This is a genomic window from Parafrankia sp. BMG5.11, assembly GCF_004337455.1.
On the sequence record NZ_SJXI01000080.1, the window covers coordinates 1 to 57,671 of the forward strand.

45 protein-coding genes and 1 pseudogene (1 of these 46 running past the window's edge) are annotated in these 57,671 nt (G+C 72.5%); 33 read left to right on the forward strand and 13 right to left on the reverse strand.

The features are described 5' to 3' along the window. The first annotated feature begins 194 nt into the window (after positions 1-194). The 3 genes from E0504_RS54580 to E0504_RS51550 all read left to right on the forward strand — a co-directional run bounded on the left by E0504_RS54580 (position 195) and on the right by E0504_RS51550 (position 2,100). Positions 195-815, forward strand: coding sequence for a MerR family transcriptional regulator (locus E0504_RS54580; protein ID WP_131626933.1), 621 nt, complete (start codon positions 195-197; stop codon positions 813-815). Between the two features lie 145 nt (positions 816-960). Beyond that, on the forward strand, positions 961-1,515 hold the full coding sequence (locus E0504_RS39930) for a hypothetical protein (protein ID WP_131626934.1): 555 nt from the start codon (positions 961-963) through the stop codon (positions 1,513-1,515). A 255-nt stretch (positions 1,516-1,770) separates the two neighbouring features. Continuing rightward, positions 1,771-2,100 carry a hypothetical protein gene (locus E0504_RS51550; RefSeq protein WP_207974662.1) on the forward strand — a complete coding sequence of 110 codons (330 nt, stop codon included), beginning with the start codon at positions 1,771-1,773 and terminating at the stop codon, positions 2,098-2,100. A gap of 390 nt (positions 2,101-2,490) precedes the next feature. Here E0504_RS51550 and E0504_RS39940 read toward each other — a convergent pair whose 3' ends face one another. Beyond that, positions 2,491-2,943: a hypothetical protein gene (locus E0504_RS39940; protein WP_243657841.1), complete on the reverse strand. Its 453-nt coding sequence runs from the start codon at positions 2,941-2,943 to the stop codon at positions 2,491-2,493. 130 nt (positions 2,944-3,073) lie between these two features. Here E0504_RS39940 and E0504_RS39945 point away from each other — a divergent pair, with 130 nt between their 5' ends. From E0504_RS39945 to E0504_RS39960, 4 genes are all read left to right on the forward strand, one after another. Beyond that, complete coding sequence (locus E0504_RS39945) at positions 3,074-3,298, forward strand: MarR family transcriptional regulator (protein ID WP_112108641.1); 225 nt, start codon at positions 3,074-3,076, stop codon at positions 3,296-3,298. A gap of 77 nt (positions 3,299-3,375) precedes the next feature. Further along, entirely contained in the window at positions 3,376-3,507 is a 132-nt protein-coding gene (locus E0504_RS39950) for an SAM-dependent methyltransferase (RefSeq protein ID WP_112108645.1), read from the forward strand. A 241-nt stretch (positions 3,508-3,748) separates the two neighbouring features. Continuing rightward, positions 3,749-4,345: a ferritin-like domain-containing protein gene (locus E0504_RS39955; RefSeq protein WP_235014783.1), complete on the forward strand. Its 597-nt coding sequence runs from the start codon at positions 3,749-3,751 to the stop codon at positions 4,343-4,345. A gap of 205 nt (positions 4,346-4,550) precedes the next feature. Then, positions 4,551-5,324 (forward strand): tyrosine-protein phosphatase, encoded by a 774-nt coding sequence (locus E0504_RS39960; RefSeq protein ID WP_071065772.1) that lies wholly within the window; start codon positions 4,551-4,553, stop codon positions 5,322-5,324. Here the strand turns inward: E0504_RS39960 and E0504_RS39965 are convergent. Then, a complete protein-coding gene (locus tag E0504_RS39965; protein ID WP_160144350.1) occupies positions 5,316-5,999 on the reverse strand; it encodes a substrate-binding domain-containing protein in 684 nt (227 codons plus the stop codon). The two genes, E0504_RS39960 and E0504_RS39965, sit on opposite strands and share 9 nt — an antisense overlap. Before the next feature lie 38 nt (positions 6,000-6,037). Between E0504_RS39965 and E0504_RS54585 the strand changes: the two are divergent. The 6 genes and pseudogenes from E0504_RS54585 to E0504_RS39990 all read left to right on the forward strand — a co-directional run. Continuing rightward, a pseudogene (locus E0504_RS54585) lies at positions 6,038-6,418 on the forward strand (substrate-binding domain-containing protein); the annotation flags it as partial. After that, on the forward strand, positions 6,313-7,119 hold the full coding sequence (locus tag E0504_RS52730; RefSeq protein ID WP_368672121.1) for an extracellular solute-binding protein: 807 nt from the start codon (positions 6,313-6,315) through the stop codon (positions 7,117-7,119). The pseudogene E0504_RS54585 and the gene E0504_RS52730, both read left to right, overlap by 106 nt. A 54-nt stretch (positions 7,120-7,173) precedes the next feature. Then, positions 7,174-7,425, forward strand: a complete 252-nt coding sequence (locus tag E0504_RS39975) for a hypothetical protein (RefSeq protein ID WP_083391249.1) — start codon at positions 7,174-7,176, stop codon at positions 7,423-7,425. Positions 7,426-7,673: 248 nt separating this feature from the next. Continuing rightward, entirely contained in the window at positions 7,674-7,949 is a 276-nt protein-coding gene (locus E0504_RS39980) for a DUF3311 domain-containing protein (RefSeq protein ID WP_198541435.1), read from the forward strand. Continuing rightward, positions 7,946-9,727, forward strand: coding sequence for a monocarboxylate uptake permease MctP (gene mctP, locus E0504_RS39985; RefSeq protein ID WP_131626935.1), 1,782 nt, complete (start codon positions 7,946-7,948; stop codon positions 9,725-9,727). The genes E0504_RS39980 and mctP overlap by 4 nt, the downstream gene beginning before the upstream one ends. A gap of 195 nt (positions 9,728-9,922) precedes the next feature. Beyond that, the gene (locus tag E0504_RS39990) at positions 9,923-10,360 is read left to right on the forward strand and encodes an SsgA family sporulation/cell division regulator (RefSeq protein ID WP_071065769.1); all 438 of its coding nucleotides are present in this window, start codon (positions 9,923-9,925) and stop codon (positions 10,358-10,360) included. 146 nt (positions 10,361-10,506) lie between these two features. On the opposite strand, the gene E0504_RS39995 is transcribed toward E0504_RS39990, so the two are convergent. Together E0504_RS39995 and E0504_RS40000 are read right to left on the reverse strand one after the other, a co-directional pair. Beyond that, positions 10,507-12,255 carry a GAF domain-containing protein gene (locus tag E0504_RS39995; protein ID WP_165938768.1) on the reverse strand — a complete coding sequence of 583 codons (1,749 nt, stop codon included), beginning with the start codon at positions 12,253-12,255 and terminating at the stop codon, positions 10,507-10,509. A 124-nt stretch (positions 12,256-12,379) separates the two neighbouring features. Next, positions 12,380-13,885 carry an AAA family ATPase gene (locus E0504_RS40000; RefSeq protein WP_112105184.1) on the reverse strand — a complete coding sequence of 502 codons (1,506 nt, stop codon included), beginning with the start codon at positions 13,883-13,885 and terminating at the stop codon, positions 12,380-12,382. 328 nt (positions 13,886-14,213) lie between these two features. Here E0504_RS40000 and mdoC point away from each other — a divergent pair, with 328 nt between their 5' ends. The 8 genes from mdoC (at position 14,214) to E0504_RS40040 (ending at position 26,124) form a co-directional block, all read left to right on the forward strand. Further along, positions 14,214-15,455, forward strand: coding sequence for a glucans biosynthesis protein MdoC (gene mdoC / locus E0504_RS40005; RefSeq protein ID WP_235013721.1), 1,242 nt, complete (start codon positions 14,214-14,216; stop codon positions 15,453-15,455). 92 nt (positions 15,456-15,547) lie between these two features. Then, positions 15,548-16,594: a prolyl aminopeptidase gene (pip, locus tag E0504_RS40010; RefSeq protein WP_071065767.1), complete on the forward strand. Its 1,047-nt coding sequence runs from the start codon at positions 15,548-15,550 to the stop codon at positions 16,592-16,594. 448 nt (positions 16,595-17,042) lie between these two features. Beyond that, positions 17,043-19,202, forward strand: coding sequence for a serine/threonine-protein kinase (locus tag E0504_RS40015; protein WP_165938769.1), 2,160 nt, complete (start codon positions 17,043-17,045; stop codon positions 19,200-19,202). Between the two features lie 163 nt (positions 19,203-19,365). Then, positions 19,366-19,935, forward strand: coding sequence for a hypothetical protein (locus E0504_RS40020; protein WP_112105182.1), 570 nt, complete (start codon positions 19,366-19,368; stop codon positions 19,933-19,935). After that, a complete protein-coding gene (ligD, locus tag E0504_RS40025; RefSeq protein WP_112105181.1) occupies positions 19,913-20,974 on the forward strand; it encodes a non-homologous end-joining DNA ligase in 1,062 nt (353 codons plus the stop codon). The genes E0504_RS40020 and ligD overlap by 23 nt, the downstream gene beginning before the upstream one ends. Before the next feature lie 415 nt (positions 20,975-21,389). Beyond that, the gene (locus E0504_RS40030) at positions 21,390-24,455 is read left to right on the forward strand and encodes a TIR domain-containing protein (RefSeq protein ID WP_165938761.1); all 3,066 of its coding nucleotides are present in this window, start codon (positions 21,390-21,392) and stop codon (positions 24,453-24,455) included. 156 nt (positions 24,456-24,611) lie between these two features. Continuing rightward, positions 24,612-25,109, forward strand: a complete 498-nt coding sequence (locus E0504_RS40035) for a VOC family protein (protein ID WP_131626938.1) — start codon at positions 24,612-24,614, stop codon at positions 25,107-25,109. A gap of 121 nt (positions 25,110-25,230) precedes the next feature. Beyond that, entirely contained in the window at positions 25,231-26,124 is an 894-nt protein-coding gene (locus E0504_RS40040) for an IS982 family transposase (protein WP_112105178.1), read from the forward strand. Between the two features lie 440 nt (positions 26,125-26,564). Here the strand turns inward: E0504_RS40040 and E0504_RS40045 are convergent, their stop codons facing one another. Next, positions 26,565-27,497: an aldose 1-epimerase family protein gene (locus E0504_RS40045; protein WP_112105177.1), complete on the reverse strand. Its 933-nt coding sequence runs from the start codon at positions 27,495-27,497 to the stop codon at positions 26,565-26,567. Between the two features lie 378 nt (positions 27,498-27,875). On the opposite strand from E0504_RS40045, the gene E0504_RS40050 reads away from it, so the two are divergent. The 5 genes from E0504_RS40050 to E0504_RS40070 all read left to right on the forward strand — a co-directional run bounded on the left by E0504_RS40050 (position 27,876) and on the right by E0504_RS40070 (position 35,792). Next, the gene (locus E0504_RS40050; RefSeq protein WP_131626939.1) at positions 27,876-30,221 is read left to right on the forward strand and encodes an MMPL family transporter; all 2,346 of its coding nucleotides are present in this window, start codon (positions 27,876-27,878) and stop codon (positions 30,219-30,221) included. 138 nt (positions 30,222-30,359) lie between these two features. Next, on the forward strand, positions 30,360-31,571 hold the full coding sequence (locus E0504_RS40055) for a triacylglycerol lipase (protein ID WP_235013725.1): 1,212 nt from the start codon (positions 30,360-30,362) through the stop codon (positions 31,569-31,571). A gap of 185 nt (positions 31,572-31,756) precedes the next feature. Continuing rightward, complete coding sequence (locus E0504_RS40060; protein ID WP_131626940.1) at positions 31,757-32,935, forward strand: hypothetical protein; 1,179 nt, start codon at positions 31,757-31,759, stop codon at positions 32,933-32,935. Beyond that, the gene (locus tag E0504_RS40065; protein WP_112105200.1) at positions 32,932-34,419 is read left to right on the forward strand and encodes a hypothetical protein; all 1,488 of its coding nucleotides are present in this window, start codon (positions 32,932-32,934) and stop codon (positions 34,417-34,419) included. The genes E0504_RS40060 and E0504_RS40065 overlap by 4 nt, the downstream gene beginning before the upstream one ends. After that, positions 34,416-35,792 carry an AAA domain-containing protein gene (locus E0504_RS40070; RefSeq protein WP_235013727.1) on the forward strand — a complete coding sequence of 459 codons (1,377 nt, stop codon included), beginning with the start codon at positions 34,416-34,418 and terminating at the stop codon, positions 35,790-35,792. Before E0504_RS40065 ends, E0504_RS40070 begins: the two co-directional genes overlap by 4 nt. On the opposite strand, the gene E0504_RS40075 is transcribed toward E0504_RS40070, so the two are convergent. Continuing rightward, positions 35,777-36,442: an HD domain-containing protein gene (locus E0504_RS40075; protein ID WP_112105201.1), complete on the reverse strand. Its 666-nt coding sequence runs from the start codon at positions 36,440-36,442 to the stop codon at positions 35,777-35,779. The two genes, E0504_RS40070 and E0504_RS40075, sit on opposite strands and share 16 nt — an antisense overlap. Positions 36,443-36,686: 244 nt before the next feature. Continuing rightward, complete coding sequence (locus E0504_RS40080; protein WP_131626941.1) at positions 36,687-37,433, reverse strand: class I SAM-dependent methyltransferase; 747 nt, start codon at positions 37,431-37,433, stop codon at positions 36,687-36,689. A gap of 407 nt (positions 37,434-37,840) precedes the next feature. On the opposite strand from E0504_RS40080, the gene E0504_RS52735 reads away from it, so the two are divergent. Both E0504_RS52735 and E0504_RS52740 read left to right on the forward strand, forming a co-directional pair. Continuing rightward, positions 37,841-38,206, forward strand: coding sequence for a helix-turn-helix domain-containing protein (locus tag E0504_RS52735; protein ID WP_235013728.1), 366 nt, complete (start codon positions 37,841-37,843; stop codon positions 38,204-38,206). Beyond that, entirely contained in the window at positions 38,184-38,540 is a 357-nt protein-coding gene (locus E0504_RS52740) for an SCP2 sterol-binding domain-containing protein (protein ID WP_235013730.1), read from the forward strand. The genes E0504_RS52735 and E0504_RS52740 overlap by 23 nt, the downstream gene beginning before the upstream one ends. On the opposite strand, the gene E0504_RS40090 is transcribed toward E0504_RS52740, so the two are convergent. From E0504_RS40090 to E0504_RS40105, 4 genes are all read right to left on the reverse strand, one after another. Beyond that, entirely contained in the window at positions 38,519-40,444 is a 1,926-nt protein-coding gene (locus E0504_RS40090) for a DHA2 family efflux MFS transporter permease subunit (protein ID WP_131626942.1), read from the reverse strand. The genes E0504_RS52740 and E0504_RS40090 overlap by 22 nt on opposite strands. Then, positions 40,441-41,082, reverse strand: coding sequence for a MarR family winged helix-turn-helix transcriptional regulator (locus E0504_RS40095; protein WP_071065755.1), 642 nt, complete (start codon positions 41,080-41,082; stop codon positions 40,441-40,443). The genes E0504_RS40090 and E0504_RS40095 overlap by 4 nt, the downstream gene beginning before the upstream one ends. A gap of 198 nt (positions 41,083-41,280) precedes the next feature. Then, complete coding sequence (locus E0504_RS53735) at positions 41,281-43,077, reverse strand: DMT family transporter (RefSeq protein WP_112105204.1); 1,797 nt, start codon at positions 43,075-43,077, stop codon at positions 41,281-41,283. 431 nt (positions 43,078-43,508) lie between these two features. Beyond that, the gene (locus E0504_RS40105; RefSeq protein ID WP_112105205.1) at positions 43,509-44,543 is read right to left on the reverse strand and encodes a S1C family serine protease; all 1,035 of its coding nucleotides are present in this window, start codon (positions 44,541-44,543) and stop codon (positions 43,509-43,511) included. A gap of 301 nt (positions 44,544-44,844) precedes the next feature. Here E0504_RS40105 and E0504_RS40110 point away from each other — a divergent pair, with 301 nt between their 5' ends. Continuing rightward, on the forward strand, positions 44,845-46,347 hold the full coding sequence (locus E0504_RS40110; RefSeq protein ID WP_112105210.1) for a N,N-dimethylformamidase beta subunit family domain-containing protein: 1,503 nt from the start codon (positions 44,845-44,847) through the stop codon (positions 46,345-46,347). A 154-nt stretch (positions 46,348-46,501) separates the two neighbouring features. Here the strand turns inward: E0504_RS40110 and E0504_RS40115 are convergent, their stop codons facing one another. Further along, entirely contained in the window at positions 46,502-48,193 is a 1,692-nt protein-coding gene (locus E0504_RS40115; RefSeq protein ID WP_131626943.1) for a VWA domain-containing protein, read from the reverse strand. Continuing rightward, entirely contained in the window at positions 48,190-49,329 is a 1,140-nt protein-coding gene (locus E0504_RS40120; RefSeq protein ID WP_368672054.1) for a hypothetical protein, read from the reverse strand. The genes E0504_RS40115 and E0504_RS40120 overlap by 4 nt, the downstream gene beginning before the upstream one ends. A 338-nt stretch (positions 49,330-49,667) precedes the next feature. Here E0504_RS40120 and E0504_RS40125 point away from each other — a divergent pair, with 338 nt between their 5' ends. The 4 genes from E0504_RS40125 to E0504_RS40140 form a co-directional block, all read left to right on the forward strand. After that, entirely contained in the window at positions 49,668-50,804 is a 1,137-nt protein-coding gene (locus tag E0504_RS40125) for a glycerophosphodiester phosphodiesterase (protein ID WP_112105207.1), read from the forward strand. A 205-nt stretch (positions 50,805-51,009) separates the two neighbouring features. Continuing rightward, on the forward strand, positions 51,010-52,440 hold the full coding sequence (locus tag E0504_RS40130) for an SDR family oxidoreductase (RefSeq protein ID WP_243657844.1): 1,431 nt from the start codon (positions 51,010-51,012) through the stop codon (positions 52,438-52,440). Positions 52,441-52,451: 11 nt separating this feature from the next. Then, the gene (locus tag E0504_RS40135; protein WP_112106813.1) at positions 52,452-54,071 is read left to right on the forward strand and encodes a PfaD family polyunsaturated fatty acid/polyketide biosynthesis protein; all 1,620 of its coding nucleotides are present in this window, start codon (positions 52,452-52,454) and stop codon (positions 54,069-54,071) included. A 34-nt stretch (positions 54,072-54,105) separates the two neighbouring features. Next, positions 54,106-57,671, forward strand: partial view of a type I polyketide synthase gene (locus tag E0504_RS40140; RefSeq protein WP_131626944.1) — the 5' portion only. The gene runs 3,466 nt beyond the window's last position; only the first 3,566 of its 7,032 coding nucleotides appear in the window; its start codon is at positions 54,106-54,108; its stop codon lies off the right edge, out of view.

Consider the following 57,671-nt stretch of genomic DNA (forward strand, 5'->3'; position numbering starts at 1 on the left):
TCGCCCGCCCAAGCCTTCTAGGCGCACACCCATCCAGCCCCCCCCCGCGACCGGCTGTTCGGGCGGGTACTTCCGGCCAGTACGGCCACTCGCAGCGTGGACATTCGCGGCCCCTCTCGTTCGACGATCAGTGACGAGCACGCCGACGGTAGGGGGTCAAGTCCACTTGAAGGCAAGCCCGGGATGCGCCATCGTTGCATGATGTTGATCAGTGGCACGTCTCCAATCTGTCCGTCGGGCAGGTCGCCGACCGCATGCGGATCGCCCCCTCGGCCGTGCGCTGGTACGCCGACCAGGGCCTGCTTCCCTGCGAGCGCGGCCCCAACAACGAGCGCCGCTTCGTCGCCGACGTCCTGTGCCGGGTCGCCATGATCCGCTCCGCGCAGCGGGTCGGGCTGACGCTCGATGAGATCCGCGAAGCGCTCGCGGCCCTCACACCCGGAGTCGCGCCGACACCGCAGGACTGGGAACGACTTCGCGGCCCGGCTACACGAGACCCTCCGCGAACGCATCGACGAGCTGTTCGCACTTCTCAACGAACTGGCAGCCGTACCCACCGAGGGGACCAGCCCGGTCGGATATTTGCATGTAAGGCGCAGCTCGGCCCCCGCCACATCGGGAAGTCACAGATCGTGACATCCGCTGGCGTCCACGGAGGTCCATCGAAGTTCGCGGTCTTTGCTGCACCCGTCGGGCGGGCTGGGTGCTGCGGTATATCGACTCTAGCCCGCCAAGGCACAGGGACGTTCCGTAGACGTTCGTGGCGTCAAACCGGCCTGTTGACCTGGTGCACTCCGTCCGCGAACGTCCGTTAGAGCAAGTCCTCGCCCACGGGCTTGGCTGTTGACCCGGCTGCCAGAATCGCGTGCGCTTTTGCTACCCGCGGGAAGGTGATGCTAGTACATCGTCACTCTCTGTAAGAATCGCGCTTGGGGGGTGGAATGTAAGTTACACTGCCGCATGTCCTCATCAGGAGAAAACAAGAACAAAAAACGCAAGTGGCGCTCATTCGTGGAGACGGTCGCAGGTCTTCTCTTTTTTCTCAGTATTCCGTTTATCTTTGTGTGTATCGCTCAAGTGTGGAACAATGTCGGTGACTATCGCTCGTCGAATCGTACCTATGTCGTCGCGATCAAATCTCCCAATGATGAATGCGGTCCGGAGCTGGCGCTCAATTATGAGGACGGAACGCCTCTGCAGTGCATGCCCTTGGGGACTGGGCCGATATATGGCGTCGCGGACATCGAACTACCCGGCTTCACTGACGAGCAGAATGCCACGATCGCAGAGTTGGCCAAGAACCTTGGCGCTGACGGGCTGTTGCCCTCCGAGCAGATCCAGATTCAGAAGAGGATAGATGAGTTCGCCGCCACGGTACCGTCCTCCGAACGGCCGTACCCCGGTGCGGCCCGCCGGGCATGGGTATGGGGTGGGGTGGCTGCGGCCGACGTCCTTATCCTGGTCGCCATCTGGGGCGCCCTCGGGATCGCGACCTGGGCCTCCAAAAGACGCTGAGCGAACCTGGCCGGTTCGGACGGAGGAGGTACTGCTGCCGATGTTCCATCGCGCTCTGACCATCGCGCATGCCGGCAAGATAGGTGAGGGTGATTCTGGTGAGGGCGGCGAGGCCGTCGCCGATGCCTTCCTCTTGGCCGCGTAGGTCGAGGGCGTAGCGGATCTTCACGCCTGATGCGTCTTTGCGGCGGAGCAGGGTGGTGAAGTCGGCGTGTCCGTCGGGGAGGAACAGGCCGGCGATCACGAGGATGTCGCGTGCTGTTGTTCCCGGCGAACAGGGTTCGCCATAGGTCGGCGGGGACGGCGGCTCGGCTGGGGCAGACGCGCACGATGTCATCTGACACATCGGCGACGAGCGCTCCCGGGTGCGGTCCGTGGTTCGGAGATCGTGCCGGGCTTGTCGGCGAGGCCGATGCGGACTCGGGGGATGTCGATGCCGTCGGCGATGCGCTCGAAGATCTCCAGGCTGGTGACCTGGCGGCGGCCGTTTTCGATCTCGCTGATGTGGGACTGCGGGAGTCCGCGGACTGCTGCAGAATCAAGGGCGACCAGTCATTACCGCTGCTGCCGTCGCGGGCCGACTAACGCTGGTGGGGGTCGTGTGGTTCGGACGGTTCGCGCCCAGAACACAGGGGCTCCGCCCCTCGACCCCGGCCGCCTCCGGAGGAGGGGAAGGAACCGCCGCAGGTCACCAGGAGCCGGGCGCGCGGGACCGCTGATCACCTCCGCCGGTCGGACACCCGAGGGGTTACCCCAGAACCTCCCGACCGTGCAAGAGCGCACGGCACCCAGCAGGCACGGCTGGACCGTCGACGCTCTTGCACGGCCAGGAGAACCCGGGGTAAGGCATAGCCTGCCCGCCCACCGGAGAAGATCAGCTCAGCCAGGGGTCTGTGAAAGAGGAAACCCGTTGATCACCAAAGTGGCCGGCATCCCAGTCCGTAGGATGCCGGCCACCAGCAGAATCACGCAGGCTTACGCCCGCGCGGGATGACGACGGCAGAGGATGTCTGCCAGCGCGACGACCGACCGGGGGTCGAGGTGAACCAGCTCACCGACGAGCCGCTCCCCGGTCGGACCGCCCGGCGCCGCCAGTAGAAGGCTGTGCAGAGAGTCCTGGTATGACGTCCACGCGGCAGGACCGGCAGGCGTATCGGGGGGAACCCAGCCGCCACCGACGCCGGACCCGCCCTCACGCATCGAGCGGAAGATCAGCGTGACATCCGTACCGCCTCGCGTGACCGGCCGATGATCGACGTAGACGATGCTCGGCAGCGTCGCCGTCACGTCGATGAAGTCACGCAACAAGGCACCCGAGGACACCGTCACGTCAAAGACGCGGTCCGGTCGGGGCTCGACAGCGACGAACGGTCGACCCCGGTAGGCCTCCCAGCCGCCACGGCCAGACGAAGGCGGAATACTGGTCACGGGTCACTCTCCTGTGAACGCAGGTAGTGATCAAGGTTCCGGTGGGTGTTGGCTCACCCGCCGGAACCGCCAACACCCACAACAATACAGCTAGGCGCTGGAAAGTTGGGGTGAACGCTAGTATTCCCGCGTGGAGGACGACCCCCTGATCAGCTACGCGGAGATCTCAGGACTTGCCGGGATCAAGGCATCAACCTTGCGCGGCTACCGCACCCAGGGACGTCTACCCGAGCCGGACAACACCGATGTACCCGACCGGCCACGCTGGCGGACGAGCACGATCGCGGCGTGGCTCGCCAACCGGCCCGGACGCGGCGCCCGAACAGACCTCCGGCCACCGGACCCCACCAGGTAGACGCCGGAGGACCGACCCCTAGGGCATGTGGCATGGCTCACACTGTTCGGTGTACTTCGCGAAGTTAGTGCACCGGCATTCCCACCAACCCGAGCCTGCACGAGACCGCGCAGCGGCTCGATCCGGCGGCGCGGGTGCTCTACGTCGACAACGACCCGATCTTCCTGGCGCACGGCCGCTCGGCACCGAGGTTCGAGTGGGCGCGCTGACTCGGCTCAGCCGCATTGACTAACCGTCGCAAAGCTCAACAATCTGGATGTTTCTTCCAATGCCGTGCAACTATGGCTCATGCTCGGTGATGCGTCAGAAGCCTTTGAGCCATGGCGACACAGATTCGATGCGAACAGGTGTCGGCCCGACCCGGACTGGAGCGCGGGCGCTGAGATCCCCAGGGCGCTGGCCACCAGCCTTGCCAGGATCCAGGTCGGCGAAGCCAGTGACGGCGCGGGGATGATGCGGGCCGCCGCGCGGGCGGGCCACTCCGGCTACCTCGAAGCCGCGCGGCTGTTCATCGCCGAGGAGCAGGACCACTCGCGGCTGCTCGCCCGGCTGCTCGCCGCCGCCGGGCGGCCGACGATCGCGGCGCACTGGAGTGACACCATCTTCCGCTCGCTGCGCTGGCGGGCCCGCCTGCCGCGCGAGGTGCTGGTCCTGACCGTCGCCGAGGTGTGCACGCTGCGCTACTTCCAGGTGGTCCGTGACGGCGTCGGCGACCGGCTGACCCGCGAGGTCGTGGCGCGCATCCTCACCGACGAGCAGGAGCACGTTCCCTTCCACATCCGCCGCCTGCGCCTGGACCTCGCCGGCCTGCCCGTGCCGACGCGCGCCCTGCTCGCCGCCGCGTGGTGGGCCCTCCTCGCTGTGTCCGCGGCGGTGGTCGCGATCAACCACCGCGCCGCCCTGCGCCTGCTCGGCGTACCCTCCACCCGCTACTTCGCCGACACGCTCCGGCTGTTCGCCCCCGTCGCCAAAGCCGCACTCGCCGCCGGTCCGGCTGACCGATCCGAAACTCTTACCGGCCCGGGCCGCGTGAGCCCGAGCCGGTAAGGGTCGGATTCAGACTGCTGCACCGCCGGCGTCCCGACACCGATCCGGAGCAGTGGGCGGACGAGGACATCAGCGCCTACGCGCTGATCGCCCGCAAGCTCCAGGCCGTCGCGGGACGCGCCGCGGCGCAGGTGGAGGCCCCGGGCGGAACCGCGTTTGGGGTTTTGTTTGCTCGCGCTTAACTGGTCCGCCGTAGTGTCATCCGGTGACCGCCTCGCAGGAAACGCCTCAATGGATAGAACTCACCGGTGCCCACAACGTCCGGGATCTCGGAGGGTTACCGGCGGCCGGGGGCACGGTCCGTCCCGGCGTGCTGCTCCGAGGTGACAACCTCGACAGTCTGACCACCGAAGACATCGCGCTGCTGCGGGACAAGGTGGGCCTGCGCGGCGTCGTGGACCTGCGTGCCCCGTTCGAGAACCCGCGGGCCGCCGAGTGGTTCCCGCAGTTGGGCATCACCTGGATGCACGAGCCGCTGATGGACTTCACCGGGCTCAGCGACCCGAAGGCGCTGCGGGACCGGATCGGCGGAGACTACGCCCGGTTCTACGCGATCATGCTCGAGAACGCCGGCCCGGGGCTGGTCCGCATCCTGGACTTCCTCGTCTCCGGTGAGCGCACCCCGGCGCTGGTGCACTGCGCCGCGGGCAAGGACCGCACCGGCATCACGACGGCCGTCCTGCTCGCCGCCGCCGGTGTCGAGCGCGACGCGATCGTCGCGGACTACCTCGCCACCGAACAGCGGATCCAGCGGGTCCGGGAGGCGCTGAGCCGGCGGCCGGAGTACAGCCACCTGACCGCGGGCCGATCGGCGCCGCGCGGCATCGGGACCGCGGTTCTCGTCGACCCGAAGGCCATCGCCAGCGTGCTCGACACGATCGACGCCGCCCCCGGCGGCCCGGCCGGGTACCTCGCCGCCAACGGTGCGACCGCCGAGCAGATCAGCCGCTGGCAAGAAATGATCATCGAGTCACGCTGAATGAAGAAAACGCAGGAAGCCGGCCGCGGCGGCCCTGGCCTCGGCGGGCATCGTGGCCCGGTCGACGAGCAGGTAGGGGTGGTCGGCGGCCGGGGATCCCTCCGCCGGGTACACCACGACCAGCGGGACGGCCGGGTCGGTCCGGTTGTGTTTCCAGACCGCGCGTTCGCTCATGAAGTAGATGGAGGGCCCCGCGGCGATCCGGTTCGGCCCGGCGGCCTCCGCGCGGGCAACGGCCGCCTCGAGGCCGGTGGAGTCGTCCGGGCGGACGGCCCTCGTCCGCTGGATCACGCGGAGGCGGTCGAACAGCGCGGGATCGGTGGCCGCGGAGGCGGGCAGGTAGTCCTCCCGGCCGAGCCCGCGCCCGGCGCCCGCCAGCGCGCTGACGGTCGCGAGCCCCTCGGTCGACCGGGCCGGATCGGCGATGGCCGAGGTCACACCGCCCCACTCCGGATGGCCGTGCGCCGCCCAGCCACGGGGATCGGTGAGCACGTCCATGACGTCCGCCCAGGTAGGCGGCCGACTCGTCCAGCCGAGCGCGTCGGCCATCGGGCGGGGCAGGCCGAGTACGAGCGGGACGTAGGCGATGGACGGGCCGCCGGCGGCGACCGGGCCGTCCTTCCCGGCCCGCGCGGTGACGATTCTCGACCACATCGAGCTGGCGGGCGGGGGCAACCGCGTCGGCGCTGGTCCTGCCGCTGGTGGCCGTCCCCGTGCTGCTCGCCGGCTGCTCCGCCGAGCGGCCGGCGCCGGCGGGCGTCGACCCGCAGTGCGCGGCCGGGAGCCTGTCCGGCGCCGGGGCGACCTTCCAGCGGAGCCTGCAGAGCCGGTGGATCAGCGACTTCACCACCCGCTGCCACGCGGCGAGCGTCGCCTACGACGCCGTCGGCTCCGGCGGCGGGATCGAGCGGCTCATCGCCGGGGCGGTCGACTTCGCCGGGTCCGACGCCCTGCTGACCGGCGAGGAGCAGCGTGCCGCGGACGCCCGCTGCGCCCGTGCCGCCACCGGCCCCGCGGCTCCCGGGAGTTCCGCGGGCCCGGTGGGTCCCGCGGGGGCCACCGCGGTCCACATCCCGCTCGTGGGCGGCGCGCTGGTGTTCCTGTACAACCTGCCGGGGGTCAACCAGCTCCGGCTCGCCCGGCGACCGTGGCGGCCATCTTCCAGCAGCGGGTCGAGCGCTGGGACGACCCGCGGATCGCCGCGGACAATCCCGGCGTGGATCTCCCGCCCACCACTGTGTGGCCCGTGCACCGGTCGGACTCGTCCGGCTCGACCAGCATCCTCGGGGAGTACCTGTCGGCCGCGGCGGCGGGGGAGTGGACGCTGGGCGCCGGCAAGACGCTCGCCTGGCCGCCCGGCGGCCTGGCGGCGGAGCGGTCCGACGGCGTGACGGCCGCCGTGGACGCCGAGCCCGGTGGGATCACCTACGCGGAACTGTCCTTCGCCGCGAGGCAGGGACTGCCGACCGCGGCCCTGGCCAACCCGTCCGGTCAGTACGTGACCGCGAACGCGCTCAACGTTCCGGCGGCGCTCGCGAACGCCGTCCTGGACGAACACCATGCCGACCCGCGGATGCTCATCGACTACACCCCGACCGACCCGGCTGCCTATCCCGCCTCGGCGGTGACCTACGGCATAGTCTGCGCGGCGAACAACGCGCACCCGGAGTTGCTGCGCAGTTATCTCGGTTACGTTCTGAGTAAAGGTCAGGAAAGTACCGATGAGATCGGCTACGCGTCGGTGGGCGGCGCCGCGGCCAATCGCGCCCGGCAGCTCGCGGCCACGATCAGCTGACGTCCCGTGCCCGCGCGCGTGATCGATCATGGCGGGATGGGTAGGTGATCGACCATGCTGAGTTGGCTGCGCCGGTCGGTGTCCGCGCGACGCGACCGCGACCAGGTGGACAGTTCGTCGTGGAATCCGTCCGGATGGTGGTGGTGCCTGGAGCACGGGCGCGTGGAGAACCCGCCGGACGCCCCGGGGCACCGCCGCCTGGGTCCCTACCCGAGCGCGGCCGAGGCCGAGAACTGGCGTGACGAGCTGGACCGCCGCAACGAGCAGTGGGACGAGGAGGACCGCCGCTGGGCCGGAGACCGCTGAGCCGGCGCGACGGAACCGGCGCCGGCGGCGCGGGTCTGCACGGGGCGGGTGTGGCGGGCCCGCGCACGGTGTGACGGGGCGCGGGGCGGGGTGACGTGTGCCGACACGCGGTACGTGGGGCACCTGAGGGGCGACTGTCACGCCTTAAGGTGACCACTCGATTGCATTGAGTGGTGTGTGGTGCCGGTGGCGCCCGGCGACGTCGTCCGGCGGGGCGCGGCGTCCGCGTCCCGGTGGGAGGAATCCGAGTGCGTTCCCCGTCGACCGACCCGTCCCCGCCCGCGGGCCCGCCCCGCGGACGTCCGCTGCCGCGTGGCCTCGTCCGGGCGGCCGTCGCGGTGCTGCTCTCCGCCCAGGTGGTGGCCCTGCTGCTGGTGGGGACCTACGCGAGAGTCGAGCCGCGGGTGTGGGGCTTTCCGTTCTTCTACTGGTACACGCTGGTGTGGCTGGTCGCGGGCGCGGTGAGCCTGGCCGGCGCCACCTGGCTCCTCCGGCGCACCGCGGGCCGACCGGACGCCCGGTGAGCCCGGATCCTGCCGGCGACCCGCCGGTGCTGGCCGCGCCGTTCCACACCGACTTCCACGGTGTCGAGTTCACGGTCTTTTTGGCGCTGTTCGTCCTGGTCACCGTGATCGGGTTCGGTGCGGCGCGCTGGCGGCGGGCCGCCAGCCTCGACCACCTCGACGAGTGGGGGCTCGGCGGCCGCGGATTCGGCTCGTTCGTCGCCTGGTTCCTCATCGGCGGTGACATCTTCACCGCCTACACGTTCATCGCCGTTCCCGGGGCGATGTACGCGACGGGTGCCGTCTCGGGCTGGTTCGCCGTGGTGTTCACCAGCGTCGTCTGGCCGATCGTCTTCGTGATCATGCCGCGGCTGTGGGCCGTCGCCAGCCGGAACGGGTACGTCACGCCGGCCGACTTCGTCCGCGGGCGGTACGGGTCGCGGTCGCTCGCGCTGGCCGTCGCCGTGACGGGCATCGTCGCGACGATGCCGTACATCGCGCTCCAGCTGGTGGGCATGCAGGCCGTCCTGGAGGCGATGGGGATCGGCACCAGTGGGGACAACCCGATCGTCCGGGATATCCCGATCGTCATCGCGTTCGCGGTGCTGGCCGCGTACACCTATCGCTCCGGGCTGCGCGCACCTGCGCTCATCGCCTTCGTGAAGGACATCCTGATCTACGCCGTGGTGCTCGTCGCGGTGATCTACATCCCGCACCGGCTCGGCGGGTACGGCGCCGTGTTCGACGCGGCCCAGGCGAAGTTCGACACCGCCAACGCGGCCGCCGCGGCGGCGGGCCGGCCGCCGAAGGCGGCGTTCGTCCCGGCCCCGTCGGAGTTCCTCGCCTACGCGACCCTGGCGCTCGGCTCCGCGATGGCGCTGTTCATGTACCCGCACGCGATCACCGGGATTCTCTCGACGCGCAGCCAGGACGTCATCCGGCGCAACACGGCGGTGCTGCCGCTCTACTCCCTGCTGCTCGCCTTCCTGGCGCTGCTCGGTTTCGCCGCCATCGCCTCGGGGGTGAAGACCGACAACCCGCGGCTGGTCGTCCCGCTGCTGTTCGACCAGCAGTTCCCCGCCTGGTTCACGGGCGTCGCGTTCGCCGCGGTGGCGATCGGCGCGCTCGTCCCGGCGGCGATCATGTCCATCGCGGCGGCGAACCTGTTCACCCGCAACATCTACGTCGAGTTCTTCCGGCCGGACGCGACACCCGCCCAGGAGACCTCGGTCTCCAAGACGGCCTCGCTGCTGGTCAAGGTCGGCGCGCTCGTGTTCGTCCTCGGGATGGACACGCAGAACTCGATCAACCTGCAGCTGCTCGGCGGGGTCTGGATCCTGCAGACGTTCCCGGCGATCGTGGCCGGCCTGTGGACGCGCTGGCTGCACCGCTGGGCGCTGCTCGGCGGCTGGCTGGTCGGGATGACCTACGGCACGCTCGAGGCCTACGCGCAGCGCAGCGCGACCGCGCGGCACTTCGGTAGCTCGCTCGCCGAGGTCCCCGGACTCGGCCGAACGGCCTACATCGCGCTGACCGCGTTCGTCCTGAACGTCGTCGTCGCCGTGGCACTGACCGGCCTGCTGCGCGCGCTGCGCGTGCCGACCGGCATCGACACGACCACGGTCGGCACAGCCACAGCCACGGCCACGGCCACGGCCACGGCCACGTCCATGGCCGGCACGGCCACCGCCGGCACTGTCACGCCTGGTGCTCCCGTGCCCGCCGACGGCGGCGTCGGAGTGCCCGTCCAGGCCCCCGTGGAGGACGCGGCGGAGCGGCTGACGGGGCCGCCGGCCTGACACCGGCGCGCCGCCCCGGCTCGGCTGGTGGGGGAGGCGGGCGGGGTCGTCCCGCGCCGCCGGGTCGTTGGTACTCCGCCCCGACGACCAAGGCCGGATGATGCGGGCTTTCCCAAATGACACCGTTCTGTAACGACAGAGTCGTGTGACGAGTGTGTCTCCACACAACACAGCCGCCGGGGGTGGGAGGGCCTGATGAGCCGCCGTCCGATCGTGTCAGACGCCGTGACATGGGAATTCAACGCCACGTACCTGGCCGAGAACGGCGAGCGGGTTCCGCTGCCGACAAGCCTGAGGTACGACCCGGCCGATCCGATCGCGATCACCATGAGTATGTGGGTGACCGATCAGAAAGCCGTCGTGTGGACTTTCGCGCGCCGGCTCTTCGTGGACGGCGCACGCCGCTGCGCGGGGCTCGGTGACGTCCGGGTCCGCCCGATCGTCCGCGACCGCCGCCGCGTGCTCCTCGTCGAGCTTTCCAGCCCTGGCGGGCACGCGATGATCGAGCTTCCCGCGGACCGGGTCAGTGACTTCGTCTGCCACACCTACGACCTCCTGCCCGCGTCGGCGGAGGACGCCGTGGTCGAGCGGGACCTGGAGCTGCGGGTGCTGCGGGGGCGCAGCCGCAGCTGACCGGCCGGTGGCACCCGGACGTCTGGACTGGTCGGCCTCCGGACGTCCGGTCGTGGGCCGGGACCGGGACCGGGACCGGGCCCGCGGCCGCGCCGCACCTGCGTCCGCGCCCGCGACCGGGCCGGCGGCCGCGACCGGCCCGCCGGCTACAGCGGGGCGGTCCAGCGGAGGTGGGTGCCGCCGCCGGGGGGCGTGGTGACGGAGCAGGTGCCGCCGACGATCTCCGCGCGGGTGCGCAGGTTGTCCAGGCCGCTGCGCCGGGTGGAGTCGCCGATGCCGACGCCGTCGTCGACCGCGTCGAGAGTGATGGTGTCGCCGAGCACGGCGAGCCGGAGCTCGGCGGTGGTGGCGCGGGCGTGGCGGGCGGTGTTGGTGAGAGCCTCGCGGGCGACGGCGATCAGGTGGTCGGTGAGCCGGTCGTCGACAAGCGAGTCGAGCGGGCCGCTCAGCGTGATCGCGGGAGTGAAGCCGAGCGCGGGCCGGATGTCGTCGGAGATCTTCTCCAGCGCCCCGCGCAGGCGGTTGCCGCGGCCGGGCTGGGTGCTGCGGAGCTCGAAGATGGTGCGGCGGATGTCCTTGATGGTGGCGTCGATGTTCTCGATGTAGGCGGTGATGCGGTCGGCGTTGGACGGGTTCTCGTACTGGGCGAGATCCTGCATGCCGAGCGCAACGGCGAACAGCCGCTGGATGACGTGGTCGTGCAGGTCCCGGGCGATGCGCCCGCGGTCGGCGAGGACGAGCAGGCGCTCCTGGTCGGCCTTGGTGTGGGCGAGCTCGAGCGCGATGGCGATGTGGCCGGCGAAGCTGGTGGCGAGTACGAGGTCGGTGTCGGTGAAGGCCCGGGCGCCATGGTCCCGGCCGACGAGCAGCGCTCCGTCACACTGGTCCGTCCCGGCGACCAGGGGGACGACCATCAGCGGGCCGGTGCGGTTCGTGCGCTCGTCCGGAAGGGCGTCGAGCTGGGCGTTGTCGACCCGCAGGGCCTGCCGCTCGGTGAGGACCCGTCCCGTCAGCGTGTGCTCAAGGGGGATGCGGCGCCCCGCCCGCCCGCCGCCGGCCGGTGCCGGGCCCGCGGCGGCGCGGTCGCGGTCGCGGTCGCGGTCGTGCGCATGGTTCTGATCCTGGTCCGTCACCGCGACGGCGACGCGGGCGTGCTGCCCGTCGCCGTCCCCGTCGTCGGCGCGCAGCGCCAGGGCGACGAAGGTCGCGTCGGCGACGTCGAGCACCCGGCGGGCCAGCATCCCGAGTGAGTCGGGCGCGCCGGCCATGAACAGCCGGGTGATCTCCGCGGAGGCCGTCATCCACAGGTGCCGCTGCTGCGACTCGTGGTAGAGCCGCGCGTTCTCGATGGCCACCCCGGCGTTGGCGGCCAGCGCCAGGGCGAGCTCCTCGTCCTCGGCGGTGAACGGGGCGTCATCATGCTTGTCGGTGAGGTAGAGGTTCCCGAAGACCTCTCCGCGCACCATGATCGGGACGCCGAGGAAGGTCCGCATCGGCGGGTGCCCGGGCGGGAAGCCGTACGCGCTCGGGTCGTCGGCGATGTCGTCGACGCGCCGTGGCCGCTGGTCGTCGATGAGCAGGCCGAGGATCCCCTGCCCGGTGGGCAGGTAGCGGATCCTGGCGACGTCGGCGTCGGTCATGCCGACGTGGACGAACTCCTCGAGCGTGCGGTCGGGCGCGATGACGCCCAGCGCCCCGTAGCGGGCGCCGAGCAGGTCGGTGGCAGCCTCGACGATGTGCCGGAGCAGGACGGGCAGCCGCAGGTCGGTGGCGATGATCCGGTTCGCCTGCAGCAGGCCGCGCAGCCGGCTCTGGGTGGCGAGGACGTCCCGGGCGCGGTCGACGAGCTGGGTCAGCAGGTCGTCGAGCTCCAGCCGGGCCACGGTGGGGAACATCAGCCCGTCGCCGCCCGGGCCGGGTGGCGGCGTCATGGCCGGGCCCGCGGACGGCTGGGCGGGCGGCTGGGTGGGCGCCGGGGCGGCCTGCTGGGCGGGCGGCGACGGGTGGGCGGCCGGCGGTTCACCGCGTGGCCCGCCGCGCCGCCCGGAGGATGTCGGTCGGCGTGGGTCCGTGTTCAAGCGTCTTCGCCTCCGGCCACGGGTCGGTGTGGAAGGTGTACTCGTGCCCGGTCAGCGCGGACAGGTCGAAGCCCGGACCGGCCTGCGCGACGGAACGGCCCGCCAGGACCGGTTCCGGGGGTGCGCAGCGCAGCTGGACGAGGTCGGTGGCGGTGGAGCGGGCGAGCGCGGCGGCGCGCTGGCGGTCGTGGCGGCGGGCCCAGGACGCGTCGATGACGACGGACTCGCCGCGTTCCACGGCGGTGCCGGCCCGCCGCAGCAGCTCGGAGTACACCGCGTCGTCCGCGGCGTCCCGCCGGCCGTCGTGCGTGTGGTCGTGCGTGCCGTCGGGGTCGGTGCGCGGCAGGTGGTTCAGCTCGCGGGCAACGGACTCGGCGCGCAGCACCGTCCAGCCCTCGGCCTCGGCCAGGTCGGCGGCGAGCGCGGAGCGCCCCGACTCGGGCGTGCCGCCGACGAGGACGAGCCGGACCCGGCCGCGGCGCAGGCTGGCCAGCGCGAGTGAGGCCAGCGCCCGGGCCTCCGCGGCGGCCGCCGCCGAGCCCTGCGCGTACTGGGTGCAGGCGATCCGGCACATCACGAACGCCCGGTAGGCGATGTAGAGGCTCTCCAGGGACAGCGGATGGGTGACGGCCGTGTAGGCCCGGTACTGGTCGAGCAGGAAGCGGCTGAGGTCGGCCCGGCCGAGCCGCTCGAGGTCCATCGCGAGGAAGGCGACGTCCGCGAGCACGTCGCCGACGCGCAGCCGCCGGTCGAACTCCAGGCAGTCGAGGATGCGCGGGCCGTCGTCGAGGCAGTAGATGTCGTCGGCGAGCAGATCGCCGTGGCCGTCGCGGATGCGGCCGTCGCGCTGCCGTTCGCGCAGGAGCGGCTCGCGGCCCTCGACGTAGCGCTCGGCGAGGTGGCGGACGGTGTCGATGGTGGTCGTGTCGAGCACCGGCCCGAGGTAGGGCTCGACGCTGCGCAGCACCTCGTCCCACAGGCTGCGCAGGGTGGCGGCCGACCCGGCCTCGGTGATCTCCGGCGAGGTCGAGCAGCGGGCGTGGAAGTCGGCGAGCAGCCGGGCGATCGCGCGCAGCGGGCCGGTGACGTCGTTGCCGGCCGTGACCAGGGCGGACAGCCGGCGGTCGGCGGGCAGGCGCCGCATCACGACCATGTGGTCGAACACGGTTCCGTCGGGGCCGGAGATGTCGGCGACGCCCAGGTAGACGTCCGGGGCCAGGCGGCGGTTGAGCTCGACCTCGGCCTGGCAGGCGGCGAGACGTGCGTCACGGGTGCGGAAGTCCAGGAACCCGAGATCGGCCGTCTTCTTTATCTTGTAGACCCGATCGCCGAGAAAGATGAGCACCGATGTCAGCGTCTCGGTGAGAGTGGCGGGCAGCCCCGGCACCGCGCCGAGACCCTGCCCGGCGCCCACGGGGACCGCGCTGCCGGTCGTCGCCACACGCATGGCATGAGACTGCCGGTCAACCCGTGGGGATCACAGCGTGCGTGAGTCGGGCCGCCGACGTCCGAAGGTCAGGCCGCCGCGGGCGGAAGGTCACCCGGCTCCGTGCCGGACGCGATCGGCGTGATCCGCCCGGCCCAGGCGCGACCGCGCAGGTGGCAGCGGCCGTCGGGCCACCGGCGGACGAACAGGGAGCCCGGAACGCCAGGTCGGCACGAAAGCGTTAGTTGACGCTTACGGGTCTTTCGTCCTGAAAGTACTATTTGTTCCGCCGGGGGCAATGATGGACGCCTATGCGGAGCGCGTCGCAGCCCCGGCCGGGGGAGGAACCGTGCGGGAGCGGGGCGGGCCGTCCGGGCCGAGCGTGTACTACCACCACCTGGACGCACTGCGCGGCGTGTTCATGTTGGTGGGAGTCTTCGTCCACGCGTCGACGCTCGGAGAGGACCCCGTCTTCGACGGAATCGGTTACGCCTCCAGCCTCTTCCGGATGGAGGGCTTCTTCGTCATCTCCGGATTCCTGGCCGCGATGGTGCTGGGAAAACACGGGGCGAGAGCAGGGGTGCGCCGCAGGCTCGCCTCGGTGGGCACACCGCTGGTGTTCACGCTTGTGCTGGTGAATCCGCCCACCCTGTGGCTGACGTACAACTTCCACAACGACCCGAACGTGTCGTTCCTTGACTTCGTGCTCGGGAACACGCTCCCCTCGCAGGGGGGTGACCTGAGCTGGTACCTGCACCTGTGGTTCCTTTTCGCGCTGATCGCTTACGCGTTGCTGAGCCCCGCCGCGGTGGCGGCACTGTCGCGACTGGTCGGCACGGGCGCGTACCGGCGCGTCACCGCCGGCCGGCTGCGGGCCATGGCCGCGATCACACTGTTCGTGGTGGGTACGACCGTGGTCATCCGCGGTGCCCACCGCATCGTGCTCGAACCGGTCATCGGCACCGGGACCCACGCCGTGCTCGTCGAGCACACGCTGGAGTTCCTGCCCTTCTACCTCCTCGGAGTGCTCCTCCACCAGGGCCGTGACCAGCTGGTCCCGTTCTTCCAGCGGCCGGCGCCGGTTTTCCTCGCGGTCACCGGTCTCGCCCTTCTCGCCTCGAAGCAGGAATGGGTCCCCGGGCTTTCGGCGGGAACCGGCCTGGTGCTGACCGAGACCCTGTTCTCGATCCCGCTCATCGCGACGCTCTTCGCGCTCGCCGCGCGGCTCGTCCCCGGGCCCGTACCGGCCGTCCGCTATCTCGCGGACGCCTCCTACACGGTCTATCTCCTCCACTTCTTCTGGATCTACGTCTTCGCGACGGTCCTCTCCTTCGACCCGGGCCTGCGCGCCCCGCAGATGCTCCTCGCCACGGCGCTGACGTTCGGCGTGACGCTGGCGACGCACCATTTCGCCATCCGCCGGTCCCCTCTCCTCCGGAAGATCTTCAACGGGAAGTTCGGCTCCGCCGGACGGCCCACCGCGATTCCAGCGGTCCCAGCGATTCCCGTGACACCTGCGAGCCTTGCCGTGGACGGGGAGCGGACCCTGCCCCTTCGCCGGAGCCGCCTGGAGGCCGGCACCGGCTGCTGACCCTCCGCCGCCACGCATCGCCGGGCCGCGGGACCTGGCTTGCATGACAACTCGTTTCAGTCCGCTCGAACTGCGAATGCGATCATGGTGGTGTGAGCCCTCTCTACCCCCCGATCGAGCCGTATGCGCACGGCCTGCTGTCTGTCGGCGGCGGCGAGGGCGTTGATCCGAACCAGATCTACTGGGAGACCTGCGGGAACCCGTCGGGCCGGCCGGTCCTCGTCGTCCACGGGGGACCGGGCTCCGGGTGCTCCGCGGGCTCGCGCCGTTACTTCGACCCGGCCCGGTACCGGATCATCCTGTTCGACCAGCGCGGCTGCGGGCGCAGCACGCCGCACGCGGCGGACCCGGCGACCGACCTGCGGCACAACACCACCGACCACCTGATCTCCGACATGGAACTGCTCCGGCGGCACCTCGGCGTCGACCGGTGGTCGCTTTACGGGGCCTCCTGGGGGTCGACGCTGATCCTCGCCTACGCCGAGCGGCACCCCGAGCGGGTGTCCGGGATCGTCATCGCGGGCGTGACCACCACGCGGCGGGCGGAGATCGACTGGCTGTACGGCGGCGTGGCGCGGTTTCTGCCGCAGGAGTGGGAGCGGTTCCGCGCCGCGATGGCTCCGTCCAGGGCCGCGCACCCCGGTTCGGCGCAGCTCGATCCGGCGCTCGCCGTGACGCGCGGGCGCGACCTGGCGGCCGCGTGCGCCCGGCTGATGGAACACCCGGATCCCGAGGCCAGGGCTTTCACCGCGCGCGAGTGGTGCGCCTGGGAGGACGCGGTGATCTCGCTGGAGCCGAACGGGCGGAGGAACGTCTACAGCGACCGGGCGCCCGCGGCCCGGCTCGCCCTCGTACGCATCTGCGCGCACTACTTCGCGCACGGCGCCTGGCTGGAGGAGGGAATCCTGCTGCGCGAGGCGGGACGGCTGGCCGGCATCCCGGGCGTGCTCATCCACGGTCGCCAGGATCTGGGCAGCCCCTTCGCGACCGCCTGGGAACTCGCGCGTGCCTGGCCGGGAGCCCGTCTCATCCCCGTGACGGATTCGGGCCACACCGGCAGCGAGTCGCTGGGCAAGGAGATCATCCGGGCACTGGATGACTTCGCGGACGGGGATGCCCGCGGCCACCTTCCGTCGTAGCAACCGCTCATCCCAGAGTGACGGCTCCGACGAGAACCGTCGGCCCCAAGGACGACGGGTTCCGCAGGATTCGGATTGTGTGCTGCCCAAGAGGCAGATCTCCGAATTTCCAGGCCTGCGGAGAGACCCAGAGAATGCGGCACGGCCGCGATCGATCCGGCCTGCGGTGACCCTCCGCGATTCCGGCAGCTATGCAGGCGAAGGCAACCGGCTTGGTACGGCTGCGACGGACCGGTCGCGGGTCGGAAAGCATCGCGTCAAAGGGCGGAGAGAAGGGAATGTTGCAACGCGGAGCAGCGGAGGAGGACGCGATGGGCAGGGAGATCGTGGGGCCTTTCGGAGCGCCTGACCGGAGGGCTCTAGGATGACGCGTCGTGGGGGAGATCTGCAGCATTTATGGGGATAGTGCAGGGGTCCTCGGACCGATCCGCGACCGGACCCGGTGGTGATGATGTACGACCGGGCCAAGCTTGCCGCGGCGCTGCCGGGCTACACCCTCGGTGACCTGCTGGGCGCGGGCGCCTCCGGTTTCGTCCTGGCGGGCTGGCATCGAGGGTTGCAGCGCGATGTCGCCGTCAAGGTGGTGATGCGGGCGCCGGGCAGGCGCAGCTTCGCGGACGAGGCGCGGATCCTCGCCGGCCTCGACCATCCCCATGTCGTCCGGGTCTACGACTATGTCGAGGCGGGCGAGCTCAGCCTGCTCGTCATGGAGATGCTCAGCGGCGGCACGCTCACCCGGCGCCGGGCCGGCATGACGCCGCTGACCGCCTGCGCGGTCGGCCTTGCCGTCGCGCAGGCGCTGCGCTGCGTGCACGACCACGACGTGCTGCACCGCGACATCAAGCCGGACAACATCCTCTTCGACACGGCCGGCCGGTTGAAGGTGGCGGACTTCGGCATCGCGAAGGTCGTCGCCGGGTCCGGTCCGGCGGCGAGCACGGTCGTCGGGACCCCGCTCTACATGGCCCCCGAGCAGTTCGCGGGTGGCCAGCTGCAGCGCGCGACAGACATCTACGCCCTTGGCGTGGTGCTCTTCGAGCTGTTGACGGGTGTGGCCCCCGCCGACTCCGCGTCCATTCCGTGCCAGGGCTCGGACGGCCCGTCCCAGGTCGGCCTGTCACTGGGATCGGGGATCCCCGATCCAGTCGCGACGGTGGTGGCGGGCGCACTGGCCCGCGACCCGGGGGACCGTCCCTCGTCGGCGTACGCCTTCGCCTTCGACCTCTCCCGAGCCGCCACCGAGGCGTTCGGACCGAACTGGATCCCACGGTCGGGCGTGCCCGTGCACGTCGACCACGACCTGATGGCCGCCACCGGCATGGCACCGTCCAGGACGCGGCACGCGGGCGGGATTCACGTGACGCCGCTGCCGGTGGAACCCGGGACACCGCCCCAGCCGCCGGGGAAGGTGCCGGAGGGGAAACGAGCGGATCCCGCACCCGACGACCGTGCGCCCGGGAAGGCGCCGGCGGACGGGAACACCCCGAGCGGGGCGGGCCGCGACCCGGCCGAACCGGAAGCCGGCTCGCGCGGGCGAGCCCGGCGTGGCGCACGCCGTTCGCCTGGCCGGCGGCTCATCGTGACGGCCGCCGTCCTGGTGGTTCTGCTCGGAGCGGTCGGCACCGGGCTCGCCGTCGTCCTGGGCCGCCCGGACGGTGCCCGGCTGCTCGGCCACCCGCTGAGCGGGCACACGGACTGGGCGCTGTCGGCGGTGTTCTCCCCGGATGGGCAGATCATGGCCAGCAGTGACAAGAAGGGCGAGGTGTGGCTCTGGGACCTGCGGGACCGAGCCGCTCCTGAGCGTCTCGGCCGCCCGCTCCCCGGACCGGAGGACGGGGTCACCTCGCTGGCGTTCTCCCCGGACGGCCGGACTCTGGCCGGCAGCGACTGGAACGGGACCGTCTGGCTGTGGGACGTGACCGGCCACGATCCGAAATCCGCGCCCGGCACGCCGCTGACCGGTCATGTCGGGAACGCGTGGTCGGTCGCGTTCTCGCCGGACGGGAAGACGCTCGCCAGCGGGGGCGAGGACAGCACGGTGCGCCTGTGGGACGTGGCCGACCGCACGGCGCCGAAGCCGCTCGGGTCGCTCACCGGCCACCGCGGCTACGTCTCATCCGTGGTGTTCTCCCGGGACGGGCTCGTCCTGGCCGCCGCCGGAGACGACAGCACCGTCGTGCTCTGGCAGCTGGACGGCCGCGCCGCCCCGCGCAGGTTGGAGCGGGGGCTGGTCGGGCCCAGCAGGACGGCCGCGGCGGCCTTCTCCCCGCGCGGCCGGGTGCTCGCCCTGGGTGGTGCCGACGGCGTGATCCGTCTGTGGGATCTCGCGATCCCCAGCGACCCGCGCCCCGTCGGCAGGGACCTGGCGGGGCACAAGAGCCGCGTGTGGTCCCTGTCGTTCGCACCCGATGGCCACACGCTGGCCAGCGGCAGCCACGACAACACCGTCCGGCTGTGGGACGTCGCCGACCTCTCCGACGTCCGGTCCCGGGGCGGGCCACTCACCGGGCACGCCGACTGGGTCCTGTCCGTGCGGTTCTCCCCGGACAGCGCCGTGCTGGCCAGCGCGAGCACGGACGCCACCGTGCGGCTGTGGTCGATACCCTGACCGGCCCCGTGCTCGGCTCCCGTCGCACGTTGCTTTATCAACTGTCTCCGGCGGACACGCAAACCATTCGCCGGTACCGACGGCCCGTTCGGAAACCAGCGCCCTTCAGAACGGGGGTCGTCCGATGCCCTTGGCGGGAGTGCCCTTCGGTGAAGAACGCACATTGAGCACGCAGCCGCCGGAGGGGACGACCGCTCCGGCCGACCTCAGCTGTTCGTTCCGCGGCACTCTGGTGGACGTCCTCGACGCGGCGCCCGGCTTTGCCGGGACGTCCGCGCGGCGCCTGCTGCGGGACAGGATCGCTCGGCGCCTTGGTCCGGGCCGCCGGCTGCACCTCGTCGAGTACGACATGACGCGCCTGTGGTTCATCGCGCTTGTGGACGAGCTCGCAGAGGAGCCGGGCGGGCTCGCCGCGCTGTCCCGTGCTGTCAGCGACCTCCAGCCCGGTTCCCGGCTGGCGGCGGAGGTCGCCCGTATCGTCGCGGCCGGTGCGGCCGGCGGAGCACGGCGGACGATCGGGCCGGGGCAGCCAGAGCCGGGACATCTCCGCCGGGCGCACAGGTCGGCGGGTGCGGCCCGGCCTCGCCCGAGGCGCCGCCGCCGCCACCGCCACCGCCTGCCACTGCGCCGCCACCGCCGGCCGCGACCGTCTCCGCGGATTGCGGTCCGCCAGGCCGTGTCTCGTCGGACCTCGGGGTTACCGTCCCCCCATGGTGGTGTCCAGGCACGGTGAGCCGGTCGAGCTGGTGGTCGGTGACCAGTCGGTGCGGGTGACGAATCCCGACCGGGTGTACTTCCCCGAGGCCGGCGTCACCAAGATCGAACTTGTCCGCTACTACATTGCGGTCGCCGACGGGCTTGTCCGGGCCCTGCACCTGCGGCCGACGACGCTGGAGCGGTGGCCCGGCGGCGTGGTCGAGGGCGCCCAGCTCACCCAGCGCGACGGGGCACCGGGCGACGCGTTCTACCAGAAGCGCGTCCCGAAGAACGCGCCGTCCTATGTGGAAACGGCGCGGATCACGTTCCCCAGCGGGCGCACGGCCGACGAGATCTGCGTGACCGAACCGGCTGTCGTGGCCTGGGCGGCGAACCTGGGCACCATCACGTTCCACCCGTGGCCGGTGCGGCGCGGCGACGTCGACCATCCCGACGAGCTGCGCATCGACCTGGACCCGCAGCCGGGCACCGACTTCGCCGACGCGGTGACCGTCGCCACCGAGACCCACGCGCTGCTCGACGAACTGGGCTGGGTGGGCTGGCCCAAGACGAGCGGTGGCCGTGGCGTGCACGTGTACGTCCGGCTCCAGCCACGGTGGACGTTCACCGAGGTGCGCCAGGCGGCCATCGCGCTCGCCCGGGAGCTGGAGCGACGCCGACCCGACCTGGTGACCACCGCCTGGTGGAAGGAGCAGCGCGGCGAGAAGGTGTTCGTCGACTTCAATCAAAATGCCCGCGACCGCACGATCGCCTCGGCCTACTCGGCGCGGGCGCGTGCCTGGGCACCGGTCTCCACCCCGCTCGGCTGGGACGAGCTCGCCGACGCCGAGCCGCGTGACTTCACCGTCCGCACGGTGCCCGAGCGCTTCGCGCGCCTCGGTGACCTCTGGGCGGGCATCGACGAGACGGCGCACGATCTCACGCCGCTGCTCGAGCGGTGGGAGCGCGACCTGCGCGAGCACGGCCTCGAGGACATGCCCTATCCGCCCGACCACCCGAAGATGGCGGGTGAGCCGCGGCGCGTGCAGCCGAGCCGCGCGAAGAAACCCCGCTGACGGCCGGTGGCCCGTAACGATTGACGGCCGGAGACGGAGCGACAGTTTCGGTTACGGCCGACAGCCCGTAACCGCCGCCGTCGCACCGCTCGCGTACGCTGATCCACATACCCGAGGTCCCGTTCCGGTTGCCGTCGGTCAGGGGGGAGTCGGCGCGGTGTGGATTGTTCTGCTAGACCATTCGGCGTCCATGACCGAGCCGTTCGCCGTCGATTCCGCCCGGCCACTGTTCGGCCGCCGCGGAAGTGCGCGGCGCGGCGCCGGCCCACGGACTTTCCCGCACCTCGCCGGACGTCGCCACGGGCGCTCTCCAGCCGGCTCAGCTACCCCCGATCAGGGCCCTGACCAGGCTGTTCCCGAAAATTCAGTTTCCGGTAAGCATGGTGGCGAGCGACCAGGCTCCGATCAGCACGGAGTGGTCGGCCGGCGCAAGCTCGATGTCGCGGTGGAGAGCGTCGCGAACACGCTGGCCACCCTGCCGCCGGACATGCCGACCGTCCTGGTCGGATTCGTCGACTCCGCCGACGTGGTCTACCAGGGTTTGGCCGGCGAGCGGGCAGCCTTCGAGCGCACGCTGCGCACTGCGGCCCCGACCGGTGCCACCGATCTCGCCGCCGCGCTGGAACGGGCCCGGCTACACGTCGCCGAGCTGACCGAGAAGCCGCTGTTCGTCCGCCTGCTGCTGGTCACCGACGACCTCACGGCACCAGGGGACCTGCTCCAGGCCGCCTACGACTGCGCGCGTGCCCGCATCACGGTCGACGTCGTCGTGCTCGACCCATCGCGGAGGGTGAGCGAGATGGCCGGTGCGATCGTCGGTGTCACCGGAGGCGCCTGGGAGGCCGCGATGGGCGAGGGCGGCCTGGCGAGCGCCGTCGCCGCCGCCGGCCGGCGCGCCGCGTGGCAGCTCCGGCAGGCCGAGGCGGAGTCCGGCCGGCCGGCCACCCGGCGCCGGAACACCTTCGGCCGCCCACGACCAGTCGCGCCCACCGCGCCCGCGGAGCCGGTAGTGACGGCGGAGCCCACCGTGGCGGCGGAGTCGGTCGTGCCCGCCGATCCGGCGGCGGCGGAGCCCGGTGCGCGGCCCGCCTCCACCGCGGCCTCCGGTACGGCAGCGGCTGGCGCCGCGGCGGCCGGAACCGCTGCGGCCGAGCCGACGGCGCCCGTCCCGGTGGCGCCGGGCGAGCCGGTTCCGCCGGTCGTTCCGGCCGAGCCGTCGGCGGTGCGGTTCACCGCGCGTCATCCCGCGGCCGCCTCCGCGCTCGGGTGGCGGCCGGTCACCGTCGGGGTGTCCGCGGCGCCCGGATCGATTCCGGCCGGGACCGAGCTCGAAATCACCCCCGCGGTTCCCCATCTGCGTTTCCGGCCACCGCGGATTCCCGTCGTATGGGGGCCGGAGCCGGAGACGGCCTCGTTCGAGGTCATCCACGCGCCGGGCGACGGCGGCGATGAGCGCTGTCACGGGCATGTCCAGATCAGCCTCGACGGCCTTCCCGTCGCGCGGATTCCGCTGGATCTCGCCGTCTCCACCGCCGCGGACCCGTCGACAACGCCGGTGACGGTGACAGGCTCGGCGCCGATGTTCCGCGAGATCTACGGTTCCTACGCGTGGGCCGACATCGACATCGCCCGCCGATTCCGGGAGATCTACCGGACGCTGGGCATCACCCTGTTCATGGACGTCCTCGACGTCGACGGGGCCCGGGAGTGGAAACCCGAACTCGAGGTGGCGATCGAGCGCGCCGACCTTTTCGCGCTCTTCTGGTCCCCGGCCTCCGCGGCGGCGGACTACGTGGAGAAGGAATGGCGCCGGGCGTTGGAGGTCGCCGCGAACCGCCGACCGGAGGGCGCGTTCGTCTTCCCGTTCCAGTGGTCCCGGCCGGTACCCGAGCCGCCGCTGCCGCTCGTGGATCTCCCGTTCCGGCAGGTCGATCGCTGGTCCACCGCGCTGGACCGCCTCGCGAACCTCGCCCGGGCGAGCGCAGGCACGGGCCCTGGCGCCGCGGGTGCCCGTGCCGGCGCCGCCGCGGACGCCGCTCCCGTCCCGCCGGGCCCGACCGCGTCCGGCGGTCCGCAGGGCCCGAGCGGCTCGGGCGGCCCGAGCGGCCCGAGCGGCCCGAGCGGCCCGGGCCACGCGAGCGGTCCCGGCGGCGAGGCGGCCGATCGGCGCGACGCGGGCACGGTGCCGCGGTGGGTGGACGTCACCTTCCCGGTCTTCTCGCTCGTCCCGGCGCTGTCGGGCGGCAACGTCGAACGGATCGGGGAGTCGCTGCGCACGGTCGTGCCGTTCCTGGAGGATCTCACCGGCCTGCGCTACTACCCGCCGCCGACCTACGTCACAGACGACACGACGGTCACCAGCCTGCGCCGCAACTGCGAGCCGGACGCAAGGCACCTCGCGGACGAGAACACCGGTGACATCCTGCCCGGCGTGCTCGACGTCGAGGACGAGGCGGTGACCGGCCGCGTCCGCGAGCTTCTGCTGATCTTCCACTCCCACGTGTTGGACGTCGGGCCCGGCACCGACCTTGAGCACGTTCGGCGGGAGGCGGCGGGTGGCTTCGTCCGTAACGCCCGCCGCTACCTGGCGGGGCAGCCCACGGACCTCAGCGACGGCCCCGAGCCGCCCCTGATCTGGCGCCAGCGTTGCGCCGAGGACTTCCCCAGCTTCGCCGGTCTGTACTGCGAGCTGGTCACCCGCTACGTCGACCGGCACATCCGGGCGAGCTCGCGTAATCGCATCGACCCCGAGGTACGCGCCAGGCTGGTCGCCGAGCTGGGGCCGCGCGCCGCGGGGGCGATCGAGCGTTCGGTGGGCGGCGTGGTCGTCGACCCGCCGGTCGACCACGCATTCCGGGCCCGGCTCGTCGCCGCGCTGGAGGATCTCCGGCTGCTGGTCGACACCCGGGAGCGGGTCGTCTCCGACTACCTGCGCTCCGGCGCGCCCGCCTTCGGTGTCTTCCGGCATACCGGCGGGGCGGGGCGGTTCGGGCGCTCCGGCATGCTCGTGCCGACGTCCGCGCCGGCCGTGCTCATGGGGGCCGGTGCCTTCGGCCGGATCGCGGCCTCGCTGCGTGGCGACGCGGTCGTGGACGAGCCGACCTGGGACCGGGCCGCCGCGTTCTGCGAGATGGCGCTGGTGCACGAGCACGCCCACGCGGCGATCGCCACCGGCCTGGACGACCACGGTGCCCGGGCCGGTGCGGCCGGCACACCCGCGTGGACGGCGGCCTCCCGGCTGAACGAGGCCCTGGCAGCGTGGACGCAGCGGCACTTCTACCGCCGTGACCCGCGGATGTGGGACGAGTGCGCCCGCTACATCCGGTCGGGCTCGCTGCGGTCCTGGCCGTACCGCGGGGCCGACGTGCTGGAGGAGCGTTACGCGGCCGAGGGCGTCGAGGCCGTCCGCCGCTTCGTCCGGCTGCTGCGCGACTCGCCCGAGGCCGCGCAGGCCCAGTTCGACCTGCTGCTCGCCCGCTAGACGATCAAGTCCTATGTCTGACTGACCCGTCTCGCAGGGTTCCGCCTCAGCGCGCCTTGGTCACGATGCCATTGGCGCCCGTATAGGACAGAAACTGACCTATATCGCGGTTAGCGTCTTCAGCAAGTTGTGGTTCGCGCTCCAGGAGGCAGTCAGATGTCCGTCAAGCCGGTTCCCCAGGGCTACACCACCGTGACGCCGTGGATCATCTCTCGCGACACGGTGCAGCTCATCGCCTACATGAAGAGGGCCTTCGACGCGGAGGAGCTCGCTTGTCTCACCGGTGAGGACGGAAGCGTCGAGCATGCGGAGGTCCGAATCGGCGACTCGGTGGTGATGTTGTTCGACGCGCGGCCGGAGTGGCCGCCGACCCCCGGCTTCCTCCGCCTCTACGCCGAGGACGCCGACGCCGTGCACCGTCAGGCCGTTGCGGCTGGCGGCACCTCGGTCACCGAGGTCACCCATCTGTTCTTCGGTGACCGGGTCGGGCGGGTGCGTGATCCGCTGGGCAACCTGTACTGGATCCAGACCCGTGTGGAGGATCTGAGCCCGCAGGAGATGGAACACCGCCTCAGCGACCCGGAGTTCACCAAGGCGATGGAGTACGTCCAAAGCGCCGACTTCTTCCCCGGCCGGGCCTCTGACCTCGGCTGACAACGTGCCTATGCGTTGGCGAGGGCGTCGGCTTGGAGCACGGCCCCCAGCCATCGCGCCGCCCGCCGGCGGGCGGGACCGGAGTGTCCAGGAACGTGAAGAGGGTGACCAAGATCGTTGTGTGACGAACAACCTGGACACCCTGCTGACCGCACTGTATGTGAAGATCGACGACGAACTGGCGACAGGCCGATGGATGGGCAGGCCACCGCAGTTGACTGATGCGGAGCTGGTCACGCTCGCGGTCGCTCAGGCTCTGCTGGGCTTCGGTTCCGAGACGCGCTGGCTGCGCTACGCGAACTCGCACATGTCCTCGATGTTTCCGTATCTGCCGCAGCAGTCCGGGTACAACAAGCGCCTCAAGGCGGCGTTGCCGCTGGTCAAGAAGGCGATACGGATGCTGGCTGCGGACACGGACTTCTGGTTCGACAATCACTGGATCGTCGACTCCACGCCGGTGCCGTGCGGCATGTCGCGGCCGACGGTGAAGCGGTCGGACCTTGCCGGGTGGGCCGGATACGGATACTGCGCCTCCCACTCGCGGTTCTTCTGGGGCCTGCGCCTGTACCTGGTCTGTGCGCCGACCGGGATGCCGATCCTGTGGGCCCTGGCCAACCCGAAACTCGACGAGCGCGAGGTGCTCCAGGCCATGCTCGACATCGATGCCGGCCTCGTGGCCGACCGGCCGCGGCTGTTGCTCATCTCCGACAAGGGCTTCGCCTCCAAGGAGTTCGAGAACGACCTCGCCCTGCGCGGCATCACCCTGTTGCGCCCGTCGTTCAAGCGGGAGAGGAAGCGCAAGGGCGAGGGACTGCTCAAGTCGGTGCGGCAGCTGATCGAGTCGGTGAACGACACGATGAAGGGCCAGTTGGACCTGGAGCAGCACGGCGGCCGCACCTTCGAGGGCGTCGCCGTCCGCGTCGCCCAGCGCATCCTCGCAATGGCCGCCGCGATCTGGCGTAACCACAAGACCGGCGCGCCGATCATGCGGTCGCTGGTCGCATTCGATCACTGAAGACATCGGACTTGATCGTCTAGTGGCACATCTGCCAAGGCCGGTGCTTCGCAGCCGTTGAGCTGGTCGGCGAGACCCTTATAGATGGCAACCAAAAACACTATGACCGAAAGCGTGACAGTCGCGGCGTTTCGCGAAAATATTTTCACTACCGAATAACGCGACACGCAAAGGAGGACTCAATGCTTCTGGGTCTGGTTCAGTGCGCCATCGATTTCCTCGCCTGGTTCATTTAGGCGGCTCTTCCTGTTCGGCTGATCCGAAAGTCGCTTGCACGTACGGCCAGTCGTTCAGGCGGTGAGCAGTACCACTCGGCCTGTCGGCTGGAATCTTCCAGCCGACAGGCCGAGTGGTACACCGTCGAAGACCGGTCGGGCAAGGCGTCAGATAATCTTGCGGGTTGTTGCTGACGACGCCGACGCCCACGTACCACGCCGTGCTCAGCGAAGCTTGGGGCACACCCCCCAGGAGCCGCCGAACGACTCGCCCGGCTCGAGCACGCGCAGCCCGTTACCGCTGTTGAAGGCATTCGCCGGGCAGGTCATCGGCTCGACGGCGATGCTGCGCCGCCGCTCGCCGGGGGTAAAGGTGTCACCGGTGAACAGTTGGACGAAGGGCCAGGCGGCGTCCTGCCAGATCGTCAGGCTGCCGCCGGCCGCGGTGAGCGTAACGCGGGCCCGGCCGTCCGCCGCCCGCTCGAGACCGGTGAAGCAGGTGTCGAGGACCAGCCCGCCCAGCGGGCGGGGGTCGCGCAGGTCGAACGGCCCGCCGGTGACCTCCTCGGCGCCGACGGGAATGAGGCGCTCGTCGGTCAGCAGGCGGGTCGCCGCGGGCACCGTGACCGTCATGTCGTCGGCCGGTGCGGGTGATCCGTCCGCGCCGGCGAGGACGAAGTACGGGTGGGCGCCCATGCCTACCGGCGCCGCGGTGTCGCCCAGGTTCGTCGCGGTGAGTGAGACGGTCAGCCCGTCGCCGTCCAGCCGGTACAGGGCGGAGAAGGCGACGGTGAACGGGTACCCCGACTGGGCGCGCAGTACGACCTGGGCCCGCGCCGCGCCCGCGTCCAGGCGTTCGAGCTCCCAGCCGAGCCAGCGGGTCAGGCCGTGGCTGGCGTTGCCCAGCGCCACCTCGTTCACCGGGAGCTGGTGGCTCGTCCCGCGGAAGGTGTAGCGGCCGGCGGCGACCCGGTTCGGCCACGGCAGCAGGAGCTGCCCCCGGCCGCGGCCGGCCATCTCCCCGGGGCCGTAGCCGTCGAGCACCGTGACGGCGCCGACCCGGTAGTCGCGCAGGCCGCCGCCGACCTCGGTGACCACCGCGCGGCTCTCGCCGTGGACCAGCTCGAGCTGGCGCCCGGACGGCGCTGTCGTCTCCACCGCACTGCCTCCGTCCCCGTGGCTGCCCGCACGCCCGTGGCCTGGCGCCACGGGACCGGGTGGCCCGGCTCCATCATCGCGATGGCACCCGCCGGCGTCGCGCCGGGCGTCGGCGGTGCCGGGTGGGCCTTCTCACGGGCGAGCGACGCCACAGCATCACGCCGCCCAGCCACCGGCGAGGCGCATGGTTACGCGCCCGGGACGATCTCTCCCCCGCCACCGGCCGCCAGGATTACACTTTCGTCTTGTTTATCGGTGTTTCGGGCGGCGCCCGGTGTCTCGGTGGTCTGTGCGCCGGAAAAGATGAGTGTCCGGATTATTGTGGACGACCCCACTAACGGCGGATTGGTCGATTATCTGCCGTTCTAGGGTGTTCAAATGACCGACAGGCCCGAGAAGCTCGCCGGGTTCGTGGGACTTCTCGCGCGTTGCTGTGCCCGCTACCGATGGCTCGTCCTGGCGGCCTGGTTGGTCGCCCTCGTTCCCGCCGTCCACTACATCCGGGACGGGGGCGCCCGGTACACCCAGGAAGTCGCCCCCGCCGGTTCGGAATCCGCGAGGGCAATGGATGGTGTCGCGCGGGCCTCACCCGGCCGGCATCTCCCCGACGTCGAGACGATCGTCGTCCGGGCCCGCCGCGGCACAGTTGACGGCGGCCGCGCCCGCGACCGGATCACCGCCCTGGTCGCGGAGGTCGGCCGGCTGCCCGGCGTCACGTTCGTCGCCGACCCGGCGGGGCCGCTGGGCGCCGCCACCGCGGGAGTGGATCCGATCAGCGCCGACCGGCGCACCGCGCTGATCTCCGTCCTGATGGACGGCGGCGCGCTCGAGCCCGACCTCGACGACGTGCACCGGGTCATCGAGGCCTCCCGTGCCTACGACGGCCCGGAGTTGCAGGTCGAGGCGTCCGGGTCGGGGGCCACCATGATCGGGTCAGCGCAGCTCTCGTTGGCCCCGCTCGTCGTCGCCGCGTTCGCCGCGCTCGTCCTGCTCGGCGTCACGCTGCGGTCCCGACTGGGCATGCTGGTGTGCCTGCTGCCAGCGGCGGTCTGCACCCTGCTGGCGGTCGCCGTCACCGCGCGCCTGTCGCACACCACCCAGCTGCCGCCGTTCGCTCCCGTCACTGCCGCGGTCCTGGCGTTCGGGACGTGCCTGGGCAGCGCGGTGGTGGTCGTGCACCGGGCCCAGTCGGCCCTGCTGAGCGGGCAGAACCGGCTGCAGGCCGCCGCGTCGGCGACGACGTCCACGGGCGCGGCGGTGGCCGTCGGTGGCCTGGGCGTGAGCCTCGCCCTGCTCGCGGTCGCCGCGCTCGGGCTGAGCGGGTTCGGTGGCCTGGCACTCGCCGCGTCGGGGGCCGCCGCGCTGGCCGTCCTGGTCGTCCTCACCCTGCTGCCGGCGCTGGTCGCCGCCGGCGGGGTGCGGCTGCTCGGCTGGGCCGAACGGCACTACCTGGCGATGGCCGGTGCCGGCCTGGCGCGGCGGCCCGGTGTGCGCTCCTGGTGGGCCGCGCAGGTCGGCCGGTACCCGGCGCTGGTCGTCGTCGCGGCCGGGGTCCTGCTGATGTCGCTGGCCAACCAGACCGACGGGCTTCGCCTCGGCGGTGGCGACGCGGGCACCGACCCGACCTCGATGACCACCCGGCGCGCCTACGACCTGATCAGCGAGGGCTTCTTTCCCGGTCTGAACGGCCCGATCCTGGTGGCCGTCGACCGCGGTGACCCCAGGAGCGTGCCGGGCGGGGGACGGATCGTCCAGCCCGGGGAGGTCGCCGCGGTGCTGCGCGCGACCCCGGGCGTGCGCACCGCCGCGGTGTCACTGGACGACCCCCGCCTCGGGCCGGCCATCGTGCGCGTGCTGCCCGCCGCCGCTCCGCGCAGCCCGCAGGCCAGCGACCTGGTGCGACGGATGCGCGATGACGTGCTGCCCACGGCGCTGCGCGGCAGTGTCACCAACGCCGCCGTCGGCGGGCCCACCGCGATGTTCGACGACGCTGCGAGCAGCTTCCGCTCGACCCTGCCGCTGTTCCTGGCCGTCGTGCTGCTCACCATAGGCCTCGTGACGTTCGCGGTCGCCGGGTCGATACCGCTCGCCTCCGTGCTCGGCGCGGCCGCCGTGCTGAGCGTGCTGGCCTCCGCCGGCATGCTGCGCGTGTTCTTCCAGGACGAGGAGATCGCGCGCCGCCTCGGCGTCATGACCAGCCCCGCCGAGCCGTTCGTGCTCGTGCCGATCATGCTCGCGGTCTTCGGGCTGGCCCCGGGGATGAACCTGGTCCTGCTCACCCGGCTGCGTGCGGGCGGCGGCACCGATCCGGCCGGCTCCGGCACCGGCACCGGCCGTGGGGGAGCGCTGCGGGGCATCGGCCGGGCCTTCGCCCGGCGCCGGGACGGCGCCCGGCCCGACCCGATCCGCGACGGCCGGGACGCCGTCCGCCGGGGCCACGCCGACCTGGGGCATGTGGTGCTGACGATGAATTTCGTGATGCTGTTCGTGTTCCTCGCGATCGCGGCGCAGCCGTCCAGAACGCTGAAGATGCTCGGGTGCGGCCTGGCGATCGGGGTCGCCGTGGACGCCGTCGTGCTGCGCGCCGCCATCCTGCCCGCGTCGGTGCACCTGGGGCAGCGGTGGCAGGGTGATCGCGCGCTGCGCCGCAGACAGGGCGCCGCCGCCAGGGCCGCCGAGCCCGAGGCGGCGACCGTGGCCAAGGCGTCCGCCGCCCATCGGTAGTCGTTTCATAATCGTTCCCGGGGCGAACTTCCCCGGGGCGAACTGTCCCTGGGGCGAATTGTCTCGGGGCGGCGATCTCCCGGGTTTCCGGTAATACTCCTCGCGTACTTGTCCGCCGTACGGGGAGGAGATTCATCGGTGGCTGCCAAGGATCTGAACAAGATAAAGAAGGCGATGGGTCCGGTCGGGCTGGTCACCCCGGCCGGAGCACAGGCCGGTGTGCGTGCGCCAAAGCCCGACATGGAATGGAAGGTCCAAGGCGGTACGGCCCGGGTCTGGCTCGGGGCCGGGAACAAGGGACTGGTTCGCCCCGTCCTGCTCGCCGACGGCTTCAACATGGGGCCGACGGATTTCGACTGGCTGTGGGAGGGGCTCGACGGCGATCCGTTCCGTTTCCTGACCGAGCTGCGTGAGCGCGGCCAGGACGTCGTCCTGATCGGTTTCGACGAGCGCAGCGCGTCGATTCTCGACAACGCCAGGGTCGTCGCCGAGATCATTCTCCGTGCCATCGGGGAGCGGCAGGGCGACCAGCCGCTGACGGTCGGCGGGTTCAGCATGGGTGGCCTGGTCACCCGCTACGCCCTCGCCAAGCTCGAGATGGAGCGGATGGACCACCAGACGGCCCTCTACCTGTCCTTCGACAGCCCGCACCGTGGTGCGTCCGTGCCGATCTCGCTGCAGGCGATCGCGCACATCCTCGCCCCGATCCACGACGCCTTCTCGAAGCAGGTCAACAGCCCTGCCTCCCGGCAGCTGGTCTGGCGGCACATCGAGAACGCCGACGACCAGCCGCGCGTCGATCCCCTTCGCGTGGAGTTCCTGAAGGCCCTGGAGCGGGTCGGCGGCTGGCCGCAGCGGCCCCGCAAGATCGGGGTCGCCAACGGTGTGGGCGACGCCCGGCGCAACGGCATCCCGCCGGGCGTCGAGGCGCTGCGCTGTACCGGGCCGTTCTTCAAGGACAGCGTCCTGTACACGCAGGCCGGTGGCCGCGACCGGGTCGTCGCCGAGCTCCGTGGGCTGCTCGGGGAGAAGGACATCACCACGAACGACTTCCCCGACATCGACGGGGCGCCCGGCGGCACCCTGGACTCGTTCGGCATTCTCGCGGACGCGCTCAAGGACGCCGGCGAGGGCGTGGACGTCGCACACCGGATCGTGTGCTTCGTGCCGTCCGTCAGCGCGGTCGCGGTTCGCGGCGTCGAGACGAACGACGACCTCTACACCGACATCAACGCCCTGTCCCCGTCCGAGAGCGAGCTGGACGAGTTCCTGTGCTCGTCGCGTGCCACGGCGCATTCGGCGATGACCGAGCAGCTCGGTAGGTGGGTCATCGACCGCATCGCGCGGTGACCCGGGCGCGGGCGGGCGGGGAGTCGGACCGCCCGCCCGCGGCTCCGGCCGACCAGTCCGTCGAACCCATTGACCGACATGCCGGCGCAAGACTGGACGGATGCCCCCGCCGGCGGCATCGTTGCCCGCGGTTGCTCCGCGACGACGGCCGTCATGAGGGTGGGTCAGTGCATCCGGGTGAGTCAGTGCAGGACCGGACCGAGTCACGCCTTGACCGCATCCGCGGCTCCGCCCCGCCCAGGCGGCACGACGCGCGGACCATCGCGGCGCTGACCCGCAATCCGGGTTGCGCGCGCCGCGGGGTGCTCGACGCCGCCGGCGTCGACAAGGACCTCCTCGCCCGCCAGGTGGGCTTCCCGGCCGCCTTCGGCCAGTCGCGCTTCGCGATCGTCCGTGGCAACGTCTTCGAGGCCCGGGTCAAGGCCGACGGCTGCGCCGACCTGCTCCGCATGTTCCATGAGTGCCTCGGGAGCGAGCCCGGGGGGACCGAGCCCGGGGGAACAGCGGCGGGCGAGCCGCTGCTCGTCACCGGCGACGCCGAGCCCAACGAGACCCTGGCCGCGCGCCACGAACGCACCGTCGCCGCGCTGCGCACGGCCAGCGGTACCGACCGGCCCGTCCTGATCACCCACCCGCTGCTGCGTCTCGCCGTCGGCGGCCAGGACGTCCACCTCGAACCGGACCTCGTCCTCGTCCGTCCCGGCGGGCTGTTCCACGTGGTCGAGATCAAGTCCTTTCCCGTCATCGACGGCCAGGCGGAGGGCGAGAAGGTCGCGGCGGCCGCCATCCAGGCCGCGGTCTACGTCCTGGCGCTGCGTCGGCTGCTCGGCCGGCCGGACGCGGTGTCCCATGACGTGGTCCTGGTGTGCCCCAGGGACTTCTCGAACGCCCCGATGGCGACCAGGATCGACGTCCGGCGCCAACTTCTCGTCCTCGACCATCAGCTCGCCCGGCTCAGCGCCGTCGACGCGCTGGTCGCCGCGCTCCCGCCGGACCTGACCTTCGATCTCGCGCCGGGGCCCGACGGCCGGCCGACCCGCCCCGCGGCCGAGCTCGCCGCCGGGCTCAGTCGTCTCGACGCCCGGTACACGCCGGACTGCCTCTCCATGTGCGAGCTGGCGTTCCGATGCCGGCACGAGGCCGCGGGCCGGACCGCCGCGCTCGGCGCGAGCGTGCGCGAGGAGCTGGGCGGTGTCGAGACCGTCACCGAGGTGCTCGAGCTCGCCGCCGGCACCCGTGCACCCACCGCGGACCAGGCCGAGGCGGCCGACCGGCTGCGCACGACAGCCCGGATGTACGCCGCGGGACTCGCGGCGGGACCCGCCACCGAGCACGCGGCGGGGGATCGCGGCCCGACCCCATGACGGCGATCAGCTCGTACGCCCGTGCGCTGGCGGCGGCGTCCGGAACCGCGGTGCCGACCGCCACCGTCCGGCACGTGCACCTCGCCGCGCGCCCGCTGATTCTCGTGCCGCTGGCGATGGCCGGTGAGGCGAACGCGCCGCTGGCCGCCATGGTGGGCACCGAACGCGAGCGCCCGGAGCTGCTCGTCGTGCCCCAGCCCCGCAACCGCGACCTGCGGTTCACCTTCGCCGCCCGCCTGGCCGAGATTTTCCTCCCCTACGTGCTCGGCTTCGCCGCTGACATCGAGGAGCTCACGAACGGGCCACGGAGCGTCGACGCGCCGCAGCTGATCGTCCCGAACCAGGCCGGGGTCGCGTTCGTGCGGCTCTTCGGACGTTCCACCCGGTTCCGCGCGACCACCGGCGACTACGCCGTGGAACCGAGCGTGCCACTGCTCGGCCGGTGGCTCACCTTCTTCGCGGAGCGGGCCGAAGTGCCCGGCTCGTCCCTGATGCCGGCGGCCACGGAGATGCTCTCCCTGCACTGGGCGACCGGGCAGAGCGCGCTGGAGGACGCGAACCTCGCCGCGCTCATGGGCTGGATCGACCCGCCCGCGGGCGCCGACGGCCCGGCCGCGGCCCGCCTGGCCGAGGACCCTCGACACTGCCCGCCGGCCGGCCCGACGACCGACCCCGGGTTCGACAACGAGGTGCTCGCCCCAGCGATCGCGGCCTACGACGCCGTGACGGACCCGTCCCAGCTGCCCGACGCCGTGAAGCGGCTGGAAGAGGCGCTGCACAGCCAGCTCCGGCCGACCTGGGACCTCGTGTGGCGCGCCCTCGACCGGCTCCGCGCGCTGCCCGGCGGCGCGTCGGTGCCGGGGCGGTGGGAGGTCGACCGCTCCCGGTACACCGGATTCCACACCTACATGATCGAGGAGGGCCTGCCGCAGGCCCGGCGGGACGGCGCGGTCGCCGCCGCGCGCCGCCTGAACCGGATGGAGCGGGCCCAGGCCTCCTACGACGCCGAACGCGCCTTCGACGACCCGCTCGTCATGGCCGACCACCGGGTCACCGGCGAGGCGTTCCTCGGCTCGGTCGTCGCCGTCGACCGTGATCGCAGGGTGCCCAACGGACGCGGCAAGGGCCGGCTGGTCACCCGCCCGCTGGTGACGCTGCGCACCGAGGACCCGGTCCGGCTGGCGCTCGGCATGAAGGTCGTCGCCACCCGACGCCGCCGGCAGGAGTGCGTCGTCACCGCCCTCGAGCCGTGCGACGCCGGCATCCTGGTCACCCTGGAGGCGCAGAACGGGATGGGCCGGTCGGCGGCGCCGGCCCCCGGTTCCGTCCCGGAGGTCGGCGAAAGCCTCTGCTACAGCAGCGTGCTGGCGGACGGCGTCCGCTCCGCCACCATGCCGGAGGCGGAGGACACCCCGTGGACGCACGGCGGCCCACCGCAGCCCTACGAACCGAGCGAGCAGGACACGGCGGAGGCCTGGGAGTGAGCGCGGCTTCGGTGACCTCGTCGGCTTCGGCGGCGGAGGAGGCCGAGCGGGTCATCCAGGCGATTCTGGGCGACCTGCGGCGCGGCCACAGCCGCGGGGTCATCGTCGACTCGCCGCCCGGCGCGGGGAAGTCGACCCTCGTCGTCCGGGCGGCCGCGGTCATCGCCGGGTCCGGCGAGCCGCTGATGATCGTCGCGCAGACCAACGAGCAGGTCGACGACCTGGTGGAACGGCTCGCCGCGCGGCTCGCCGACGAGGTTCCCCACGCCCGGGTCGGCCGGCTCGGCCGGGCGGGATACGCGCCTTCGGCCCGCATCGCGAACCTGCCGAACATCGTCACCGCCAGCGACATCGCCGGCCTCGGTGATCCCGAAGTGACGATCTCCACCGCGGCGAAGTGGGCGTACGTCCGGGAGGGGACCTGGCCGTGGGCCATCGTCGACGAGGCGTACCAGATGCGCTCGGACACCCTGCTGGCCATCGCCTCCCGCTTCGAGCGGGCGCTGTTCGTCGGTGACCCGGGCCAGCTCGACCCGTTCTCGACGGTCGCGAACGACCGCTGGCACGGCCTGGTCTGGAACCCCACCCAGAGCGCGGTGGCGGTGCTCCAGCGGGCGAACCCCGACCTGCCCGTGCACCGCCTGCCCGTCTCCTGGCGCCTGCCGCACACCGCCCAGTCGGTCGTCGCGGACGCCTTCTACCCGTTCGTCGGCTTCCGGACGGGCACCGGCCCCGGCGAACGCGCCCTGACGATCCCGGGCCACGCCCGCGGCCCCGCCGACGAGGTGCTCGACCTCGCCGCCGCGACCGGATGGGGGCTGCTCGAGTTGCCGGCCCGGCACACCGTCCGCACGGACGCCGAAGCGGTGAGCGCGGTGGCCGACGTCGCCCGGCGGCTCGTCGAACGCGGGGCGAGCGCGCGATCGGGCACCGACGAACGGGCCGTCACCCCCGACCGGGTCGCGGTGGGAGCCGCCCATCGCGACCAGGTCGTCGCCATCCGCGCGGCGCTCGGTGACCTCGCCGACGGCGCCGGGCCGGGGCAGGTCGTTGTCGACACGGCCAACCGCCTGCAGGGGCGGGAGTACGACGTCACCGTGGTGCTGCACCCGCTTTCCGGGCGGCGGGACGCGACCGCGTTCCACCTGGAGGCCGGCCGGCTGTGCGTCCTCGCCTCCCGGCACCGGCAGGCGTGTGTGGTGGTCGCCCGGGCCGGCATCCGGGACCTGCTCGACACCCATCCGACCAGTGACCCGGTGCACCTGGGGGAGCCGGTGAAGTTCCCGGACGGCTGGGCCGCGAACCAGGCCGTCCTGGCCCACCTCGCGTCCAGGAGCGTCCAGGCCGGCGGCGCGGCTTACGCCGCCAGATAGCCGCGGCGGACGGCGTCACCCACGAGCTGGCTGACGTACTCCCACAGGGCGTGCGAGCCCTCGGAGATCACGCGCTGGTGGGCCAGGACGTCCTCGGCCCGCACGCCGTGGGTCTGCCAGCTCCCGCCGCCCGTCGCGTAGTTCAGGATCAGCGGCTGGACCCGGTCCAGGGCGCGGGCGAAACGCGCGTCGGGGGTGCGCCGGGCCTCGAACTCCTCCCACAGGCTGCGCAGCTGTACGGCCTGATCCCGCGGCAGGCGGGGGAACAGCTGGTCGGCGGCCGCTCGCTCCCGCGCCTCCTGCTCGGCCGCCCCGGCGGGATCGTAGAGAAACGTGTCCCCCGCGTAGATCTCGACCAGGTCGTGGACGAGCAGCATCCGCAGGACGCGGCCGGTGTCGACCTCCTCGTCGGCGTACTCGCCGAGCACGATGGCCATCATGGCCAGGTGCCAGGAGTGCTCGGCGTCGTTCTCCTGGCGTGATCCGTCGGCGAGCACGCTTCGCCGCAGCACCGACTTGAGCTTGTCGATCTCCAGGATGAACGCGAGCTGCCGCGCGAGGCGCGAGTCGGGTGCGGACGGGAGAACGGCGACCGGTTCACCCGGCGAGGGCTGTGACTTCGCTTCTCCTGAGAGCGGGGACTGCGACACCTGGCCTCCTCGTATTGCCTGCGCGCCTGCCGGCCGCCGTCCCGCCGTGCCCGCGGTCCGGGTGTTCGCCGGCTCGCGGGCAGGCCGGGAACCGGCGCCAGCCCTCAGTGTGCGCGGATTCGGGGGTAGGTGCGTCATCTTGCGGTGTGAACAGAGTCCGATCATCTATCGGGTTGACAATGATGCGGTCATGGTTGATTCCTACCGTGCCTCCATTGCTCGTGCGTGGAGAGTTGCTCCGGGCCTAGCGGAGGGTGATCACGGTTTCGAGGTAGGTGGCCGGCAGTGCGACCGCGTCCTGATCGCCGCGGTACCGGTCCCAACGTCGCGCGAGGTCCGTGAGATCGGCCGCGAGGTTTCTCCGCTCCGCCGGGTCGAGCGACTCGAACGCCACGTGAGTCGGCCCGTACCAGCGTCGGAAGAACTCCGCGAACTCCTCCGCGGCCGAGAACCGGAAGGTGCAGATCCGTTCGGTCGAGCGGGCGTCGGCGATCGCACCGCCGAAGAGATCGGCGAGGTGCGGCTCGGTTCCCCACAGCAGCGGGGACGGCACCCCGGGCGGGCCTGGGACGCGTGCGGTGATGACCCGGAACATGTCGCCGATGAACCCGTCTGGTCGCCATGACGCGAGTGCCACCGTCCCGCCCGGGCGCGCGGCACGCACGATCTCGTGGGCGGTGCGCTCGTGGTCGGGAGCGAACATCGCGCCGAAGGCACTGAGGACCGCGTCGAACGAGTCGTCGTCGACCGGCAGGTCCTGGGCGTCGCCGACGCGGAACTCGACGTCGAGACCCTCGGCGCCGGCGCGCGTCCGCGCGTCCGCGAGCAGCTCGGGGACGTAGTCGATGCCGACGACCCGCGTCCCGGACCGGGCCGCCGCGATGGCCGCGTTCCCGGTGCCGCAGGCGACGTCCAGCACATGCCAGCCTGCCCGCAGGTCGGCGGCGTCGGCCAGCAGCTCACTCGTGAGCACGATGCGGGACGCGACCATCGCGAAGTTGCCGCTGGACCAGACCCGTTGCTGCCGGGTCCGTGATGTCGGCCAGGTCCGGTCGGGCCGGTGGGGTCTGTGTGGTGGCCATGAAGGTGCTCCTCCCGCGGGGCGCCGTGTGGGCACGACGTCGTCGGCCACGAGGATGCGTCGCGCACGATCCAGCCGACGAGTACCGATCCCGTACTGGTCCTGTCCTGCTGTGTTGTGATGCCTGCCTGCCGCCCGCATCCACGGCCTGTCCAGGCCAGGTACGGGCACGGGTCGGGCACGGGTCGGGCACGGGTCGGGCGGGGCGGTGCGGGCGAAGGCGAGGCGGGAGCGGGACCGTGAGTGCGGGCCAGGGGTGCGGACCGGTACGGGATCTGTACTACCGCCGGCGTCCACCCAGGTGCGACCCTCCGGGTATGGCCCGCCACGCCGAGTACTGTCCGATCGCCGTCGGCGTCGAGGTCGTAGGGGACCGATGGACGCCCCTCGTCCTCCGCGAGCTCAGTATCGGCGCGAGCGGGTTCAACGAGATCCACCGCGGCCTGCCGAGGCTGAGTCGGACCCTGCTTGCGCAGCGGCTGCGGACGCTCGAGCGGCGTGGCCTGGTGCACCGCGCCGCGGCCGTGCCGGGGCGGCAGGTCCGGTACTCGCTGACTCCGGCCGGAACGGCGCTGGCGTCCGTGGTCTGGGCACTCGGCCAGTGGGCGGCTCGCAGACCCGAGCGACGAAGACTGCGATGGCCTGGCCCTGATGTGGCGCATGCACCAGTGCGCCGTCGGTAGCTCGCTGCCCGACCGGCGGACCATCGTGCATCTTGTCCTCAGCGGCGCAGGAGCGGCCGAGGGGTGGCTCGACATCGACGAGCGCACCGTGACCGTGTGCCGGGAGGACCCGGGCCGGGACGTCGATCTGACCCTCGAGGCCGAGACCGCGCACATGCACCGTTGGCTGGTGGGGGTCGCGTCCTTCCGCGAGCTCACGGTGGACGGGCACGTGCGCCTGCATGGTCCCGCCCGACTCGTGCGGGCGTTCCCGGAGTGGTTCAGCACCACCGCCTTCGCGGAGGGGCTGCGGCGGGGCAGGCTACGCCGCGATCAGGAGGCTGTCTCGCCCTGAGGTGCCCCGGCCGCGGGCCTCGGGCCGGCCACACCGGCTGGCTCGGCCACGTCGGCCAACTCGTCCATATCGGCCGATTCGGCCCTGCCCGCCGATTCGTCCAGGTCTGATTCGTCCAGGTCAGCCGAGTCGGCGATGCCCGCCGACTCGGTGAGGCCCGCCGATTCGGCGATACCAACCGATTCGGCCATACCCGCCGACTCCGCCAGGCCGGCCGAGTCGGTGGTGCCCGCGGGCCCCGCCGGCCGAGGTGTCTCGGCCAGCCTGGCGGCCTCGTTCTTCGCCGCTTCGGCCTTCGCGGCCTCGAGGCCGGACATGGTGCGCAGCGGGACCTCGCGCAGCATCAGCGCCAGCACCAGACCGAGCAGGAGCACGCCGACGCCGACCAGGAACATCACGTCCATCGCGTCGGAGAAACCGACCATGAACGGGTGGGCGATGGCCTTCTCGATGGACTGGAGGAAACCGGTGTCGTCCAGCGAGCCACTCGACGTGACCTGCTGGAGCTGGTCCGGGTGCGCCGCGACCGCCGCGGCGAATTCCGGGGTGCCCTCCGCCGCCGAGTAGGCGTCGGCGATCCTGGACGGTGCGGCACCGAAGAGGATCGAGAGGAACATCGCCGTCCCGAGCGTGCCGCCCATCTGCCGGAAGAAGGTCGCCGAGGCGGTCGCGACGCCGATGTCGCGCGGCGCGACGCAGTTCTGCATGGCCAGGACGAGGGTCTGCATGTTCAGCCCGAGCCCGGCGCCGAACAGCAGCATGTACAGGTCGGTCTGCCACAGGGGGGTGTCGGCGCCGACGAACGACAGCAGGCCGAGTGCGACGAGCAGCGCCACGCATCCGATGATCGGGTAGCGGCGGTACCGGCCGCTGCGCGCCGTCAGCCGTCCGGACGTCATCGACGCGGCCATGACCCCGAGCATGAGCGGGAGCAGCAGGAGGCCCGCCTTGGTCGGCGACGCGCCCTTGACGATCTGCAGGTACAGCGGGAGCGCGGCCAGCCCGCCGAACATTCCGATACCGACGACGATCGAGAGCGCCGAGCTCACCGAGAACGTGTGGATGCGGAACAGCCGCAGGGGGATCAGCGCGTCGTCACCCATCCGCTGCTCGGCCCAGACGAAGCCGGCCAGGCCGGCGACGCCGATCACATAACAGGCGATCGAGGCGATCGAGACCCAGCCCCACTCGCGGCCGCGCTCGGCGACCAGGAGCAGCGGGACGACCGCGGCCACGATCGCGCCCGTACCCCACCAGTCGATCTTCGTCGACCCCCGTTGGGTGGTCGGGCGCAGCACCCTGTTGACGACGACCAGGGCGATCAGGCCGATCGGGACGTTCACCCAGAAGATCCATCGCCAGCCGGCGAGGCCGAGCACGCTGTCGCGGCCCGACAGGAAGCCGCCGATGACCGGACCGGCCACGCTGGAGGTCGCGAACGTCGCCATGAAGTACGCCATGTACTTGGGACGCTGCTGCGGCGACACGATGTCCGCCATGATCGACATCGCGAGCGCGAAGAGCCCGCCGGCGCCGAGGCCCTGCAGGGCTCGGAACCCGGCGAGCACGTACATGTTGGACGCGATCCCGCACAGCACCGAGCCGACGATGAAGATCGAGATCGCGAGCATGAACAACGGCTTGCGGCCGTAGATGTCGGACAGCTTGCCGTACAGCGGCGTCGTGACGGTGGAGGTGATGAGGAAGGCGGTCGTCACCCAGGCCTGCGCGGACAGCCCGTGCAGGTCGTCCCCGATGCTTCGGATGGCCGTCGCGACCACCGTCTGGTCGAGCGCGGCGAGGAACGTCCCGAGCAGCAGCGCGGTGACGATCGTCATGATCTGCCGGTGGGTCATCCCCCCGCTCGGTGCCGCGGGCGTCGGCGCCACGGTCTCGGCGGTCATCGGCAGTCCTCCCTGGTCGAAGGACCCGTGCCGGTGTGGCCCGAGGGTGCGTCGTGGGCGTCCTGGGTCCTTGTCATTCCGGACAGCGCGCTGGTCGGCTTCGTCGTCCAGGCGGGCTGGTGGGCCTCCATGTCGTCACCGAACCGGCGCAGCATGGTGGCGAAGGTGACGAGGTCCTCGCTGCTCCAGCGGGCGAGCATGCCCTGGTAGCGCTCGTTGCGAACCTGGAGATGATCCCGGTAGACCTGCTCGCCGGCCTCGGTGACATACAGCACCACCGCCCGGCCGTCGTCGGGGTCGGCGCGCCGCTCGACGTAGCCGGTGCGTACCAGCGCGGCGATCTGCCTGCTGACGGTCGACGGGTCGGACTGGACCGAGGTCGCGAGGGCGCCGAGGCGCATCGGGCCGCCCGCGGCCAGGTGCGAGATGAGGATCTGCGCCGCCCACTCCACGTCGTGGCGCGCCTTGGCGAGGAGTTGGGCCCGGGCGCGGGTGAGCCCGCGCATCAGTCGGGCCAGATCATCCGCGAGCTGCGCGACCTGCTCTTCACGTTCGATCGGGGTGTCGTGTGGGGCGGTGGCGATCGTGGGCGCCCTGCCGCCGGGTGCCTTGCTGTCTGTGGTCGCTGTCTCGTCCATGCTCGCGGAGCTCTCCCTGCCGTCGGTGGCCGCGGTGTCTCGTGAACCGCCGGCGTCGACCGGCGACGGCTAACGTGGTCGGCAATTGGCTGCAGCATACAATTAATGCCCCGGCGAATGGCGACCCCGCATCACGCCGCGTTTACGTGATCCGACTCACAGTGTCTCAAGGATAGGTCTGGTCAGAGGGCCTGGTGATCAGTGGACCATGGAGCGCAGCACCGTGTCGGCCTTCAGCGAGAGCTGCTCGGCCTGGGAGAGGAGCGCATCAGCCCGCGCGTCCAGGGAACGCTGCGACTCGGTGAGCTCGTGATCGGTCAGGACGTCCGCCGCGTCGCCCAGGCCGGCACCGGTACCCGTACGCGGGCCGGCGCCCGCATTCGGGCCGGTTCCCCTGCTCGCGCCGTTTCCCGTGTTCGGGCCGGGCCCGTTGCCCGGTGCGCCGCCCGGCTGACCCTGCACGCCGCCGGGGCCGGCGGCCCGCGCCAGTGGCCGGCCCTCCCGGGGCAGGCGGGCGGTGGTCGCCGCCCGCCGCGGGCGTGACTCCATCCCGGGGGCACGCCGGGGCCGCGGCGCCGTCCCCCGGGGCGGTCCGGCCTCCGGCCGCCCCGCGGTGGCATGCCCGGCGAGCTCCGGCTGCCCAGGGTGACCTGGCTGCCCGAGTCCAGGATGCCCGGAGTGGCCGTTGGCCTCATGTGTTCCGCCGGGCCCGCGCCGGCCGCGGGCCGCGCTCCGGTCGGCCGCCTTCTTGCTGGCGCCGGCCGCGCCCCCGCCGCCCGAGCCCTTCCTGGCCGGGCTCTTGCTGGCCGGGCTCTTGCCGGCCGAGCGCTTCCCGGGCGAGTCCGGGTCAACCGAGCCCTTGCCGGCCGCGTGCCCGGAGATCGTGGCCGCTTTCGCGCTGGCGGTGTGCAGCGAGTGGATGCGGGCGTCGAGCCGGTCGCGGTCGTCGACCAGCTTCGCGAGCTCGCAGTGGATGCGGTCGAGGTCGTTGTGCAGGCGGCGGCACTGCCGGCGCTGCGCGCGGTCGGTGCTGGCGCGGCGCCCCCGGCTCAGGTCGGTGCGCAGCGTCTCCAGGTCGCGGTGGAGCAGGTCCTCGAGCCGGGAGAGCTGGCCCTGCGACTGGCGGGCCCGCAGCCGGGACAGCTGCCCGGTCACCAGCGGCGAGGTCGCGAGCGTCCGCACCCCGAAGATCATGATCATCAGGCCGGCGATCTGCCCGGCGACGGCGAGCGGCCCGACCCGCAGCATCCCGCCGAGCAGGAACACGCCGATGGCGACGCCGGCGAGGGGCTCCATGCTCACGGCGGCCGGCAGCGAGGCGGGCAGCGGGGCCATCTCGTAGGCGCTCTGCAGGAGCAGGCCGCTGGTCAGCGCCACCACGACCACCGCGTACGTCTGCCACGAGGTCGGCAGCGCGCCGATCCCGGACGTCTCCACGAGCCTGCCGACCCCGCCGACGAGGGCCCCCTGCAGCGCGGAGAGCAGGCCGGCCCCGCCGGCGAGCATGGTGGCGCGGCGGGCCGGGTCCAGCCGGCGGGTGCCGAGCACCGCCCACATGGCCAGGCCGCCCACCGACGCGCCGGTGAGGATCCAGCCCACGGTCGTCGCCGCGTCGACATCACCCTGGTGCGGATCCCCGGCCAGCAGGAAGGTCGCCAGGCCGAGCGCTGTCGCGGCCGCGGCGGCCCAGTCGCGCCGCGGAACCCGTCTTCGGGCCCAGACGGCCGCCAGTGGCAGCGCGAACAGCAGCTGGCACACCTGAAGTGGGGCGACGAACGCGATCGTCGAGCGGGCCAGCGCGGCCGCCGCCGCGAACGTGCCGATCGCCGAGAGGCACACGCCGACGTCCCAGAGCGGACGGCGGACCAGCCAGAGCAGCAGCCTCAGCCGCAGCACGTTCTCGGGCGGCGCGTGGAACGCGACACGCTGCTGGATCACCGCGGATACGCCGAAGCACACCGCGGATACCAGGCCCAGCAGGTAGGTCGTCACCATCTCTAGTCTCGTCCCGCGCCGGGCGGCGCTGTCTGTGAACATCCTGCCCGATCCACGGAACACCGTGGCAGGCGCCTTCCGGAGGATCACCACCGGATACAGGTGGTTGATCCAGCCGTGTCCGGTTGGTGGTCTCTTCGCGTTTCTGACCGCCGACGCACGCGGAGGTGAGGGCCCGCAGGCCACGCCGGAGGCAACAGTATGGGACGGCCCCCCGACCCACGGCCACGCGGGAGCCGAGGTCGCGCCCCCCGTCGACGGTGCGCGGCGGCCCAGCTCACGCTGTCGCGACCGGCACCTCTGGGCGAGCGGCCCTCCTCCGTGAGTGGACCCGGTCGGGGCACGTGCGGCATCCACGCGGCGCTGAGTCCGGGCGGGTGCTGGGCGGCTCGCGGAAATGCCGCGGCCACCTCCGTGAGATCGGCGCACGCTCAGGTCGGCTGGTCCGTCACCGTGACCTGGATCTGCCGGTTGTTCCCGTCGCGGTCGATCCCCAGGGCCACCGTGTCCCCGGGGGCGACCGCCCGCAGCCGCGCGCTGAAGTCCTCCGCGGAGGAGACCGGTTTGCCGTCGAAGGACAGGATCACGTCCCCGGGACGCAGCCCCGCCTTCTGCCCGGGGCTGTTGTCGGTGACGTCCAGGACAAGCGCCCCGCTGTCGACGTCCAGCCCCAGGGTCGCGGCGATCTGGGGTTGGAGGGTGGTGAGCTGGACGCCGACGAAGGCGTGCCGCACCTTGCCGGTAGCGAGGAGCTGCCGGACCGCGTCGACCACCGTCGCCGACGGGATGGCGAATCCGAGGGAGACGGCGCCGCTCTGCGGCGGTACGTACGCCTCGCTGATGCCGACCACGCGTCCCTGACCGTCCAACAGCGCCCCGCCGGAGTTGCCCGGGGAGATCGCGGCATCCGTCTGGATCAGGTCGACCGCCGGGCTGCCCCCGCCACCGCCGGAGGCGGGCAGGATGCGGTTGAGCCCCGAAACGATACCGGCGGTCACGCTGTTCTCCAGCCCCAGCGGGCTGCCGATGACGACGGCCAGCTCGCCGACCCGCGGAAGCTGCTGGCGGAATGTCGCCGCCGGCAGTCTGGTCCGATCGACCCGGACCACCGCGATGTCGCTGATCTCGTCCGCGGCCTGGACGTCCCCGGCCATCCGCCGGCCGTCGGCGAACGCCACCTGCACCGACCCGTTCGAGGCCGACGCGACGACGTGCTGGTTGGTGACGATCACGCCGTCCTGCCGGTAGACGACGCCGCTGCCCAGCTCCGACCCGGCGATGATCGTGACGACCGACGGCTCGACCCGGGACACGACGTCGGGAACGTCCACCGATCCCGCCGCGACCGCCCCGGACGCCGCCCCGGCCTGTCCCGACGCGCCTGCCACCAGGAACGAGATCAGCGCGAGCAGGCAGACGAGCAGTTCCGCTGCCCGGCCATGTCTGGCGTGCGGTCCGAATTCCATCGCTGTCCCCGTCCGTCGCTCCTTGTGCGCTTCCGCCGGCGCCCCGGACCAGACAGAGATGCCCCGTCCAGCCCCGGTTCGCACACCAGCGGCGAACGGATGGTCACGCGGCCAGGGACTGCGATCAGCGCCCGTCACGGCTTCCGCCCCGAGCCGCTCTCCCTGGTCGAGGAGAAGAACGAACGGCCTGGCGAACGCGTGTCGCTGTCGGTGACTGCCAGCCACGCTTGGTGAGATCTGGCCCGTGCGGGCTGTCGTCGATTGCCGACCGGGACGTCGCCGGCCGCGGCTCGGTGTGGCGATGTTCGCGGCCGCTGCGGCGGTTGCGGGGTTGTGCGGTGCGTTCACAGCCTGCGGAGCCGCCCGGCCATCCGGCGCGGATGCCGGTGGCGGTCTGGACGTGCGCGCGGAGAACGCGAAGCTGCCGGGAGACTGCGGGCTCGCGCGGCTGGGAACCGCCCACCAGGTCGAGGGCTGGTTTGACCGGACCAGCGTCGCGCCCGGCGAGCCGGTGCGGCTGTTCTCGTCGACCACGGCGCAGACGCTCACGGTGTCGGTCTTCCGGGTCGGCTGGTACGACGGTCACGGGTGCCGGCTGGTCGAGCATCGGGGCCCGTTGCCGGGCGTCCGGCAGCCGGTGCCGGGCCCGGCGCCGGGAACGAACACGATCGCCACGTCATGGCGGCAGACGACGACGTTCGCGACGTCGTCCTGGCCGGCGGGCGACTACCTGATCCGGCTGGACGACGCCGACGGCTGGCAGGCCTACGTCCCGCTGACCGTCCGCGGCCCGGCGCAGCCGGGCCGGATCGTGATCCTCAACGCGGTCACCACCTGGCAGGCCTACAACGCCTGGGGAGGCTACAGCCTCTACCACGGACCGTCCGGGCGGTTCACCGACCGTGCCAAGGTGGTCTCCTTCGACCGGCCCTACGACTTCGGGGACGGCGCCGCGGACTTCACCGGCAACGAGCAGCCGCTGGTGATGCTCGCCGAGCGGCTGGGTCTGCCCGTCCGGTACGCGACGGACATCGACCTGCACGCCGACCCGCACCTGCTCGACGGGGCCCGCGCGGTGATCTCCCTGGGTCATGACGAGTACTACAGCCGGGAGATGCGCGCGGCGCTGACGGCGGCACGCGACCGCGGGGTGAACATCGCGTTCCTCGGCGCGAACGCGGTGTACCGCCGTATCCGCCTGTCGGCGTCGCCAACCGGGCCGAACCGGACCCAGGCCGGATACAAGATCGCCGCCGAGGACCCACTGTACGGGGTCGACAACTCACGGATCACCGCCAACTGGCCCTCCCCACCGAACGCCGACCCGGAGAGCTCACTGACCGGCGGCATGTACCAGTGCAATCCGGCCCACGCGGACATGACGGTGTGGAACCCCCGGCACTGGCTCCTGGCCGGCACCGGCACCGCGACCGGCGACCGCATCCCCGGGGTGATCGGGCCCGAGTACGACCGGGTCGACGCATCGGTGCCAACCCCCGGCCAGATCGAGGTGCTCGGTCACTCGCCGGTGACCTGCCGGGACGATCCCGACTTCGCCGACGTCACCTACTACACGGCGCCCTCCGGTGCCGGTGTCTTCGACGCCGGCACCAGCGCCTGGGTGTGCGCCCTCAACGACGTCTGCGGTCCCGGCGTCCACGGCCCGGCGCCCCGGGCCTTCACCACCCAGGTCACGGCGAACCTGCTCCGGGCCTTCGCCGCCGGCACCGCCGGGCGGGCGCACCCGGCGGCCCGCGCCGTGCCGACCGACTACCGCGAGAAGGCCGACGGGGTCGAACGCTGAGCGCCGCGCACGCCGTGCTGCTCGTGCCCGGATCGGCGCAGGCGACATCCCGTCGGCGACCACCCGCCGAAGCGCAGGCGGGCCGGAACAATCAAGCCGGCCTTCGCTGAAGTCCGCGTGGACGCGGTACGGGGCCGCCCCGTTGGGGGCGCCGCTACTGGTACCCGCGAATCTCGCGGAACGCCTCGGGCAGCGACGACGACCGCGCGTCGAACATCTCGCCGCCGGTCCACTGCGCGATGTCGCGCATCTCCTCGACCCGGGCGTCGCCGAACACCACGGTGAACGTCCGCACCGCCCGTGCAGTCCCGGGCAGGGCCGTATAGGAGGAGTGGAAGGCGTCCGCGTCGACCCCCTGGTTGTTCTCCCCGTCGGTCATCAGCACGATCGAGGTCAGGAAGTCCGGTTCGCGGCGTACCGCGGTCTCGGCGTAGGAGTAGGCCGAGGTCATCGCGGTGTAGATCGCCGTGCCGGAGCCCAGGGTCAGCCCGTCGGCCGCGGCGGAGATCGCCGTCAGGCCGGCCGAACCCGGCTCGGGGTCGTCGACGGTGAACTCGAGGGTGTCATGCACGGCACCGCTGAACGTGATCAGGGTGACGCGTTCGCGGCCGCGGAACCGGGTGAACCGCCCGGAGAGGCTGTCGTCCGTCCCGGCGAGCCCCTTGAGGGTGGTGCGCAGCAGCGCCAGTCGTTCGCCCTCCATGGACGGTGAGACGTCCAGGACGAAGATCGCGTGGCTGGGGCGGCGGTACTCGTCCAGGTAGGAGCTCAGCAGGTGGTCGGCGACGGCGCGGGTCGCCGGGAACGGCAGTTCGGCGGGAAGGTCACGCACCGGCCACGGGGCCGGGTCGATGCGTACTCCCGGTGTCACGGGGCGGCGGTGGGTCAGCGCGGTGATGCGCCGCTGTATCTCCGGCGTGCGCAGCCAGCCGGCCAGCCGCTCGTACTCGGTGCGCCGCTCGCCGCGCAGCAGCTGCAGAGGGTAGTCGGCGGTGATGATCCCGTCCCGTGGGTAGACGAGGGTGAGCGGCGTCGAGCGCAGCCGGCCGGCGTTCAGCGTCAGCAGCTCCGACTCGTAGTTGATCATTCCCCCGATCTGGCCCCCGCCCTGTGTGCCAGCCCGGCCCCCGGGCTGTGCGCCGGGCTGTGCCCCGGCCTGTGTGCCGGTGGTCGCGAAGGCGTCCGTCAGCCAGGCGGAGCTGCCGGCGGTGAGCACCTGGCCGCGGAAGAACGCGGTGAGCTCCGCCGGGCGGATGTCGTCCAGGGTCAGCGCGTCGGACGTGCCGGCGAGCGCGGCGGCGACGCCGACGAGGGCGGAGAAGCCCGAGTTCGACGCCGACGGGTTCGTCATCGCGTAGGTCAGCTCGCCCGACGAGACCCTGGCAGCGACGTCGGCCCAGGTGACGGACTGGTTCCCGACCCAGCCGAAGCGGCGCGCCAGCTCGGGGCGCACGCCGATGACCACCGGGGACATCATCGTCGTCATGCGGTCGATGACCGCGTTCCTGCCCTCGGGGGCCAGTCGCAGGTACCGGTCGGAGGCGAACCAGGCCGCGTCGACCGCCGGGTCGCGCGCGGCGATCCGGTCGACGCCGTCAAGGGTTCCGGTGTACTCCATCGTGACCTCGATGCCGGTCTGCTCGTTGAACTCGTCGAGCAGCGGTTCGAGATCGCGCAGCTCCGAGCCCGCGAGCACCCGCAGCGCCCCGGGGGTGCCGCCAGGACGTCCCGGCGGTGGGTCACCGCCGTCACCGCCGCCCGAGCAGGCGGTGGCGATCGCCCCGGCCACGAGCAGTGCGGCCAGCCCGGCTGCGGCCCGCCGGATCATCCGGCTCCGCCGGATCATCCGGCCCCCTCCTCGTACCGGGCCTCGATGCGGTCGATCATGCGTTCGGAGATCTCCTGACTGGGTGGCTCGACGACGTCGACGAGCTCGGCGGGGCCGGTCGCCGCGCTCGAGGCGCGCGCTTCGCGCTCCGCGCCGGCGGCGGCGGGGTCGCTCGGCCGGAACCCGTGCCGGACGGCCAGCCGGGTCAGCTCGGGGTCGGTGGTGAGCAGCGTCCCGACCGCGTTCCCGGCGTCGGTGAGCGGGACGACCGTGTGCCGGGCGTAGACCGTCGGGGTGGGATAGAGAAGACGCATGTCCGGGGTGATCGAGCCGTCCGCGGCCCGGACCCGTTCCAGGAACTGCGCCTCGTAGATCATCACGAGTGGGGCCTTGCCCATCCCGATGGAGAGGAAGTCGTCGAACGGCTCGGCGGTCGTCGCGTCCAGGTAGCCCTGGCGCAGGAACAGGCCGGCGGCGAGATCCGCCATCCGGTCGGCGGTGCGCGCGTCGGTGACGACCTCGTCGCCGTTCGCGACGTAGGAGACGAGTGCGAGGTAGAGCGCGGCCGAGTTCGACGTGCGGACGTCCGTCGACCCGATGAGCACCGAGCGGTCCGTCCGGTAGACGGCGTCGGCGCCCGGCAGGTCGGACCAGCGGGTTCCCGCGGCCACCAGATCCAGGTAGGCGCGCATGTCGAAGTAGGACGTGCCGCCTTCGGCCCGCACCACCCCGGCGCGGGTCAGCAGGTCGGCGATCGGCCGGAACGTCGCGATCGCCATCGGCGAGGAGAACGGCATGCTGGACCGGGTGACGCCGTGGTCGCGGAGGATGCGGTCGGCCTGCGGGGTGTTGGCGGGGAAGACGAGGTCGTAGCCGGTCAGGTCCCGGTTGGTGGCGATGTCCCGGCTGCCGGCGACGTCGACCTCGAGCCGGTACCCGGCGTCGGCGAGAGCCTTGGTGACGTCGGGATCGTTCAGGAACGACCGCTTCTCCGATCCCACCAGGGCACGGACGGTGGTGAGCTCGCCGCCGGACCCGCCGAGCCGCGGCACGACGGCGAGCACGACGACCCCCGCCAGCAGTAGCAGCACGGCGAGCGCGATTCCGAGAACGCGGGCCGGGCGCACGGGGTGATCGTCACGGATCGGGCGCACGGGGTGATCGTCATGGATCAGGCGGCGCGGCCGTGTCGTTCGTGCGACACGGCACCGGGAGTTCACCAGAATGTCGCCCTCGCGTGGTCTGACCCACCCCGATGGTTCGCGGGCTGGACCGGAGTTCGACCACGCCGGTCAATGTTCGATCTATGCCGCCGTTCGCGGTGATTGCTTCGCTGGGTGCACGCGCCGTCGGCGAGAGCCGCCGCCGCCGCGTTGGAGGATCTGTGGCGTCTCGCGGGGTGGATCTCCCCGGCCCGGACGGGCCCGGCACGAGCACTGAGACAGGCACGAGCGCTGGGACGGGCACGAGCACCGGGAACGGCCGGCGCGGCGTGGGCCGGCGTGGTCTCATAGCCGGGCTCGCCGCCGCGCCGCTGGTCGCGGCCACGGCGCCGGCCGCGTCAGCGGCGGCGGTGGCCGCGCCGGCGGCGGCACCGTCCGCGGCGGCTCAGGGCCGGGGGAACCGGATCCTGGTGATCGGGCACCGCGGCGCCTCGGGCTACCGGCCCGAGCACACCCTGGCCTCCTACGAGCTCGCCGCCCGCCTGGGCGCCGACTTCGTCGAGCCGGACCTCGTCGCGACGAAGGACGGCCAGCTCGTCTGCCGGCACGAGCCGGAGATCGGCGGCACGACGAACGTCGCCGACCGGCCCGAGTTCGCCGCCCGCAAGGCCACGAAGACGCTCGACGGCATCCCGGTCACCGGCTGGTTCACCGAGGACTTCACCCTTGCGGAGCTCAGGACGCTGCGCGCCAAGGAGCGGCTGCCGGCGATCCGGCAGGAGAACACGATGTACGACGGGCGGTTCGAGATCCCCACCCTCATCGAGGTTCTCGACCTGCGTAAGCGGCTCTCGGCGGAGCTCGGCCGCGAGATCGGCGTCTACCCGGAGACCAAGCACCCCACGTACTTCCAGAAGGCCGGACTCCCGCTGGAGAAGCGGCTGCTGGACCTGCTGAACCGCTACGGCCTGAACACGCGCAACGCGCCGGTGTTCGTCCAGTCCTTCGAGACGACGAACCTGGCGGAGCTGCGCCGCCTCGGGCTGCGGACGTCCGCCGTCCAGCTGCTGAGCGCGAGCGGGGCGCCCTACGACCTCGTCGCCGCCGGTGACCCGCGGACGTACGCCGACCTGGTGACGCCCGCCGGCCTGAAGGCGATCGCGGCCTACGCCAACGGCATCGGGCCGGAGAAGGGCCAGGTCATCCCGGTCGGCACCGACGGGAAACTCGGCGCACCGACACCGCTCGTCGCGAACGCGCACGCCGCCGGCCTGCTGGTGCACCCGTACACGTTCCGCGCCGAGAACTCGTTCCTGCCGGGGGAGCTGCGGCGGGGCACCAGCCCGAGCGACTTCGGCCGGGGCATCGACGAGCAGGTGACCTACCTGCGGGCGGGCATCGACGGGCTGTTCACCGATCAGGCGGACGTCGGCGTCGTCGCCCGCGCCGAGGCGGCGCGCCGCTGATCCGCCCGCGCGCCCCGCGCCGACCCTTGGCGCACACCCCGCCGCCCCGGCCAGCCCCGGCCCACGCCGCCGCCCGGCGTTAGTCCCCGACCCGCCCCGTCGACCCGCCCCGTCGACCCGCGCGGGCGAACCGTCCCTTCCGCCCGCGCGGGTACGCACGAGGCCGGAGTGGGTACTGCTCGTAAGGAAAATGCAGCGGTGCGTGATGGTGCCTTTTGGTGGCGGGGTGGGGTCGGTCGACGACCCGGTGCCCGTCGGGTGGTCAAACCGGCAGGGGGTGACCGGTATGGATGCGACCGGCGGCGCGGACCCGCGGGCGGCGGGTGACGAGGGAGCGGACGAGGCGGCACAGGCGCCGGGCGGCACGGTCCCGCGGGCGGCCGGTGGCGCGGTCGCGATCACGGGAGGTACCGGCTTCCTCGGCGTGCGCCTCGTCCGCGAGCTGCTCGACCGGGGGCGCCGGCTGATCCTGCTCGCGCACGCCGGCTCGCCCGACGCGCTCGACCGGGTCCGGCGCTTCCTCATCGCGACCGGCGCCGGCCCGGCGCTGCTCGCCGACCTCCCGCGCCGGATCCGGGTCGTCGAGGTCGACGTCGCGCAGCCCGCGCTCGGACTCGACGCCCGGGCGTTCCGCGAGCTGGCCGAGGACGTTCACGCGGTGTGGCACAGTGCGGCGGACACCGCGCTCGCCGGCGATCCCGGCCAGTTGCACCGCGCCAACGTCGACGGCACCCGGCACGTGCTGGACCTGGTCACCGCCGGCCCGCGCCGCCCGTCGCTGTTCCATGTCAGCACCGCGTTCGTGGCCGGTGCGCGGTCCGCCCGGGTCGTCTACGAGGACGACCTGGACGCGTCGGAGGGCTTCGAGAACGCCTACGAGCGGTCGAAGCACGACGGCGAGGTCCTCGTGCGGGAGTGGGCGGCCCGGCACGGCCGGCCGGCGGTGGTGTTCCGCCCGAGCCTGCTGCTCACCGACCTCCCGCCGAGCCCCGATCTCCCGCCGCACACCCTGGACGTGGTCGCGCGGGCCGTCATGATGATCGTCTCGATGGCCGCCGAGGTCACGCTCACCCCCGAGGAGCTGGACGGCGCCCCGCGCCCGACCGTGCGGGTGGTCGGTGACCCGCTGGCGCGACTCAACGTGATGGCGGTGGAGGACGCGGCCCGTGACATGGTGCGGATCGCCGACCACGCGCAGCCCGCCGCCGTCGCGCGGCCCGCCGGTGTCGCGACCTACCACATCGTCGGCGACACCGAGGTCACGCTGCCGGAGATCATCGACCTGTTCGAGGGCTTCTTCCCCGCGCACCTGGTCGCCGTCCCGGAGCCGCCCGCGGACCAGACGCGCGTCGAGCGGATGGTCGACCTGCTGCCCGGCTTCTCCTCCTATCTGCGGCACCGGCACACCTTCGACGACACCCGGGCCCGCACCGTCCTGGGCGAGCGCCCGTGTGGGCGCCGGATCGACCGCGACTACCTGCTCGCCGCCCTCGGTGTCGGTGACCTGGTAGAGCCCGAGCTGGCCGACGCCCGGCCGTCCACCGCGACCGGCGACGGGCTCGAGGCACTGGCCCGGGCCCGTCGGGAACGCGAGCGGCGGTCCGTCCGCGAGCCGGTCACGAGGACGTCCCGATGACCGCCGTCCCGATGACCGTGGTCGCGCCGGCCGAGGCCGAGCTGGTCTGGATCCCCGGCCCGTACCCGGCCGCGTTCGACCGACCGGGGCTGCTCGCCTGCGCCCGCCAGATCCGGCAGCCCGTGCACGTGCTGTCGGTGCCGGGCCGCGGGCTCGGCGCCGGGCTGGGTGGCCAGGTCGCCGGCGGGGGACCGGCCACGTCCACGGTCGTCGGGATGCTGCCGCCGGTGTACCCGGAGTGGCTCGGTGACCGGGCGTTCACCCAGGCGCACCAGGTCCGCTTCCCCTACATCGCGGGCGAGATGGCGACCGGCATCGCCACCACCGACCTGGTGATCGCCATGGCCCGGGCGGGCATGCTCGGCTTCTTCGGCTCCGGCGGCCTGCCCCCCGACCGGGTCGAGCAGGCGGTGACCACCCTGGCCCGGGCGCTCGGCGGCCGTCCCAACTGGGGTGTCAACCTGCTGCATTCGCCGGGCGACGCACGCCTGGAGAACGGCACCGCCGAGATGCTGCTGCGTCACGGCGTCCCGTGCGTGTCGGCGTCGGCGTTCATGACCCTCACCCCGGCGGTGGTGCGGTGCGCGGCGGCCGGGCTGCGGCGCGCGCCCGACGGCAGCGTCGTGCGCCGGACGAGGGTCTTCGCGAAGATCTCCCGCCCGGAGGTCGCCGAGCTGTTCATGTCGCCGCCGCCCGCGCCGCTGCTGCGCGTCCTGGTGGACGCCGGCCAGCTCAGCGCCGAGGAGGCCGAGCTCGCGGCCGGGCTGCCCGTCGCCGAGGACATCACCGTCGAAGCCGACAGCGCCGGGCACACCGACAGACGTCCGCTGGCCGTGCTGCTGCCGGCGGTGCAGGCCGCGCGGGACAGGGTGGTCGAGCGGTTCGGGCTGCGCACCACCCCCCGGATCGGCGCGGCCGGTGGCCTGGGCACGCCGCGGGGCGTCGCGGGGGCGTTCGCGCTCGGCGCCGCCTACGTGCTGACCGGGTCGGTCAATCAGCTCAGTGCCGAGTCGGGGCAGTCCGACGACGCCAAGGCGATGCTGGCCGGCGCGGACATCGCCGACGTGGCGATGGCGCCCGCGGCCGACATGTTCGAGCTCGGGGCGAAGGTGCAGGTCCTGCACCGGGGCACCATGTTCGCCAACCGGGCGGGCACCCTCTACGAGGCCTACCGCCGGCACGCGGGCCTCGACGACATCGTCGGCGCCGAGCGGGCGAAGCTCGAACGGGACGTCTTCGGCATGGCGCTGGACGACGTCTGGCGGCGCACGGCCGAGTACTGGCAGACCCGCGACCCCGGCCAGGTCGACCGCGCGCGGCGCGACCCCAAGCACCGGATGGCGCTGGTGTTCCGCTGGTACCTGGGCAATTCGGGCCGGTGGGCGCTGGCCGGGGACGGCAGCCGGCGCACCGACTACCAGATCTGGTGCGGCCCGGCGATGGGGGCGTTCAACCGCTGGGTCGCCGGCAGCTTCCTCGCCGAGCCCGCCAACCGCACGGTCGTGCAGATCGCGCTGAACCTGCTGGAAGGCGCCGCGGTGGTGACCCGGGCCCACCAGTTCCGCACCTGCGGGCTGCCGGTGGGCGAGCCGGTGTTCCCGCCGCGGCGCCTCGCGCCCGAGCCCAGCTGAGCCTCGCGCCCGTGACGAGAGGAGCACACCAGACATGACAACCACCACCGCGGCGCGGACGTCGCCGCAGGTGCCTGTGGCCGTCGTCGGCGTCGGCGCGATCATGCCGGGCTCGACCGACGCGCCCGGGTTCTGGGACTCGATCCTGCGCGGCGAGGACCTGATCACCGACGTCCCGCGTTCCCACTGGCTCCCCGAGGACTACTTCGACCCCGATCCGTCCGTGCTCGACAAGACCTACGTGCGCCGCGGGTCCTTCCTGCCGCTCGTCGACTTCGACCCGACCGAGTTCGGCATCCCGCCGAGCATCATCCCCGCCACCGACACCGCCCAGCTGTTCGCGCTCAAGGTGGCCGACCAGACGCTGCGCGACGCTCTCGGTGACCGCTACGAGCAGGCGGACCGCGGCCGGTTCGGGATCATCCTCGGCAGCGGCAACCTCGAACTCCTCAGCGAGATCTACATCCGGCTCGGCCGGCCGATGTGGTACCGCTCGCTGCGCGACCTCGGCTTCTCCCACCCGGACGCGGACCACATCTGCGACTACATGATGAAGGACTATCCGCGCTGGCAGGAGGCGACGCTCCCCGGCGGCCTCGGCAACATCGTCGCCGGGCGGGTCGCCAACCGGCTCGACCTGCACGGCGTGAACTACACGGTGGACGCCGCCTGCGCCAGTTCGCTCGCGGCCGTCTCCGCCGCGGTCAACGAGCTCGCCCTCGGCCGCGCCGACATGATCATCTCGGGTGGCGTCGACGCCCTGAACAACCCGTGCACCTTCGTCAGCTTCTGCCGGACGCCCGCGCTCTCGCCCACCCAGGACTGCCGTCCCTTCGCCGCGGACGCCGACGGCACGCTGCTCGGCGAGGGCGTGGCGATGGTCGCGCTCAAGCGGCTCGCCGACGCCGAGCGGGACGGCGACCGGATCTACGCGGTGATCAGGGGCATCGGCGCGTCCTCGGACGGCCACGGCTCCGCGATCTACGCACCGACACCGGGCGGCCAGATCCGGGCGCTGCACGCCGCCTACCTCGACGCCGGCTACAGCCCCGCGACCGTCGAGCTCCTCGAGGCGCACGGCACGGGCACCGTCGTCGGCGACCGCACGGAGGTCACCGCGCTGACCGAGGTCTTCGGGGACGCCCGCCGCGACGACCACCGCTGGTGCGCGCTCGGCTCGGTGAAGTCGCAGGTCGGGCACACCAAGTCGGCGGCCGGCGCGGCCGGGCTGGTCAAGGCGGTCCTCGCGCTGCACCACCATGCCCTGCCCCCGACGATCAAGGTGACCGAGCCGAATCCGGACCTGGGCCTGGAGACCAGCCCGTTCTACCTGAACACGGTGGGACGTCCGTGGGCCGAGCCCGCGGATCATCCGCGCCGGGCTTCGGTCTCCAGCTTCGGGTTCGGCGGGATCAACTTCCACATCGCGCTGGAGGAGGCCCCGCGCTCCCCGGCCCCGGTGATGGTCGGCTCGCCGCCGGCCGCCGGGGCACTGACGCGGTCCGTCGCGACCGGGTCCGTCTCGAACGGTGCGGCGCTGAACGGCGCCGGGCCCGTCGAGGCGGCCGGACCGGTGGCGGCGGGCAGCGAGCTGGTGCTGTTCAGCGGTGCCAACGCGCAGGAGATCCTCGACGCGCTGCGCGCGGTCGACCTGCCCGACGAGGACGACCGGTCCCTCGACTCCGGCCGCACGGCGGCGCTCGCCTGGGCCAGCCAGCACCGCTTCGACCCCGGTCAGCCGGTCCGGCTCGCCGTCGCGGCCGTCGGCACCAGGCAGCTCGCGGCCCGGCTCGACCAGGCGGCCGCCCTGGTGGCGCGGCGTCCGGACGAGTCGTTCACGAACCCCGTCGGCGTCCACTACCAGGTCGACGCGGGCCGGCCCGCCGACGATGCCGGCGACCGGCTGGCGTTCCTCTTCCCCGGGCAGGGCAGCCAGTATCTCGGGATGGGCCGGGACCTGGCACTACGCCATCCCGCCGCCCGCCAGGTGTGGGACCGCTTCGGCGTCCTGCGGCTCGGTGACGGCGCTGCCGCCGGGGGCGCTGCCGTCGGAGGCACTGTCGCCGACATGGTGTTCCCACCGCCGGTGTTCAGCGAGGCGGAGCAGGCCGCCCAGCGCGACGCGCTCACCGCGTCCGAATGGGCGCAGCCGGCACTCGCGGTGCACGAGCTCGCCCTGCTCGCGGCCCTCACCGACGTCGGCGTGCGGCCCCGCGCAGCCGCCGGGCACAGCTTCGGCGAGCTGGCCGCGCTGTGCGCCGCCGGCGTCCTGGACGCCGCGTCCCTGGTCGCGCTCGCGCGCCGCCGGGGCGAGCTCGTCCGCGACGCCGCCGCCACGGCACCCGGCGGAATGCTCGCCGCTGTGGCAACGCCCGCCGAGGTCACAGCTGCCCTCGGCGCACCCGAGCCCGAGCCCGAGCCCGGGGCCGGGGCCGGCGAGGCGGCCCAGGGTGAGCTGGGCCGGGACGTCTGGATGACCAATCTGAACGCGCCGCGCCAGGTCGTCCTCTCCGGCACGGCGGACGGAGTGGTGGCCGCCGCCCGGCGGCTGGCGGCCACCGGGATCACCACCCGCCGCCTCGACACGGCCGCCGGCTTCCACAGCCCCCTGCTCGACGGCGCGCGGGACCCGCTGCGCCGCTTCGTCGACGACCTCGAGATCCGGGCCCCCCGGTTCGGCGTCTACGCCGGCGCCGATGGACGTCCCTACCCGAGCGACCCGTGGGCCGTCCGCGAGCGCATCGTCGACCAGCTCACCACCCCGGTCCGGTTCGTCGACCAGATCGAGGCCATGTACGCCGACGGCGTCCGGACCTTCGTCGAGGTCGGCCCCGGCGGCACGCTCACCGGCCTGGTCGACCAGATCCTCGACGGCCGGGAGCACGCGGCGATCAGCCTGGAACGCCGCGGCCAGGACGGCGACGCGACGCTGATGTCGGCGCTGGGACGGCTGGCCGCCCTGGGCCTGGATCTCGACCTCGACCGCCTCTGGGCGGCCCGGGGCGTACCCGAGCGACGGGAGCCGGTGATGACCGTGAAGATCGACGGATCGAACTACGGGCGCTACTACCCGTCGCCCGAGCTGCTGGCCACCCCGGCCGTCCAGGAGACGTCCGGGGACGCCCGCTCGTCCAACGGCTTCGTCTGGAACGAGCCCGGCACCGAGCCCCCGAACGTCCGTTCCAACGGGCACGTGACCTCCGCCGCTCCGACCACCCCGGCACCGGCGATCGAGCCCGCGTCGGCCGCTGTCGGAACCGTGCCCGCTGGCGGAACCTCACCGGCTGCCGGACACTCGTCGGCTACCGGAACCGGGCCGGCTACCGGAACCGGGCCGGCATCCGAGACCGCGCCGACGGGCGGGTACCCGGCGGCGGACGCCGGGGCCGGGATCAGCGCCGGGCCCGAGGCGGCGAACGGCGCGGACACCGCCGCCCGGACCGCGGCGGGCGGGGGAGCGGATGTCGTCGAGGCCATGGCGCCACCCGACGGCGACACCCCCGGCGTGATGACCTCGGCCCCCTTCCCCGATCCGGCATCGGGGTCGGCACCGGCGCCGGGTTCGGCGCTGGGTCCGGCACCGGAGCCGGGGTCGGTGGC

Excerpts from the sequence above, each read along its gene's own strand:
- E0504_RS40115 (WP_131626943.1), bottom strand. The coding sequence starts at position 48,193 with ATGATCCGGCGGAGCCGGATGATCCGGCGGGCCGCAGCCGGGCTGGCC.
- E0504_RS53735 (WP_112105204.1), bottom strand. The coding sequence starts at position 43,077 with ATGGTGACGACCTACCTGCTGGGCCTGGTATCCGCGGTGTGCTTCGGC.
- E0504_RS40105 (WP_112105205.1), bottom strand. The coding sequence starts at position 44,543 with ATGGAATTCGGACCGCACGCCAGACATGGCCGGGCAGCGGAACTGCTC.
- E0504_RS40095 (WP_071065755.1), bottom strand. The coding sequence starts at position 41,082 with ATGGACGAGACAGCGACCACAGACAGCAAGGCACCCGGCGGCAGGGCG.
- E0504_RS40110 (WP_112105210.1), top strand. The coding sequence starts at position 44,845 with ATGTTCGCGGCCGCTGCGGCGGTTGCGGGGTTGTGCGGTGCGTTCACA.
- E0504_RS39955 (WP_235014783.1), top strand. The coding sequence starts at position 3,749 with ATGATGCGGGCCGCCGCGCGGGCGGGCCACTCCGGCTACCTCGAAGCC.
- E0504_RS40000 (WP_112105184.1), bottom strand. The coding sequence starts at position 13,885 with ATGCGTGTGGCGACGACCGGCAGCGCGGTCCCCGTGGGCGCCGGGCAG.
- E0504_RS40090 (WP_131626942.1), bottom strand. The coding sequence starts at position 40,444 with ATGACCGCCGAGACCGTGGCGCCGACGCCCGCGGCACCGAGCGGGGGG.
- E0504_RS40015 (WP_165938769.1), top strand. The coding sequence starts at position 17,043 with ATGATGTACGACCGGGCCAAGCTTGCCGCGGCGCTGCCGGGCTACACC.
- E0504_RS52735 (WP_235013728.1), top strand. The coding sequence starts at position 37,841 with ATGGCCCGCCACGCCGAGTACTGTCCGATCGCCGTCGGCGTCGAGGTC.
- E0504_RS39990 (WP_071065769.1), top strand. The coding sequence starts at position 9,923 with ATGAGCCGCCGTCCGATCGTGTCAGACGCCGTGACATGGGAATTCAAC.
- E0504_RS39930 (WP_131626934.1), top strand. The coding sequence starts at position 961 with ATGTCCTCATCAGGAGAAAACAAGAACAAAAAACGCAAGTGGCGCTCA.
- E0504_RS39975 (WP_083391249.1), top strand. The coding sequence starts at position 7,174 with ATGCTGAGTTGGCTGCGCCGGTCGGTGTCCGCGCGACGCGACCGCGAC.
- E0504_RS40080 (WP_131626941.1), bottom strand. The coding sequence starts at position 37,433 with ATGGTCGCGTCCCGCATCGTGCTCACGAGTGAGCTGCTGGCCGACGCC.
- E0504_RS40065 (WP_112105200.1), top strand. The coding sequence starts at position 32,932 with ATGACGGCGATCAGCTCGTACGCCCGTGCGCTGGCGGCGGCGTCCGGA.
- ligD (WP_112105181.1), top strand. The coding sequence starts at position 19,913 with ATGGTGGTGTCCAGGCACGGTGAGCCGGTCGAGCTGGTGGTCGGTGAC.
- E0504_RS39995 (WP_165938768.1), bottom strand. The coding sequence starts at position 12,255 with ATGTTCCCCACCGTGGCCCGGCTGGAGCTCGACGACCTGCTGACCCAG.
- E0504_RS52740 (WP_235013730.1), top strand. The coding sequence starts at position 38,184 with ATGCACCAGTGCGCCGTCGGTAGCTCGCTGCCCGACCGGCGGACCATC.
- E0504_RS40130 (WP_243657844.1), top strand. The coding sequence starts at position 51,010 with ATGGTGCCTTTTGGTGGCGGGGTGGGGTCGGTCGACGACCCGGTGCCC.
- E0504_RS40050 (WP_131626939.1), top strand. The coding sequence starts at position 27,876 with ATGACCGACAGGCCCGAGAAGCTCGCCGGGTTCGTGGGACTTCTCGCG.
- E0504_RS40135 (WP_112106813.1), top strand. The coding sequence starts at position 52,452 with ATGACCGTGGTCGCGCCGGCCGAGGCCGAGCTGGTCTGGATCCCCGGC.
- E0504_RS40035 (WP_131626938.1), top strand. The coding sequence starts at position 24,612 with ATGTCCGTCAAGCCGGTTCCCCAGGGCTACACCACCGTGACGCCGTGG.